The organism is Pseudomonas sp. PSPC2-3 (assembly GCF_049898265.1).
Taxonomy (GTDB): domain Bacteria; phylum Pseudomonadota; class Gammaproteobacteria; order Pseudomonadales; family Pseudomonadaceae; genus Aquipseudomonas; species Aquipseudomonas veronii.
In genome coordinates this window covers 171833-227671 of sequence record NZ_JAFCXJ010000001.1, presented here as the reverse complement: position 1 = coordinate 227671, position 55839 = coordinate 171833, and the positions used below count along the sequence as shown (strand labels likewise).

53 protein-coding genes, 1 pseudogene and 1 riboswitch (2 of these 55 only partly in view) are annotated in these 55839 nt (G+C 62.3%); of the genes and pseudogenes, 37 read left to right on the top strand and 17 right to left on the bottom strand.

Features of this window, described 5'->3' with window-relative positions; genetic code table 11:
- On the bottom strand, positions 1-755 hold the 5' portion of the coding sequence (gene gshB / locus ACP7E3_RS01020; protein ID WP_426122120.1) for a glutathione synthase. Its footprint begins 199 nt before the window's first position; the window shows 755 of its 954 coding nt (coding positions 1-755); the start codon lies at positions 753-755; its stop codon lies beyond the left edge, outside the window.
- Positions 756-994: 239 nt separating this feature from the next.
- Between gshB and pilG the strand changes: the two genes are divergently transcribed.
- The 20 genes and pseudogenes from pilG to madM all read left to right on the top strand — a co-directional run bounded on the left by pilG (position 995) and on the right by madM (position 20829).
- Positions 995-1402, top strand: coding sequence for a twitching motility response regulator PilG (gene pilG / locus ACP7E3_RS01015; RefSeq protein ID WP_010564379.1), 408 nt, complete (start codon positions 995-997; stop codon positions 1400-1402).
- A gap of 46 nt (positions 1403-1448) precedes the next feature.
- Positions 1449-1814: a twitching motility response regulator PilH gene (gene pilH / locus ACP7E3_RS01010; protein WP_017844997.1), complete on the top strand. Its 366-nt coding sequence runs from the start codon at positions 1449-1451 to the stop codon at positions 1812-1814.
- Positions 1815-1826: 12 nt separating this feature from the next.
- Positions 1827-2351 carry a chemotaxis protein CheW gene (locus ACP7E3_RS01005; protein WP_046381763.1) on the top strand — a complete coding sequence of 175 codons (525 nt, stop codon included), beginning with the start codon at positions 1827-1829 and terminating at the stop codon, positions 2349-2351.
- Positions 2348-4399, top strand: coding sequence for a methyl-accepting chemotaxis protein (locus tag ACP7E3_RS01000; RefSeq protein WP_046381764.1), 2052 nt, complete (start codon positions 2348-2350; stop codon positions 4397-4399). Before ACP7E3_RS01005 ends, ACP7E3_RS01000 begins: the two co-directional genes overlap by 4 nt.
- Before the next feature lie 162 nt (positions 4400-4561).
- Positions 4562-10381 (top strand): Hpt domain-containing protein, encoded by a 5820-nt coding sequence (locus tag ACP7E3_RS00995; protein ID WP_108524877.1) that lies wholly within the window; start codon positions 4562-4564, stop codon positions 10379-10381.
- Entirely contained in the window at positions 10374-10829 is a 456-nt protein-coding gene (locus tag ACP7E3_RS00990) for a chemotaxis protein CheW (protein ID WP_017844993.1), read from the top strand. Before ACP7E3_RS00995 ends, ACP7E3_RS00990 begins: the two co-directional genes overlap by 8 nt.
- Before the next feature lie 380 nt (positions 10830-11209).
- Positions 11210-11593, top strand: a complete 384-nt coding sequence (locus tag ACP7E3_RS00985) for a polymorphic toxin type 44 domain-containing protein (protein ID WP_426122119.1) — start codon at positions 11210-11212, stop codon at positions 11591-11593.
- On the top strand, positions 11571-11990 hold the full coding sequence (locus ACP7E3_RS00980; RefSeq protein ID WP_046381766.1) for a hypothetical protein: 420 nt from the start codon (positions 11571-11573) through the stop codon (positions 11988-11990). The genes ACP7E3_RS00985 and ACP7E3_RS00980 overlap by 23 nt, the downstream gene beginning before the upstream one ends.
- A 56-nt stretch (positions 11991-12046) precedes the next feature.
- Positions 12047-12148: pseudogene (locus ACP7E3_RS00975) on the top strand (DUF6124 family protein); the annotation flags it as partial.
- Positions 12149-12647: 499 nt separating this feature from the next.
- Positions 12648-13088 (top strand): group II truncated hemoglobin, encoded by a 441-nt coding sequence (locus tag ACP7E3_RS00970; protein ID WP_126585143.1) that lies wholly within the window; start codon positions 12648-12650, stop codon positions 13086-13088.
- Positions 13089-13131: 43 nt separating this feature from the next.
- Positions 13132-13512, top strand: a complete 381-nt coding sequence (locus ACP7E3_RS00965) for a rhodanese-like domain-containing protein (RefSeq protein ID WP_426122328.1) — start codon at positions 13132-13134, stop codon at positions 13510-13512.
- Positions 13513-13676: 164 nt separating this feature from the next.
- The gene (gene mdcA, locus ACP7E3_RS00960) at positions 13677-15347 is read left to right on the top strand and encodes a malonate decarboxylase subunit alpha (protein WP_046381767.1); all 1671 of its coding nucleotides are present in this window, start codon (positions 13677-13679) and stop codon (positions 15345-15347) included.
- Entirely contained in the window at positions 15348-16196 is an 849-nt protein-coding gene (locus ACP7E3_RS00955; protein ID WP_426122118.1) for a triphosphoribosyl-dephospho-CoA synthase, read from the top strand.
- Complete coding sequence (locus ACP7E3_RS00950) at positions 16196-16495, top strand: malonate decarboxylase subunit delta (RefSeq protein WP_046381769.1); 300 nt, start codon at positions 16196-16198, stop codon at positions 16493-16495. The genes ACP7E3_RS00955 and ACP7E3_RS00950 overlap by 1 nt, the downstream gene beginning before the upstream one ends.
- Positions 16488-17330: a biotin-independent malonate decarboxylase subunit beta gene (locus tag ACP7E3_RS00945; protein WP_426122117.1), complete on the top strand. Its 843-nt coding sequence runs from the start codon at positions 16488-16490 to the stop codon at positions 17328-17330. The genes ACP7E3_RS00950 and ACP7E3_RS00945 overlap by 8 nt, the downstream gene beginning before the upstream one ends.
- A complete protein-coding gene (gene mdcE, locus ACP7E3_RS00940; protein ID WP_232566077.1) occupies positions 17327-18097 on the top strand; it encodes a biotin-independent malonate decarboxylase subunit gamma in 771 nt (256 codons plus the stop codon). The genes ACP7E3_RS00945 and mdcE overlap by 4 nt, the downstream gene beginning before the upstream one ends.
- Positions 18091-18687: a malonate decarboxylase holo-ACP synthase gene (locus ACP7E3_RS00935; protein WP_275958134.1), complete on the top strand. Its 597-nt coding sequence runs from the start codon at positions 18091-18093 to the stop codon at positions 18685-18687. Before mdcE ends, ACP7E3_RS00935 begins: the two co-directional genes overlap by 7 nt.
- On the top strand, positions 18684-19583 hold the full coding sequence (mdcH, locus tag ACP7E3_RS00930) for a malonate decarboxylase subunit epsilon (protein ID WP_426122116.1): 900 nt from the start codon (positions 18684-18686) through the stop codon (positions 19581-19583). The genes ACP7E3_RS00935 and mdcH overlap by 4 nt, the downstream gene beginning before the upstream one ends.
- Positions 19584-19649: 66 nt before the next feature.
- A complete protein-coding gene (gene madL / locus ACP7E3_RS00925; protein WP_017844982.1) occupies positions 19650-20063 on the top strand; it encodes a malonate transporter subunit MadL in 414 nt (137 codons plus the stop codon).
- Between the two features lies 1 nt (position 20064).
- Complete coding sequence (gene madM / locus ACP7E3_RS00920) at positions 20065-20829, top strand: malonate transporter subunit MadM (RefSeq protein WP_017844981.1); 765 nt, start codon at positions 20065-20067, stop codon at positions 20827-20829.
- Between the two features lie 106 nt (positions 20830-20935).
- Here the strand turns inward: madM and ACP7E3_RS00915 are convergent, their stop codons facing one another.
- Positions 20936-21856 carry a LysR family transcriptional regulator gene (locus tag ACP7E3_RS00915; RefSeq protein WP_017844980.1) on the bottom strand — a complete coding sequence of 307 codons (921 nt, stop codon included), beginning with the start codon at positions 21854-21856 and terminating at the stop codon, positions 20936-20938.
- A gap of 144 nt (positions 21857-22000) precedes the next feature.
- Here ACP7E3_RS00915 and trhA point away from each other — a divergent pair, with 144 nt between their 5' ends.
- Entirely contained in the window at positions 22001-22618 is a 618-nt protein-coding gene (trhA, locus tag ACP7E3_RS00910; protein WP_017844979.1) for a PAQR family membrane homeostasis protein TrhA, read from the top strand.
- A 141-nt stretch (positions 22619-22759) separates the two neighbouring features.
- On the opposite strand, the gene ACP7E3_RS00905 is transcribed toward trhA, so the two are convergent.
- On the bottom strand, positions 22760-23662 hold the full coding sequence (locus ACP7E3_RS00905; protein ID WP_057003947.1) for a LysR family transcriptional regulator: 903 nt from the start codon (positions 23660-23662) through the stop codon (positions 22760-22762).
- A 107-nt stretch (positions 23663-23769) separates the two neighbouring features.
- Here ACP7E3_RS00905 and ACP7E3_RS00900 point away from each other — a divergent pair, with 107 nt between their 5' ends.
- Together ACP7E3_RS00900 and ACP7E3_RS00895 are read left to right on the top strand one after the other, a co-directional pair.
- Positions 23770-25011 carry a D-amino acid dehydrogenase gene (locus ACP7E3_RS00900; RefSeq protein WP_193058829.1) on the top strand — a complete coding sequence of 414 codons (1242 nt, stop codon included), beginning with the start codon at positions 23770-23772 and terminating at the stop codon, positions 25009-25011.
- Positions 25012-25038: 27 nt separating this feature from the next.
- On the top strand, positions 25039-25941 hold the full coding sequence (locus ACP7E3_RS00895; RefSeq protein ID WP_426122115.1) for a transporter substrate-binding domain-containing protein: 903 nt from the start codon (positions 25039-25041) through the stop codon (positions 25939-25941).
- 18 nt (positions 25942-25959) lie between these two features.
- Here ACP7E3_RS00895 and ACP7E3_RS00890 read toward each other — a convergent pair whose 3' ends face one another.
- Both ACP7E3_RS00890 and ACP7E3_RS00885 read right to left on the bottom strand, forming a co-directional pair.
- Positions 25960-26679, bottom strand: a complete 720-nt coding sequence (locus ACP7E3_RS00890; RefSeq protein WP_017844975.1) for a 16S rRNA (uracil(1498)-N(3))-methyltransferase — start codon at positions 26677-26679, stop codon at positions 25960-25962.
- A 39-nt stretch (positions 26680-26718) separates the two neighbouring features.
- Positions 26719-28125, bottom strand: coding sequence for an adenosylmethionine--8-amino-7-oxononanoate transaminase (locus tag ACP7E3_RS00885; RefSeq protein WP_046381777.1), 1407 nt, complete (start codon positions 28123-28125; stop codon positions 26719-26721).
- Between the two features lie 272 nt (positions 28126-28397).
- Between ACP7E3_RS00885 and ACP7E3_RS00880 the strand changes: the two genes are divergently transcribed.
- Together ACP7E3_RS00880 and ACP7E3_RS00875 are read left to right on the top strand one after the other, a co-directional pair.
- A complete protein-coding gene (locus tag ACP7E3_RS00880; protein ID WP_017844973.1) occupies positions 28398-28949 on the top strand; it encodes a cytochrome b in 552 nt (183 codons plus the stop codon).
- A 32-nt stretch (positions 28950-28981) separates the two neighbouring features.
- The gene (locus ACP7E3_RS00875; RefSeq protein ID WP_017844972.1) at positions 28982-29578 is read left to right on the top strand and encodes a YceI family protein; all 597 of its coding nucleotides are present in this window, start codon (positions 28982-28984) and stop codon (positions 29576-29578) included.
- A 146-nt stretch (positions 29579-29724) separates the two neighbouring features.
- Here ACP7E3_RS00875 and ACP7E3_RS00870 read toward each other — a convergent pair whose 3' ends face one another.
- The 5 genes from ACP7E3_RS00870 to ahcY all read right to left on the bottom strand — a co-directional run bounded on the left by ACP7E3_RS00870 (position 29725) and on the right by ahcY (position 36304).
- Positions 29725-31626 (bottom strand): DEAD/DEAH box helicase, encoded by a 1902-nt coding sequence (locus ACP7E3_RS00870; protein ID WP_108524887.1) that lies wholly within the window; start codon positions 31624-31626, stop codon positions 29725-29727.
- A gap of 222 nt (positions 31627-31848) precedes the next feature.
- On the bottom strand, positions 31849-32652 hold the full coding sequence (locus tag ACP7E3_RS00865; protein WP_057003943.1) for a substrate-binding periplasmic protein: 804 nt from the start codon (positions 32650-32652) through the stop codon (positions 31849-31851).
- Positions 32653-32715: 63 nt separating this feature from the next.
- The gene (locus ACP7E3_RS00860; RefSeq protein ID WP_046381779.1) at positions 32716-33798 is read right to left on the bottom strand and encodes a hypothetical protein; all 1083 of its coding nucleotides are present in this window, start codon (positions 33796-33798) and stop codon (positions 32716-32718) included.
- A gap of 78 nt (positions 33799-33876) precedes the next feature.
- Positions 33877-34722 carry a methylenetetrahydrofolate reductase [NAD(P)H] gene (metF, locus tag ACP7E3_RS00855; RefSeq protein WP_017844969.1) on the bottom strand — a complete coding sequence of 282 codons (846 nt, stop codon included), beginning with the start codon at positions 34720-34722 and terminating at the stop codon, positions 33877-33879.
- A gap of 172 nt (positions 34723-34894) precedes the next feature.
- Positions 34895-36304, bottom strand: coding sequence for an adenosylhomocysteinase (gene ahcY, locus ACP7E3_RS00850; protein ID WP_017844968.1), 1410 nt, complete (start codon positions 36302-36304; stop codon positions 34895-34897).
- 21 nt (positions 36305-36325) lie between these two features.
- A riboswitch (S-adenosyl-L-homocysteine riboswitch) is annotated at positions 36326-36432 on the bottom strand.
- A 198-nt stretch (positions 36433-36630) separates the two neighbouring features.
- On the opposite strand from ahcY, the gene ACP7E3_RS00845 reads away from it, so the two are divergent.
- The 4 genes from ACP7E3_RS00845 (at position 36631) to ACP7E3_RS00830 (ending at position 40591) form a co-directional block, all read left to right on the top strand.
- Entirely contained in the window at positions 36631-37035 is a 405-nt protein-coding gene (locus ACP7E3_RS00845) for an acyl-CoA thioesterase (RefSeq protein ID WP_017844967.1), read from the top strand.
- A 98-nt stretch (positions 37036-37133) separates the two neighbouring features.
- A complete protein-coding gene (locus ACP7E3_RS00840; RefSeq protein WP_426122114.1) occupies positions 37134-39065 on the top strand; it encodes a patatin-like phospholipase family protein in 1932 nt (643 codons plus the stop codon).
- Between the two features lie 71 nt (positions 39066-39136).
- Entirely contained in the window at positions 39137-40024 is an 888-nt protein-coding gene (locus ACP7E3_RS00835) for a formate/nitrite transporter family protein (RefSeq protein ID WP_057003940.1), read from the top strand.
- 180 nt (positions 40025-40204) lie between these two features.
- The gene (locus ACP7E3_RS00830; RefSeq protein ID WP_046381781.1) at positions 40205-40591 is read left to right on the top strand and encodes an MAPEG family protein; all 387 of its coding nucleotides are present in this window, start codon (positions 40205-40207) and stop codon (positions 40589-40591) included.
- Between the two features lie 52 nt (positions 40592-40643).
- Here the strand turns inward: ACP7E3_RS00830 and mltA are convergent, their stop codons facing one another.
- The gene (gene mltA / locus ACP7E3_RS00825; RefSeq protein ID WP_046381782.1) at positions 40644-41828 is read right to left on the bottom strand and encodes a murein transglycosylase A; all 1185 of its coding nucleotides are present in this window, start codon (positions 41826-41828) and stop codon (positions 40644-40646) included.
- A gap of 129 nt (positions 41829-41957) precedes the next feature.
- Between mltA and ACP7E3_RS00820 the strand changes: the two genes are divergently transcribed.
- Positions 41958-42407 (top strand): c-type cytochrome, encoded by a 450-nt coding sequence (locus ACP7E3_RS00820; protein ID WP_017844962.1) that lies wholly within the window; start codon positions 41958-41960, stop codon positions 42405-42407.
- A gap of 5 nt (positions 42408-42412) precedes the next feature.
- Here the strand turns inward: ACP7E3_RS00820 and ACP7E3_RS00815 are convergent, their stop codons facing one another.
- The 5 genes from ACP7E3_RS00815 to ACP7E3_RS00795 form a co-directional block, all read right to left on the bottom strand.
- Complete coding sequence (locus ACP7E3_RS00815) at positions 42413-42808, bottom strand: DUF1090 domain-containing protein (RefSeq protein ID WP_046381783.1); 396 nt, start codon at positions 42806-42808, stop codon at positions 42413-42415.
- A 39-nt stretch (positions 42809-42847) separates the two neighbouring features.
- Positions 42848-44509, bottom strand: coding sequence for an NAD-dependent DNA ligase LigB (gene ligB / locus ACP7E3_RS00810; protein ID WP_426122113.1), 1662 nt, complete (start codon positions 44507-44509; stop codon positions 42848-42850).
- A 99-nt stretch (positions 44510-44608) separates the two neighbouring features.
- On the bottom strand, positions 44609-44959 hold the full coding sequence (locus tag ACP7E3_RS00805) for a hypothetical protein (protein ID WP_426122112.1): 351 nt from the start codon (positions 44957-44959) through the stop codon (positions 44609-44611).
- A 219-nt stretch (positions 44960-45178) separates the two neighbouring features.
- Positions 45179-46369: a methionine adenosyltransferase gene (metK, locus tag ACP7E3_RS00800; protein ID WP_017844958.1), complete on the bottom strand. Its 1191-nt coding sequence runs from the start codon at positions 46367-46369 to the stop codon at positions 45179-45181.
- A gap of 19 nt (positions 46370-46388) precedes the next feature.
- Positions 46389-47384: an ArsR/SmtB family transcription factor gene (locus ACP7E3_RS00795; RefSeq protein WP_026139787.1), complete on the bottom strand. Its 996-nt coding sequence runs from the start codon at positions 47382-47384 to the stop codon at positions 46389-46391.
- A 259-nt stretch (positions 47385-47643) separates the two neighbouring features.
- Between ACP7E3_RS00795 and tkt the strand changes: the two genes are divergently transcribed.
- From tkt to fba, 6 genes are all read left to right on the top strand, one after another.
- Positions 47644-49641 (top strand): transketolase, encoded by a 1998-nt coding sequence (gene tkt / locus ACP7E3_RS00790; RefSeq protein WP_017844956.1) that lies wholly within the window; start codon positions 47644-47646, stop codon positions 49639-49641.
- Positions 49642-49850: 209 nt separating this feature from the next.
- Positions 49851-50900, top strand: coding sequence for an erythrose-4-phosphate dehydrogenase (gene epd, locus ACP7E3_RS00785; RefSeq protein ID WP_017844955.1), 1050 nt, complete (start codon positions 49851-49853; stop codon positions 50898-50900).
- A gap of 18 nt (positions 50901-50918) precedes the next feature.
- Entirely contained in the window at positions 50919-52082 is a 1164-nt protein-coding gene (locus tag ACP7E3_RS00780) for a phosphoglycerate kinase (protein WP_017844954.1), read from the top strand.
- A gap of 26 nt (positions 52083-52108) precedes the next feature.
- Positions 52109-52336 (top strand): hypothetical protein, encoded by a 228-nt coding sequence (locus ACP7E3_RS00775; RefSeq protein WP_017844953.1) that lies wholly within the window; start codon positions 52109-52111, stop codon positions 52334-52336.
- A 60-nt stretch (positions 52337-52396) separates the two neighbouring features.
- Entirely contained in the window at positions 52397-52729 is a 333-nt protein-coding gene (locus tag ACP7E3_RS00770; protein WP_046381786.1) for an MliC family protein, read from the top strand.
- Between the two features lie 281 nt (positions 52730-53010).
- Positions 53011-54075 carry a class II fructose-bisphosphate aldolase gene (gene fba / locus ACP7E3_RS00765; protein WP_003177554.1) on the top strand — a complete coding sequence of 355 codons (1065 nt, stop codon included), beginning with the start codon at positions 53011-53013 and terminating at the stop codon, positions 54073-54075.
- Positions 54076-54224: 149 nt separating this feature from the next.
- On the opposite strand, the gene ACP7E3_RS00760 is transcribed toward fba, so the two are convergent.
- Complete coding sequence (locus ACP7E3_RS00760) at positions 54225-54890, bottom strand: polysaccharide lyase family 7 protein (protein ID WP_046381787.1); 666 nt, start codon at positions 54888-54890, stop codon at positions 54225-54227.
- 312 nt (positions 54891-55202) lie between these two features.
- On the opposite strand from ACP7E3_RS00760, the gene ACP7E3_RS00755 reads away from it, so the two are divergent.
- Positions 55203-55839, top strand: partial view of a putative bifunctional diguanylate cyclase/phosphodiesterase gene (locus ACP7E3_RS00755; protein WP_411220668.1) — the 5' end (the start) only. Its footprint extends 1469 nt past the window's final position; 637 of the gene's 2106 nt are visible here — the first part of the coding sequence; the start codon lies at positions 55203-55205; its stop codon lies off the right edge, out of view.

Here is a 55839-nt window from a genome sequence, read left to right as displayed (position 1 = left end):
TCCTTGTCCGACAAAGGCCGGGCTTCGCCACGACCGCCGGCCGCCAGGTTGCCGCGGGTCTCGCCGGCTGCCGGGATGCGTGCCAGGCAATAGTCCACCGGTTCGCCGTCGATCATCAGGATGCGCTTGTCGCCGTCCTTGATCGCCGGCAGATAAGCCTGGCCCATGATCTGCTGGGTGCCCAGGGCGGTCAGGGTTTCGAGGATCACCGACAGGTTCGGGTCGCCGGCGCGGTGGCGGAAGATCGAGGTGCCGCCCATGCCGTCCAGCGGTTTGAGGATCACATCGCCGTGCTTGGCGGCGAATTCTCGCAGCACATCGGCGCGGCGGCTGACCACGGTCGGCGGCGTGCAGTGCGGGAACAGCGTGGCGAACAGCTTCTCATTGCAGTCGCGCAGGCTCTGCGGCTTGTTGACGATCAGCACGCCGGCGCGCTCGGCTTGCTCCAGCAGGTAGGTGGAGTAGACGAATTCCATGTCGAACGGCGGGTCCTTGCGCATCAGGATCACGTCCAGGTCGCTCAGGGGGCTGTCGATTTCGTCTTGCAGCTCGAACCACTTTTCAGGGTTGGCGAACACCTCGAGCGGACGCATCCGCGCACGCGCCTCGCCGCCGCCCTGGTAAAGGTCGCGCTGTTCCATATAGAACAGGCTCCAGCCGCGGGCCTGGGCGGCCAGGAGCATGGCCAGCGAGCTGTCCTTTTTATAGGAAATGCTGGCGATAGGGTCCATGACAATGCCGACGCGAACGCTCATGGGGGATTTCCTCTAGCAAATTAGGGCGCATAAAAGTGGCGTCAGAGTGGCGCTGCGACTGTTGTGGGTCAAGGAAAAACCACCTGGCGGGTCGCTCGATAGATTGCTCCACGAGACTGTGCTAAAAAGACTGCCACGGCGCAGCAGCCCCTGAATTCCAAGGCTTGTGACGCTCATCCTGGGCAGTATCAGGCCGTACACACCGAAAACCGATTCGCTGTGGCGATGGTAGAGCAGATATGGAACAGCATTCCAACGCCTTGAGAGTGATGGTGATCGACGATTCGAAAACGATCCGCCGCACCGCCGAAACCCTGTTGAAGAACGTGGGCTGCGATGTCATCACGGCCATCGATGGTTTCGATGCCCTGGCCCGGATTGTGGATCATCACCCGCACATTATCTTTGTCGACATCATGATGCCGCGCCTGGATGGCTATCAGACGTGCGCCCTGGTGAAGAACAACCCGGCGTTCAAGTCGATCCCGGTGATCATGCTGTCTTCCAAGGACGGCCTGTTCGACAAGGCCAAGGGGCGTATCGTCGGTGTCGATCAGTTTTTGACCAAGCCTTTCAGCAAGGAAGAACTGCTGGGCGCGATCAAGGCCTACGTGCCGGGTTTCGCCGCAGTAGAACAAGCACACTGACGCAACCTCACAAGGGCGTGCGTCTTCCAATGTAGTGGGGAAAACCATGGCACGTGTTCTGATCGTCGACGATTCGCCGACCGAAATGTACAAACTGACCGGCATGCTGGAAAAGCACGGTCATCAGGTCTTGAAAGCGGAAAACGGTGCCGACGGCGTGGCCCTGGCCCGCCAGGAAAAGCCCGACGCGGTCTTGATGGACATCGTGATGCCGGGCCTCAATGGCTTCCAGGCCACCCGCCAGCTGTCCAAGGAGCGGGAAACCAATGGCATCCCGATCATCATCATCACCACCAAGGACCAGGAAACCGACAAAATCTGGGGCGCGCGCCAGGGCGCCAAGGATTACCTGACCAAGCCGGTGGACGAAGCCACGCTGATCGCCACCCTGAACAAGGTCTTGGCCCGCTGACGGCACGCCATCATGACCGAGTCGCTAACCGCCTTCGAGCTGCTGCTGGACATCGACCGCCGCTGTCGCCTGCTGGCCGCTGACCTGCCGTCCCAGGAAACCCGCCTGCAAGGCTGGAGCGGGATCGGCTTTCGCGTGGGCGAACAGTGGTTTGTCGCGCCCATGCGCGAAGTCGCCGAAGTGCTGCATGAGCCGCGCTGCACTTTAATGCCCGGGGTCAAGACCTGGATCAGAGGAGTCGCTAACCTGCGTGGGCGCCTGCTGCCGGTGATGGATCTCGGCGGGTTCCTCGGCCATGCGCTGTCCAAGGCAGACAAGCAGCGGCGGGTATTGGTCGTGGAATACCAGGACATATTTATCGGGCTGCTGGTGGACGAGGTGGTGGGTATGCAGCATTTCGCACAAGACGCCTTGTTGCCCAGCGCCACCCCCGGCGTGCCCTTTATCAGTGGCCGGTTCGACGCTGATCAGCAGTGGCAGGTCTTCAGCCCCTTCGCTCTGGCCCAGGCCCCTGGCTTCATGGATGTTGCCGCATGACCACCGCTACCACGCCCAAACCCCAGGCAGGCTCACGCAGCCGCTCGCAGATCATCGTGCTGTTTATTGCGCTGATCGTGTTCATCATGTTGCTGTTCGCCAACTTCGCGTACCTCAACACCCAGTCCACCTACGACAAGCAGTACATCGGCCACGCCGGCGAGTTGCGGGTGCTGTCCCAGCGTATCGCCAAGAACGCCACCGAAGCCGCCGCCGGCAAGGCCGCGGCGTTCAAGTTGCTGGCGGAAGCGCGCAATGACTTTGCCCGGCGCTGGGGTTACCTGAAAAAGGGCGACCCGGACACCGGCCTGCCCGCCGCGCCCAGTGCGGTACGTGCAGAGATGCGGGCGGTGCAGACCGATTGGGAAGCGCTGCTGAAAAACACCGACGCGATCCTCGCCAGCGAACAGACCGTGCTGTCGTTGCATCAAGTTGCCGCAACCCTGGCCGAAACCGTGCCGCAACTGCAGATGGAATCGGAAAAGGTCGTGGATATCCTGCTGCAACGCGGCGCCCCGGCCAGCCAGGTGGCCTTGGCCCAGCGCCAGTCGCTGCTGGCCGAGCGGATCCTGGGGGCGGTCAACACCGTGCTGGCCGGTGACGAAACCGCCGCGCAGGCCGCCGATGCCTTTGGCCGCGATGCCAACCGCTTCGGCCAGGTGCTCACCGGCATGCTCCAGGGCAACCCCGGGCTGCGCATCACCCAGGTCGAGGACCACGACGCACGGGCGCGCCTGGCGGAAATCGCCGAACTGTTCGAGTTTGTCTCCGGCTCCGTGGACGAGATCCTCGAAACCTCGCCGCAACTGTTCCAGGTCCGGGCCTCGGCGAGCAATATTTTCAACCTCTCGCAAACCCTGCTCGATGAAGCCTCGCACCTGGCCACCGGCTTTGAAAACCTCGCCGGCGGGCGCAGCTTCGACACGATCGGCGGCTATGTGCTGGGCTTGCTGGCGCTGGCCTCGATCATCCTGATCGGCCTGGTGATGGTCCGCGCCACCAACCAGCAACTGCGGGAAACCGCCGAGAAGAACGAGCGCAACCAGAACGCGATCATGCGCCTGCTGGATGAAATCGAAGACCTGGCCGACGGCGACCTCACCGTGACGGCCTCGGTGACTGAAGACTTCACCGGCACCATCGCCGACTCCATCAACTATTCCGTGGACCAACTGCGCGACCTTGTCGCTACCATCAACCTCACCGCCGGCCAGGTCGCCGGCGCGGTGCAGGACACCCAGGCCACCGCGATGCACCTGGCGCAGGCCTCGGAGCATCAGGCCCAGCAGATCGCCGAGGCCTCCACCGCGATCAAGCAGATGGCCCAGTCGATCGATCAGGTGTCGGCGAACGCCGCTGAATCCTCGGCGGTGGCCGAGCGCTCGGTGGAAATCGCCAACAAGGGCAATGAAGTGGTGCACAACACCATCCACGGCATGGACAACATTCGCGAGCAGATCCAGGACACCGCCAAGCGCATCAAGCGCCTAGGCGAGTCGTCCCAGGAGATCGGCGACATTGTCAGCCTGATCGATGACATCGCCGACCAGACCAACATTCTTGCGCTCAACGCCGCGATCCAGGCAAGCATGGCCGGGGATGCCGGGCGCGGCTTCGCGGTGGTTGCCGATGAAGTGCAACGCCTGGCCGAGCGCTCCTCGGCGGCCACGCGGCAGATCGAAACCCTGGTGCGGGCGATCCAGGCCGACACCAACGAAGCCGTCATCTCGATGGAACAGACCACCACTGAAGTGGTGCGTGGCGCACGGCTGGCCCAGGACGCCGGGGTGGCGCTGGAAGAGATCGAAGGCGTGTCGAAAACCCTGGCGGCGCTGATCCAGAGTATTTCCAACGCGGCGCAGCAACAGACGTCGTCGGCGGGGCAGATCTCGCTGACTATGAACGTCATCCAGCAGATCACCAGCCAGACCTCATCGGGCTCGACTGCCACCGCCGAGAGCATCGGCAACCTGGCGAAAATGGCCAGCCAGCTGCGCCGCTCAGTATCGGGCTTCACCCTCCCGGCTGCTAAGCAGGCTGATGATTGAAATGCAATCCAAATGTGGGAGGGAGCTTGCTCCCGATGGCAGTGGGTCAGTCAATGAATCAGGTGACTGATACACCGTCATCGGGAGCAAGCCCCCTCCACATGTGATCTCGCTCTTTGTTTCAAGAACACCAGCAACTCATGAATTCTAAGCGGAGCAGTTATGGTTGATCGGCACGACTACGTGGCCCTCGAATGGGTCAAGGGCGACATTGCCGAAACCCTGAAACAGGCCCGTTCGGCGCTGGACGCGTTTGTCGAAACCACCGACAACGACACCCTCGGCGACTGCCTGGCGTGCATCCATCAAGTGCATGGCGCTTTGCAAATGGTCGAGTTCTACGGCGCGGCGCTGCTCGCCGAAGAAATCGAAGCCCTGGCTCTGGCCCTGCAGGCCGGGCGCGTCAGCCAGCGCGATGAAAGCATCCGCCTGCTACAACAAGCCCTCGGCCAATTGCCGCTGTACCTGGACCGCATCCACAGCGCGCGCCGCGACTTGCCGCTGGTGGTGTTGCCGCTGCTCAACGACCTGCGCAGTGCGCGCGGCGAAAGCCTGTTGTCCGAAACCAGCCTGTTCAGCCCGCAACTGCTGTCGATTGCGCCGTTGTCCGAAGAAACGCTGGCGCAACGCGCGCCGCCGGACCTGAACGAGCAGGTGCGCCAGTGGCACTTGCTGCTGCAACAAGCCCTGGCCGGGTTGCTGCGCGAAGATCACGGCCCGAGCAACCTGGAAGACATGGCGCGGGTCTTCGCCCGCCTCGAAGCGCTGTGCCAGGGCGCGCCGCTGTTGCCGCTGTGGCAAGTCACCTCGGCGCTGGTCGAGGGCATGTTGACCGGCGTGATCGCCAACAGCCCGGCGCTGCGCAGCCTGCTCAAGGCCAGCGACAAGCAACTCAAGCGCCTGCTCGTCCAGGGCATTGGCGGCATCAACCAGCCGGCGCCAGATGAACTGCTCAAGAGCCTGCTGTTCTACGTCGCCAAAGTCACCCGGCCAACGCCGCGCATGCAAAGCCTGAAAGAACGCTACGGCCTCGATGAAGCCTTGCCCGACAGCGCCGTGGTCGATGCCGAACGGGCGCGCCTGGCCGGGCCGGACCGCAATGCGATGGGCTCGGTGCTCGGCGCGTTGTGCGAGGAGCTGGTGCGGGTCAAGGAACGCCTCGACCTGTTCGTGCGCAGCGACCGTCAACACACCAGCGACCTCGATGCGCTGTTGGCGCCGCTGCGGCAAATCGCCGATACCCTCGCGGTGCTGGGCTTTGGCCAGCCGCGCAAAGTCATCATCGACCAGCTTGCGGTGGTGTTGAGCCTGGCCCAGGGCCAGCGCGAACCCAACGATGCGGTGCTGATGGATGTCGCCGGCGCGTTGCTCTACGTCGAAGCCACGCTGGCCGGGATGGCGGGCACGGTCGAGCCGGAAAACCGCGAAGAAAGCCGCCTGCCCACCACCGACCTGACGCAGATTCATCAGTTGGTGATCCGCGAGTCCTGCCAGTGCCTCAAGCAAGCCAAAGAGCTGGTGATCGACTGCATCGACGCCCAGTGGGAGCGCCAGCGCCTGGAGTCCCTGCCGGAGCTGTTGAGCCAGGTGCGCGGCGCCCTGGCGATGATTCCACTGCCACGCGCAGCGAGCCTGATGCGCGGTTGCACCGATTACGTCGATGAACAACTGATGATCAACGACGCAGTGCCGTCCGCAGAGCAGTTGGAGCATTTCGCCGACGTGATCAGCGGCCTGGAGTATTACCTGGAACGCATGCTCCAAGACCCCGACGCCGCTGGCGAACGGGTGCTGGAGCTGGCCACCCGGGGCCTGGCCGCGCTGGGTTACCTGCCTGCCGAAAAGCCCTGGCGCCAGGCGCTGGTGGCGCCGGATGGCGCGCTGTCGAGCGAGAGCACGCCGAGCCAGTCCCAGTTCGACGCGCTGGCCAATCCCGCTTCGCGCTTGAACCCGCCCGCCCTGCAACGCCCCGGCAGCCTGCTGCCACCGCCGGCCGGTGAAGAGCCGATCGACGACGAACTGCGTGAAGTGTTCCTCGAAGAGACCGCCGAAGTCCTCGAGGTGCTGCACCACCATCTACCGAGCGGCGTCGATAAAACCGCCCTCGGCGAAATGCGCCGAGCCTTCCACACCCTCAAAGGCAGCGGCCGCATGGTGCGGGCCCTGGTGCTGGCGGAACTGGCCTGGGCCGTCGAGAACCTGCTCAACCGCGTGCTGGAGCGCAGCGTGGCCGCCGGCCCCGAGGTGCAACAGGTGCTGGATGAAGCAGTGGCCCTGCTGCCGGAACTGATCGCCGACTTCGCCGCCGGTGCCCAGCGCCAGCGGGACGCGGTCGATGCCCTGGCCGCGCGCGCCCACGCGTTGGCCAGCGGCACTGCTGTGGCGGCTGCCGAACCCCATGACCCGATGCTGCTGGAGATCTTCCGCAACGAAGTCCAGAGCCACCTCGACAGCCTCAACCATTTCCTGCGCCAGGCCGCCGAGCATGTGCCGCTGCAAGTCAGCGATGAGCTGCAACGCGCCTTGCACACCCTCAAAGGCAGCGCCTACATGGCCGGCGTGCTGCCGATCGCCGAACTGGCGCGCCCGCTCGATCACCTGACCCGCGAGTACAAGGCCCACCGCCTGCCGTTGGACCTGGATGAAGTGGAACTGCTGCTGGAGGCCGAGGGCCTGTTCCAACGGGGCTTGCGCCAGTTGAACGGCGACCCGCTGATGCCGATCCAAGGGGCCGCCGACCTGATCGGTCGCACCCAAAGCCTGCTCGATCAGCAGCTTCAAGCCCAGCTCGAAGCGCCGAGCACCGGGCTGCGGATCAAGCGTGATCCGCAGTTGATCAACAACTTCCTGGCCCAGGGCATGGACATCCTGCTCGACGCCGAAAGCCTGCTGCGCCGCTGGCAACAACACCCCGGCGAACGCCAGGAACTGACTGCGCTGCTGGATGAATTGACCACCCTGGGGCAGGGCGCGCACCTCGCCGACCTGCACGCCATCGACGAACTGTGCGAAGCCCTGCTCGACCTTTACGGCGCCGTGGAAGAAAGCAGCCTGGCGGTCAGCGAGCGGTTTTTCCAGGAGGCCGAACAGGCCCACGAAGCGCTGATCAACATGCTCGACGAACTGGCCGCCGGCCAGGAAATCAGCCCGGCCCCGACGCGCATGCAAGCCTTGCGCGAGCTGCTGGATGGCGCCCTCGATCCGTCCGCCACCGGCCTGATCAAAAGCGACGGCAGCCGTGCGCTGAGCATCTCCGAACTGGGCGCCGCGACGGCCCGCCTGGATCGGCACGCGGTGGTAGATGATGAGATCGTCGAGATCTTCCTCGAAGAAGCCGTGGATATCCTCGACAGCGCCGGGCAATCCCTCAAGCGCTGGTTGCTGGAACCCGAGGGCGTAGCGCCGTTGACCTCGTTGCAGCGCGATATGCACACCCTCAAGGGCGGCGCGCGCATGGCCGAAATCGGGCCGGTCGGCGACCTTGCCTACGAGCTGGAAGGCCTTTACGAAGGCCTGGCGGACCGCCGCTACAGCTATTCCGGCGAGCTGTCCCAGGTACTGATGTCCAGTCATGAGCACTTGGCGTTGCAGTTGGACCAGTTGCAAGAGCATCAGGCGCTGAGCGATTCCAGTGAGTTGATCGCCAAAGTCCGGGCGTTGCGCCACAGCGGCCCGCCCGCAGCGCCGGCCGCGGCCGCGCATACCTTGGGCATCGACCCTGAATTGCTGGATATCTTCCTCGAAGAAGCTGCCGACATTCTCGACAGCTCGGGCGCGGCGTTGCTGCGCTGGCAGGCTGAGCCCCATAACCGCCAGGAAGTCGAAACCCTGCTGCGCGACCTGCACACCCTCAAGGGCGGTGCGCGCATGGTCGAGATCGGCCCGATCGGCGACTTGGCCCATGAGCTGGAGTTTCTCTACGAAGGCTTGTCCTCCGGTTTGCTCGTGGCGTCCTCTGAGTTGTTCGCCTTGCTGCAAGGTTGTCACGACCGCCTGGCGCAGATGATCGATGCGGTGGCGGCGGGCTTGCCGGTGGGCTCGGTGGACAAACTCATTGAGCGCATCAAGAGCCTGGTCCACCCCAGCGATGAGCCGGTGGCGGCGGTGGCGTTGGTGACGGGCAAGGCCGAAGCGGCTGTCGAACCGACGGCCGACATGGTGAAAATCTCCGCCGACCTGCTGGACGACCTAGTCAACCTGGCCGGTGAAACTTCGATCTTCCGTGGCCGAATCGAACAGCAGGTCAACGACGCGCAGGTTGCCCTCAACGAGGTGGAAACCACCCTCGAGCGCATGCGCGACCAACTGCGTCGGCTCGACAGCGAAACCCAGGGCCGCCTCTTCAGCCGTCAGCAGGCCGAAGCCGAGCGCTTGGACTATGACGAATTCGACCCGCTGGAAATGGACCGTCATTCACAGTTGCAGCAACTGTCCCGGGCGTTGTTCGAGTCTGCCTCCGACTTGCTCGACCTCAAGGAAACCCTCGAACGCCGCAACCAGGATGCCCACGACCTGTTGCAGCAACAGGCGCGCATCAACACCGAATTGCAAGAAGGCCTGATGCGAACGCGCATGGTGCCCTTTGAACGCATGCTGCCGCGCCTCAAGCGCATCGTGCGCCAGGTCGCGCAGGAGTTGGGCAAGGACGTGGAATTCGTGGTCGGCAATGCCGAGGGCGAGATGGACCGCAACGTGCTGGAACGCATGGTCGCGCCGCTGGAACATATGCTGCGCAACGCCGTCGATCACGGCCTGGAGTCCCGCGAGGCGCGGCTGCTGGCCGGCAAGCCCGAGAAGGGCCGCGTCACCCTGGACCTGACCCACGAAGGCGGCGATATCGTCTTCGACCTGCGCGACGACGGTGCCGGCGTGTCTCTCGATGCGGTACGGCGCAAGGCGATCAAGCGCGGCCTGCTCGCCGCTGATCAAGAGATCAGCGACCATGACGTGTTGCAGTTCATCCTGCAGCCGGGGTTCTCCACCGCGGAAAAGATTACCCAGATTTCCGGGCGCGGCGTGGGCATGGACGTGGTGCATGAAGAAGTGCGCCAGCTTGGCGGCTCGATGTTTATCGATTCGATACCGGGGGCGGGCGTGCATTTTCGTATTCGCCTGCCGTTCACCGTGTCGGTCAACCGTGCGCTGATGGTGCAGTGTGCGGACGATCAATACGCGATGCCGCTCAACACCATCGAAGGCCTGGTGCGCGTGTTGCCCCATGAGCTGGAAGGGCACTATCAACTGGACCCGCCGCGTTATGAATACGCCGGCCAGCGCTATGAGCTGTTTTACCTCGGCGACCTGCTGCACACGGTCGCCCGCCCGAAACTGCTGGGCCAGTACCAACCGCTTCCCGTGCTGTTGGTGCAGTACAACGAACGGCACGTGGCGGTGCAGGTGGACAGCATGGCGGGGAGCCGGGAAATCGTGGTCAAGGGCCTGGGGCCGCAGTTTGCCGGGGTGAAGGGGCTCTCCGGGGCGACCATTCTCGGCGATGGCCGCGTGGTCTTGATCATCGACCTGCTCGCCCACATCCGCGCCCGGCAACCGGCCTTGCCGGCGCAGGTGGTGGATGTCCCGCTGCTGCTCAACGCGCCGCTGAAAAAGCGCCCGCTGCTGGTGCTGGTGGTGGACGACTCGGTCACCGTGCGCAAAGTCACCAGCCGCCTGCTCGAGCGCAACGGCATGAACGTCCTCACCGCCAAGGACGGCATCGACGCCATGGCCGTGCTGGAAGAACACACCCCGGACCTGATGCTGCTGGACATCGAAATGCCGCGCATGGACGGTTTCGAAGTGGCCATCCAGGTGCGCAACGACCCACGGCTGATGCGCTTGCCGATCATCATGATCACCTCCCGCACCGGCCAGAAGCACCGCGACCGCGCCATGGCCATCGGCGTCAACGACTACCTCGGCAAGCCGTATCAGGAGTCGGTGCTGCTGGAAAGCATCGCCTATTGGAGCAAGTCCCATGCTTGACCACCGCACCAGCCAACTCACCGGCCTGCTCCTGCCCCTGGCCGACCGCCACCTGGTGCTGCCCAATGTCGCCATCGCTGAACTGATCGACTTCCAGCGCGGCGAACCGGCCAGCGACGCACCGCCCTGGTACCTGCGGCAAGTGACCTGGCGCGACCGGCAATTGCCGCTGATCAGCTTCGAAGCGGCCTGCGGTGAAGCCAGCGTGACCGGCGAGCGCTCGCGCATCGTCGTGCTGAACGCCCTGGGCGGGCGGCCGTCATTGAAGTTCATTGCGATGGTGATCCAGGGGATTCCCCGCTCGTACAAACTCGATAGCCAGTTGAGCTACGTGGATGTGCCGCTGTGCCCGCTGGAACTGGCGGCGGTGCAGGTGGGGGAGCATGTGGCAAAAGTGCCGGATTTGATGGGGTTAGAAGCCCTGCTGGTTGAATCCGGCCTGGCCTGAACATAAGCCTTGCGATGATCCCGATGTGGGAGGGGCTTGCTCCCACACAGGTTGGCGTTGAGCGCACTGATGTCAGAATTGAATGTTGTTTATGTAGGCAAGTTCTTTGCCTGGATTGGACAGGTTTTCTGGCCTGAATGGGACTCCCTTTTGGGGACCGCCATTTAAAAGACACCACCGAACAAATGTGGGAGGGGGCTTGCCCCCGATGGCGGTGTGTCAGTCTCAGTATCTGTAACTGAGCCACTGCCATCGGGGTGAGCCTCTGTCGGAATGGGATGTTGTTTATGTAGGCAATTTCTTTACTTTGATTGGGCAGGTTTTCTGGCCTGAGTGGGATGCTAATTTCAGCACCCCTCACTGCCAACAAGGACCGGCACATGGCCGTACCGTTAATGCCGCCTGGTGTTTCACTTCTAGAAAATATGGCAATAGCCAAATGCAAGCGTGTTCATCTCCAGTCAGGCTCGGCGTTCGCCTACTCCTGGTTTTATTCTCAGGTCAGAGCTGCCGGGCCATGGAACTACAAGAAGCGAGGGCGCCAATACGAGGCTTTTGGTAACTTCAATTACGGTGCAACTGGTACGGTGTTGGGCATTCCTGAGCACGTGTTGCTGCGCGCCGTTGGTGTTGCTCAGACCATCGCAAAAACCACCCATCCGGATTTTGGATCATGGTGGGGAGGTGATCCTTTTGGTGATGACCCGCGAGATCAATATTGGATAAGGAGAGGTATTGAGTATGCGATTTCTCAAGGCCACTGAAGGCTTCATACCGATCCTGCGTAACTGCCTGTTAGTGGTCTGCCTGATTTATATCGCGGGCAGTTGGGTCATGTCGCCCGGGACACCGGATCTGGATGAGGTGGTGTTGAAACATTCCTTGGGCAACGGCACCTCAATCTACGGCGCGCGGGATGGGCAGGGTGGTGCGACGGTGGGCTTTTCCTACAGGTACTACGTTCATAAGGACCTGGGGAGTGATCAGGAAATACTCACAGGGTTGGTGTCGGCTCATCCATTTCTGAAAACCAAAGAACCCGATGTGCAAGTAAGTGAGCATGAGGGCGTGCTTCGGTTGGATATTCAGGGGGGCGTGTATGAGTACAACAGCTACGCCCTCGAAGGTCTTGGAGCGGTCAAGGTGGTGATGGAGTTGTGATGAGTCAGCGTTCGGATTCTTCCTGCAATATTTTGCGCCCTGCATGAACGTGTCGCTCGCAGCGCGCAATCATGCTCGGAATCCAGCAAATGGCGGCTTTGGGGCAGTTGCTGGTCGACAGAGCGCGGGATCAAGTCAGCCCTTCTCCAGCATCTTGAAACGTTCCCAAACAGCGACTGATCACTCCCTTTTGGGGACCGCTATTTAAAAGACATCACCGAACAAATGTGGGAGGGGGCTTGCCCCCGATGGCGGTGTGTCAGTCTCAGTATCTGTAACTGAGCCACTGCCATCGGGGGCGAGCCCCCTCCCACACAGGTTAGCGCTCGTCTTCAGAGCTCAATCAATCCGCTGCTCCCAATGCTCGGCCTGCCACAAGTCGTAGGCGCTCGCCCGCACCCTGACTGCCAACCACTGCCGTCATAGCCGATTGGCAGAAGATGTGACTGCCAACGCATCTGCCATCTTCGTGCTCGAATAGTTAAGTATTTGTTATCAATCAATAAAAAACACATTTCCGCTCTTGGCATGGCGCGTGCTAACTGCCTGGTCATGGCCCGTTGCGATAAACGACGGCGACGTCATCTGCCAATGGCAGTGCTGTGTGACGCATGTGCTTGCGGGCGGGATAAAGTTCCAACATTGAGTGCTGACGATATGACTGAACTATTGAGTACCGTGCATAAGAACAACACCAGTACTTATCTCCAGTTAGGGGGAGAGGTGGGTATCCATAAACTGGTCGACCGCTTTTACGAATTGATGGAGGTGCTGTGCGAGGCGCGAAGAGTGCGCCAGATGCACCCGCCGAGTCTTGCCGGCAGCGCCGACAGTCTATTCAAGTTCCTGAGTGGCTGGCTTGGCGGCCCGCCACTGTTTCAACAGGAACGTGGCCACCCGCGTTTGCGCATGCGACATGCGCCCTTTGCAGTCAGTATTGTCGAGCGCGACGAATGGATGCTGTGCATGCGTCAGGCAATCAACGAGCAGGTGGATGACGCAGTCCTGAATGCGAAGCTGCAACGTATGTTTTCCGAAATGGCCGACCACATGATTAATACCGATGGCAGCCGCGCAGGTGTTGCGGCGCCGCTTTGAACGTCGGTTAACTCTCCCAACTGGACGCTTCCCAAATACCATGATTAAAACTGCCCACGATCTTGTAGTAGACGCTAAAGCCCGTATCGAAGAAGTTGCCATCGAAGACGTTGACCTGGCTATCCAGAATGCGGATGTACTTATTGATGTACGTGAAGCCGACGAGTATGCCGCAGGTCATATCTTGGGCGCTGTGCATGCCTCGCGCGGAATGCTGGAATTTAAACTGTCCAACGATACCGCACTCAGTTCGCGAGACCTTAAGGTCGTGCTGTACTGCAAAACGGGGGGGCGTGCAGCACTCGCGGCTGTATCGCTGCTTGATATGGGCTACCCGCACGTAACATCGATCACCGGAGGGTTCGACGCATGGGTGAGTGCGCAAAAGCCGACGGTGGTTCCGCATTTACCTCGCTTCGAGTAGCGCCGTGGGTTGTTTTGGGGGGCATGTTGCTCCCCATTAGGCTTAACCCCGTGTCTGTCGCTGATTCATTACTCCAGCCGTAACGATCCGCCGCCCAGCTTGATTGATGCCCCTCTGAATCACTCCTAAGGTACAGCCCACGACAGCAAACCCGTGGAGCGACCATGACAACAATAATTACCCCCGACTCGCGCTGGACGCGGCGGCGCGACGAGAAGCAGCGGCGGCTCGGGCTGGTCAAGCAGTATGCGGATGGGGCCGTGCTGCCCAGCGACAAAATCGTTGAGGCCCTCGAAGCCCTGATCCTCCCCGGCGACCGCGTGGTGCTGGAGGGCAATAACCAGAAGCAGGCGGATTTCCTCTCGCGCTCCCTGGCCAAGGCTGACCCGGCCAAGCTCCACGATTTGCACATGATCATGCCCAGTGTCGGCCGGTCCGAGCACCTGGACCTGTTTGAAAAGGGCATCGCGCGCAAGCTCGACTTCTCTTTCGCCGGCACCCAATCCCTGCGCATCAGCCAGTTGCTGGAAGATGGCCTGCTGGAAATCGGCGCGATCCACACCTACATCGAACTCTACGCCCGGCTGGTGGTGGACCTGATCCCCAATGTGGTGCTCTCGGCCGGCTTCATGGCCGACCGCGCCGGTAATATCTACACCGGCGCGAGTACCGAAGACACCCCGGCGCTGATCGAGCCGGCAGCGTTCAGCGATGGCATTGTCATCGTGCAGGTCAATCAGTTGGTGGATGACGTCACCGACTTGCCCCGCGTCGACATCCCGGCCAGTTGGGTCGACTTCGTGGTGGTGGCCGACAAGCCGTTCTACATCGAACCGCTGTTCACCCGTGACCCGCGCCACATCAAGCCGGTGCATGTGCTGATGGCGATGATGGCGATCCGCGGCATCTACGAAAAACACAACGTGCAGTCGCTCAACCACGGCATCGGCTTCAATACCGCCGCCATCGAATTGATCCTGCCCACCTACGGCGAATCCCTGGGCCTGAAGGGCAAGATCTGCCGCAACTGGACCCTCAACCCGCACCCCACGCTGATCCCCGCCATTGAAAGCGGCTGGGTCGAAAGCGTGCATTGCTTTGGCACTGAACTGGGCATGGAACACTACATCGCCGCCCGCCCGGATGTGTTTTTCACCGGCCGCGACGGTTCCATGCGCTCCAACCGCATGTTCTGCCAACTGGCCGGCCAATACGCGGTGGACCTGTTTATCGGCGCCACCCTGCAAGTCGACGGCGACGGGCATTCCTCCACGGTCACCCGCGGGCGCCTCGCCGGTTTCGGCGGCGCACCGAACATGGGCCACGACCCGCGTGGCCGCCGCCATGGCACCCCGGCCTGGCTCGACATGCGTCACGAGGATGCTCCCGAAGCACTCTTGGAGCGCGGCAAAAAGCTCGTGGTGCAAATGGTCGAGACGTTCCAGGAAGGCGGCAAACCGACCTTCGTCAACACCCTAGACGCGGTGGAGGTGGCGCGCAAAAGCGGCATGCCCCTGGCACCGATCATGATCTACGGTGACGACGTCACCCACTTGCTCACCGAAGAAGGCATCGCCTACCTGTACAAGGCGCGCTCCCTGGAAGAGCGCCAGGCGATGATCGCCGCCGTCGCCGGGGTGACCGCCATCGGCATGCGCCATAACCCCAAGGACACCGCGCGCATGCGCCGTGAGGGCCTGATCGCCTGGCCCGAAGACCTCGGCATCCGCCGCACCGACGCCACCCGTGAGTTGTTGGCCGCCAAGAGCGTGGCCGACTTGGTGGAGTGGTCCGGCGGTTTGTACAACCCTCCCGCCAAGTTCAGGAGCTGGTAAATGCGCGCCCTCAAACTGCACCCACTCAGCGTTGCCGAACGCCTGGCGGACCTGGCCGTCGACGCCCTGATCGACGAAGCCGACCTGTCGCCCAAACCGGCCCTGGTGGACCGTCGTGGCAACGGCGCCCACCGCGATTTGCACCTGGGCCTGATGCATGCCTCGGCGCTGTCGCTGTGGCCGATGTTCCTGGCAATGGCCGAAGCCGCCCGCGACATCGGTGAAGTCGGCTTGCCCCTGCGCGAAGCCCTCGGCCGCATCGGTCGTGAGGGTGAACAGACGATGCTCGTCACCACCCTCGGCGTGAACACCCATCGCGGTGCGATCTGGGCCCTCGGCTTACTCACCGCGGCTGCGGCACTGGAATCCCAATCCCTTCACCCGAATGCCGTAACCCTGACAGCGGCAAAACTGGCCCTGCTCGATGATCTCCATGCCCCGCAACCCATGAGCCATGGCGCGCAGGTGGCGCAACGCTACGGCGCACGCGGTGCCCGTGAGGAAGCCCAACTGGGTTTCCCCTCGGTGCTGCAACGCGGCCTGCCGCAACTGCACAAAAGCCGCCAGCAACAGGCCGGTGAACAGAACGCGCGCCTGGATGCGTTGCTCGCGATCATGACCGCCCTGGCCGACACCTGCGTGCTCTACCGCGCCGGCACTGCGGGCCTGCACGCCATGCAACACGGCGCCCAAGCGGTGCTCGACGCAGGCGGCAGCGCGACCCTGGCCGGTCGCCGCCATTTGCACGAACTCGACCAACAGCTGTTGGCCCTGAATGCCTCCCCCGGCGGCGCCGCCGACCTGTTGGCCGCCTGCCTGTTTATCGACCGCCTCGATGGAGCGTTTTGATGGAAACCTTATCCTTTGAATTTCCCGCCGGGCAGCCGCCCAAAGGTCGCGCGCTGGTGGGGTGTGTCGGTTCGGGCGACCTCGAAGTGCTGCTGGAACCGGGCACGCCCGGCATCCTGAGCATTCAGGTACAGACCTCGGTGAATGGCGCCGAACAGCGCTGGCAGCACCTGTTCGAGCGGATCTTCCAGGAGCACACGCCGCCCGCGTTGAACATTGATATCCACGACTTCGGTGCCACGCCCGGCGTGGTGCGCCTGCGCCTGGAACAAGGCTTCGAGGAGATCGGCCATGACTGACTTGCTCAGCAAACACAGCTTCGTCGAACTGGGCGCACGGCAGCGGGCCAAGGCCTTGTTGGACGCAGGTTCTTACCGTGAACTGATCGACCCGTTCGAACGGGTCATGTCGCCCTGGCTCAGCCGTCAGGGCGTGGTGGCCCAGGCCGACGACGGTGTGGTGATCGCCAAAGGCAACATCGCTGGCAAGCCGGTGGTGATCGCCGCGATCGAAGGCAACTTTCAGGGCGGCAGCCTCGGTGAGGTCGGCGGCGCAAAAATCGCCGGAGCCCTTGAACTGGCGGCCGAAGACAACCGCAACGGCATCCCGACCCGCGCCGTGCTGCTGCTGGAAACCGGTGGCGTGCGCCTGCAGGAAGCCAACCTGGGCCTGGCGGCGATTGCCGATATCCACGCCGCGATTGTCGATCTGCGCCAGTATCAGCCGGTGATCGGCGTGGTGGCGGGCAGCGTCGGTTGCTTTGGCGGGATGTCCATCGCCGCCGGGCTGTGCAGCTATCTGCTGGTGACCCGCGAAGCGCGCCTGGGCTTGAACGGTCCGCAGGTGATCGAGCAGGAAGCCGGCCTGGATGAATACGATTCCCGCGACCGGCCCTTTATCTGGAGCCTGACCGGTGGCGAACAACGCTTCAACAGCGGCTTGGCCGACCGTTACGTGGCGGACGATGTCGCGCAGATTCAGCAGACCGTCAGCGCGCTATTGCAGCTCGGCTTGCCCGCTCAACAACGCAGTCGCCGCGCCGACTTCTATCTGGCGCGCCTGGCTGAACTGGACGCCGAACCGCAAATCGACCCGGCGACGGTTCGCGATCTGTATCAGGGAGAACGCTCATGAGAGGCTTGCAGTGGTTCAACGCGTTGAGTGCCGGCGCCCAACCCGTGGAAGGGTTGCCGGACTCGCTGAAAGTCGCCGATGGCGTATTGGGTGAACACAAGGTGCGCTTTATCGCCGTGGTCCCTGACGCGCAAAACCGCTTCCCTCGCGCACGCAATGGCGAAGTCGGCCTGCTCGAAGGCTTTGGGTTGGCCAAAGCCGTGGATGAAGCCATTGCGACCGGCGACCAGCGCCCATTGATCGCCATCGTCGATGTGCCGAGCCAGGCCTATGGCCGTCGCGAAGAAGCCCTCGGCATCCATCAAGCCCTGGCCGCCGCGGTCGACAGCTACGCTCGCGCCCGTCTGGCCGGGCACCCGGTGATCGGGTTGTTGGTGGGCAAGGCCATGTCCGGCGCGTTCCTCGCCCACGGCTACCAGGCCAACCGCCTGATCGCCCTGCGCGACCCCGGCGTGATGGTTCACGCCATGGGCAAGGCCTCGGCGGCGCGGGTGACCCTGCGCAGCGTCGAAGAGCTCGAAGCCCTGGCCGCCAGCGTGCCGCCGATGGCCTATGACATCGACAGCTATGCCAGCCTCGGTTTGCTCTGGGAGACCTTGTCGGTCAGCCAGATTGAACAGCCGACGAAGGACGATGTGGCGCGGGTCAGCGATTGCCTGGTCAGTGCGATCAAGGATGTCGATGGCCGTGATTTGAGCGGTCGCCTGGGTGCGCCCCATCGCGCCGCCTCCAGCCATGTGCGCCAACTGCTGCGGGCGCAATGGTGAACGCCCACGACCTGCTCTGGGGCATGACCCCGGCGCATGTGCCTGCCGATGCGCCGGCCTGGGTGCTGGAGGCGCTCGGTGCCGGGCAGCCGGTGGTGGTCCGCCGCGCCATTGCGCAACCGGGCCAGGTGGCGGTCGGCGTGCGCGGGCGTTTGCGCGAGCAGCGTTTCGCCGCGCAGATGCCGCTGGCGCTGGTACGGCGGCGCGTGACGCCGCAAGCCCTGCGCGAGGTGACATCGCCACGGGATTTGCCGGCATTGCAGGCGCTGGCTCAACTGCGGCCGCTGCTGGCGCAGAAGGATTGGGGCGTCAGCGGCAGTGCGGGTTTTGAATTGGCCACGGGCATCGAAGCGCTGCATGACGCCAGCGATCTGGATTTGATCCTGCACACCCCCGAGCCGCTGGGGCGACGCGACGCCGGGGACTTGCTGGCGATCCTGGACACGGCGGTCTGCGCCGTGGACCTGCAACTGCAAACCCCGTTTGGCGCCGTCGCCTTGCGCGAATGGGCCGGCTCGTCACGTCGCGTATTACTCAAAACCGCCAGCGGCGCGCACCTGGTCATCGATCCCTGGCAGGCGCTGATATGAGCAGCCTGCTGGTGTTTCCGGGGCAGGGCGCGCAACGCCCTGGCATGCTTCGGCATTTGCCCGCGTCGGTGCTGGACGAAGCCAGCGAGGCCTTGGCTGAAGACGTTCGCCAACTCGACTCTGCGCGGGCCTTGGTCAGTACCCGCGCTGTGCAGTTGTGTCTGTTGATTGCGGGTGTGGCCCATGCGCGCCTGTTGGCGCGCACGCCGGATTATGTGGCGGGTTTGTCCATCGGCGCTTACCCGGCGGCGGTGATTGCCGGTGCCCTGGACTTTGCCGACGCCGTCCGGCTGGTCAGCCTGCGTGGCGAACTGATGCAGCAGGCTTATCCACAGGGCTACGGCATGACCGCCCTGATCGGCCCGGATTTATCCACTGTCGAAACCCTGCTGGCCGACATCCATAGTCCCGAAACCCCGGTGTACCTGGCCAATATCAACGCCGACAACCAGACGGTGATCGCCGGCAGCGATGAAGCGATGCAGCGTGTCGCCCAGCGCGTCAAAGGCAACGGCATCGCCAGGCGCCTGGCCGTCAGCGTGCCGTCCCATTGCGCGCTGCTGGAGCGCCCGGCCCAGGTGCTGGCTGAAGCGTTCGTCACGCTCAAGGCTCCGCGCATCAGCTACTTGAGCAGCACCCGGGCGCGGCCGATCCGCGACCCTGCGCAATTGCGCGACGACCTGGCCTTCAACATGTGCCGCGTCGTCGACTGGCGCGGCACCGTGCAAAGCGCCTATGAGCGCGGCGTGCGCCTGCAGATCGAACTGCCCCCCGGTGCCGTTCTCACCGGCTTGTCACGCCGCGTGTTCGAACACGGCACGGTGATCGCCTGCGAAGGTGCGCGCCTGGACACCTTGCAGGCCCTGCTGGAAGAGGAGGAGCGCCGCCACCGATAAAGCACCACCCAAGGCTTTCGAAGCACAACAACAAAAAATCGATCGAGCACTTTGAGGACAACAACAATGATTATTTACGGTGTGGCATTGCTGGCGATCTGCACGCTCGCGGGCGTGATCATGGGCGACATGCTTGGCGTGTTGCTCGGCGTCAAATCCAACGTGGGCGGGGTGGGCATCGCGATGATCCTGCTGATCTGCGCACGGCTGTGGATGCACAAACGCGGCGGCATGACCAAGGATTGCGAAATGGGCGTCGGCTTCTGGGGCGCGATGTACATCCCCGTGGTGGTGGCGATGGCCGCGCAACAAAATGTGGTCACCGCTCTGCACGGCGGCCCCGTCGCGGTGCTCGCGGCGATTGGTTCGGTGGTGGTGTGTGGTTGCACCATCGCGTTGATCAGCCGCACGCACAAGGGCGAACCGCTGCCCGATGAAGAACCGCTGATCACACCGACACCTGTCGTGGGAGGCCGCTGATATGTGGGCTCTCATTGAAAAGGGTTTGGAGCATAACGGCCTGGTCACCGCCTTTGCGTTCGTGGGCGTGGTGATGTGGATTTCTGTGGTGCTGTCCAAGCGTCTGACGTTCGGGCGCGTTCACGGCTCGGCGATTGCCATCGTGATCGGCCTAGTGCTGGCCTGGGTCGGCGGCACCATGACCGGCGGGCAAAAAGGCCTGGCGGATATATCGCTGTTCTCCGGCATCGGCCTGATGGGCGGCGCGATGCTGCGCGACTTCGCCATCGTCGCCACGGCGTTTGAAGTGCAAGCCACCGAAGCGCGCAAGGCCGGGATGATCGGTGTGATTGCGCTGCTGCTGGGCACGATCCTGCCGTTTATCGTCGGTGCAAGCATGGCCTGGGTGTTCGGTTATCGCGATGCGATCAGCATGACCACCATCGGCGCCGGCGCCGTGACCTACATCGTCGGCCCGGTGACCGGTGCGGCGATCGGCGCGACCTCGGATGTGATGGCGCTGTCGATTGCCACTGGCTTGATCAAGGCGATTCTGGTGATGGTCGGCACGCCGGTTGCGGCGCGTTGGATGGGCCTGGATAACCCGCGTTCGGCGATGGTGTTCGGTGGGCTGGCCGGTACGGTGAGTGGCGTGACGGCGGGGCTGGCGGCAACAGATCGGCGCCTGGTGCCGTATGGCGCGCTGACCGCGACGTTCCACACCGGGCTTGGCTGTTTGCTCGGGCCTTCGTTGCTGTACTTCATTGTGCGAGGGTTGGTGGGCTGACTTTGGGGTTTTGCGGTGATTGGGCTGGCGCTATCGGGGGCAAGCCCCCTCCCACATTTGGAGTGCGTTTCAATGTGGGAGGGGGCTTGCCCCCGATGACGGTCTGTCAGGCTGTCACCTGCCGATTGGCATACATCCGACACTCCGCCAACAACGCCAGCAAATTCGGATCACGCTCCTTGGCCTTCAAGAACACCACCCCGATATGCTGCTGCAACCGATACCGGGGTTGCAGCGGTATCAGCTTCACGCGGTTCTCATACACCGCCGCAATCCTTCCTGGCAGCAGCGCATAACCGACCCCCGAACTGACCATGCTCAGCAGGGTGAAGATGTCATTGACCTGCATCGCCACCTTCGGTTCGAACCCCGCTTGCTTGAACACACGGTTGCCGTCCTGGTGGGTGGCGAAGCCTTGGGTGAGGGTGATGAACGTGGCGTCGCGCACGTCGGCCAGGTCGATCTGCTGGTCGCGGTCGAAGGGCGAGTCGGCGGGCGTGGCGAGGAAGATGTCGTCGGAGAACAACGCGATCTGTTCGCAATCGGGGTCGTTGGCGCGTTCGTCGAGGGAGATCAGGATCGCGTCGACTTCCATGTTCTTGAGCTTATACAGCAGGTCGAAGTTGGAGCCGAGGATCAGGTCGATGTTGAGTTCGCTGCGGCGCAGTTTCAGGCCCATGATCAGCTGCGGCACGGTTTTCACCGTCAGCGAATACAGCGAGCCGAGCTTGAAGCGTTCGGCGGAGAAGCCGGCGGCTTCGCGGGTCAGGCGGATGCTGTCGACTGCGTCCTGCACCAGCTTTTGTGCGCGCTCTTCGAGCACGTAGGCGCTTTCCAGCGGGGTGAGGTTGCGGCCTTCATGCTTGAACAGCGGGCAGCGCAGGGCGTTTTCCAGGGAGTGGATGGCGCGGTGTACGCTGACGTTGCTGGTTTGCAGCTCGGCAGCGGCGCGGGCCAGGTTGCCGGTACGCATGAAGGCCAGGAAGATTTCCAGCTTTTTGAGGGTGAACTCTTCGTCGATCAACATGGCCGTGGCTCTTGTTCGAATGCTGCCGATTGTGCGCGCAAAACCGTGCGGCGTCGCCGGAACGTCATAAGGCCCTTGCACTCTGATGCGCAAGGCGGGACGCTTGCCAGCCAGCGGTCAACGGTTACGGGAGGTCAGTGACAGATGTACCACGGGGAACGATTCAACGCCTGGAGCCATTTGCTCGGTGCAGTCGCGGCGTGTGTGGGCGCGGTGTGGATGTTGGTGGTGGCGAGCCTGGACGGCAGCCCCTGGAAGATTGTCAGCGTGGCGATTTATGGGTTTACGTTGATGGTGCTGTACAGCGCGTCGACGGTGTATCACAGCGTGCAGGGGCGGCGAAAAGCGATCATGCAGAAGGTCGATCACTTTTCGATCTACCTGTTGATCGCCGGCAGTTACACGCCGTTTTGCCTGGTCAGTTTAAGAGGGCCGTGGGGCTGGACGTTGTTCGGGATCGTCTGGGGGCTGGCGGTGATCGGCATTCTGCAGGAGATCAAACCGCGTTCCGAAGCACGGGTTCTGTCGATCGTGATCTATGCGGTGATGGGCTGGATCGTGCTGGTGGCGGTCAAGCCGCTGATTGCCGCGCTGGGCACGGCGGGGTTTATCTGGCTGGCGGCGGGCGGGGTGTTGTACACCGTCGGCATCATCTTTTTTGCCCTGGAGGATCGCCTGCGGCATTCCCATGGGATCTGGCATCTGTTTGTGATCGGCGGCAGTTTGCTGCATTTCGTGGCGATCATGCATTACGTGCTCTAACGCACGACGCGGTCTAAAAAATGTGGGAGGGGGCTTGCCCCCGATGGCGGTGTGTCAGTTGGCAAATATGCTGGCTGAACCACCGCCATCGGGGGCAAGCCCCCTCCCACATTGGTTCTTCAGTGGGGTTGAGGGCGCTGACTACAGGCGTTCGAGCAGCTCCCGGGCACGTTCACCGAAGATCTGCAGCAGGTTGGCCAACATGTGCGGCGGCGGTTCGTCGGCGCGGGTCAGGGCGTACAGGGTGATCGGCAGCGGCGGTGTGAGCGTGCGGATGCAGGTGGTCGCCGTCGACGCGCCGAGGGCGGTGAAGGGGTCGATGACGGTCAGGCCGGCGCCGGATTCCACCATCGCGCGAGCCAGGGAGTAGGTCTGCACCGAGAGGCTCACCCGTGGTGGCGGGTCGACTTTCTCCAGGTAACTGTCGAGCTTTGCCGCCAACGGGTCGGCGCTGGACAGGCCAATCAACGGCGCTCCCGCCAGCTCCGCCAAGGGCAGCGGCTGGTGGGTTTGCGCGTCGCTCCAATAACCCTTGGACGCCAGCGCGACCAAGGCTCCGTTGGCCAGCACTTGGGTGGTGAGCCCCGGGTGGCCGGCGAAGTTGAGGGTCAGCGCCAGGTCGATTTCGCGCATCAACAGCTTCTGCACCAACTCGCGGCTATGGTCGCTGGACAGTTCGCAGGCGATGTCCGGGTAAGCGCGTTTCCACTGCAGAATCGCCGGTGGCAGCAACGACAGCGCCAGCGCCGGGATCGCGCCGATCCGCACACTCTGCGCTGGCGACCGGCGCAGACTCTTGGCCAGGCGCCTTACGCCTTGCAGGCTTTCGCTGACTTTCTCGACTTCGCGTTCCAACGCCAGGGCTTCCGGCGTGGGCTGCAATTTGCCGCGCACGCGCAGAAACAGCGGGAAGCCCAGTTGCAACTCGGCGTGCTGCAACACTTTGCTCACCGCCGGTTGCGAGACGTGCAGCAATTGCGCGGCGGCGCTGATGGAGCCGGTCTGGCGGATGGCCTGGAAGATTTCGATATGACGCAAGCGCATGGCGAGTCCATAACCTTTGCTTATAGGTGACCCATCTTTATTCATTGTCGCGGGCCTGTCACCTGCCCCTACGCTTGAGCCGTCTTATTCAACGGCGAGGAGCGGGGATGGCCAGGCAGGTTTGTATCATCGGGGGTGGGGTCATCGGCCTGGCAAGCGCCTACGCGCTGGTGCGCGCCGGGCATGACGTGACGCTGATCGACGCGCGCGACACCCTGGGCAGCGAAACCAGTTTCGCCAACGGTGGGCAGTTGTCGTATCGCTACGTTGCGCCGCTGGCCGATGCCGGGGTGCCGCTGCAAGCGCTTGGCTGGCTGCTGCGCGGTGATTCGCCATTGAAGCTGCGCCCGCGCCTCGACCCGCAGCAATGGCGCTGGATGGCGGCGTTCCTCGGCGCCTGCCGTGGCTCGGTGAACCGGCGCAATGCCGCCCACCTGCTGCGCCTGGCGAGCCTGAGCCAGGCCACCTTGGAGCAGTGGCGCGAGGATGATCGCCTGGACGGCTTCGACTGGCGGCGCAACGGCAAGCTGGTGACGTTTCGCAACGCCGACACCTTCGAGCATGCGCGCCGCAAGGTCACGGATATCCTGCAACAGCAGGTGCTGTCGGCGGCCGATTGCACCCGCCTGGAGCCGGCGCTGGCGAGCGGTGGTTTTGTCGGTGGGATCTACACGCCGAACGAGGAAGTGGCCGATTGTCACGCCTTCTGCCAACGCCTGGCGGCGCGCCTGCAAGCGTCGGGGCATTGCCGCTTCTTGCTGGGGCGCAAGGTCACCGGGATCCGTCACAGCGCCGGTGCGGTGCAGGCCATTGAGTTGGGTGAGGAGGTAATGCCGGTCGAGCAACTGGTCCTCGCCGCCGGGCATCGCAGCGCTGAGTTGGGGTTGCCGGGGCTGGCGCTGCCGCTGTATCCGCTCAAGGGCTACAGCCTGAGCGTGCCGATTGGCGCGCAGCATCGGGCGCCGAATGTGAGCATCACCGACTACGACCGCAAGATCGTGTACGCCCGGATCGGCGAGCAATTGCGGGTGGCGGCGATGGTCGATATCGTCGGTTTCGACGCCGGCCTCGAGCCCAAGCGGCTCGCGTTGATCAGGCGCCAGGCGGTCGAGACATTCCCCTTGGCCGGCGACTACGCCCAGGCGGTCGAATGGGCCGGCATGCGTCCCGCCACGCCGACCGGGGTGCCGCTGATCGGCGCCAGCGCCTATCGCAACCTGTGGCTGAACCTGGGCCACGGCGCGCTCGGTTTTACCCTGGCCTGCGGCAGCGGCCAACTGCTGGCCGAACTGATCGGCCAGCACATGCCATCGATTGATATGCAGGGCCTGGCGCCCCGCGCTGCTTGAATCGTCACACACCAACGGAGAATAACAATGAGAAAAATCCTGTTGATCGGTTGCACCCTGGGGCTTTTGTTCGGCGCGCCGGTTCAGGCGAATGAACCGCCGACAGAGGGCACGTTGAGTAAGATCGCCAGCACCAAGTCCATCACCTTGGGTTATCGCGATGCGTCGGTGCCGTTTTCCTACGTGGGCGACCAGAGCGGCAAGCCCATGGGCTATTCGGTGGACCTGGCCAACAAGATTGTCGAGCGCATCCAGCAGAAAACCGGGGTGGCCAACATTAGCGTGAAGTACAACCTGGTGACTTCCCAGACCCGTATCCCGCTGGTGCAGAACGGCACCGTCGACCTGGAGTGCGGTTCTACCGGGGTGACCGCCGAGCGGCAGAAGCAGGTGGCGTTTTCCTACGGCTTCATCTACGTGAAGGGGCAACTGCTGACGGCGAAAGACAGCGGCATCCAAGGCTTCGCCGACCTCAAGGGCAAGAACGTGGTGACGACCGCCGGCACCACCAACGAACGCTTCCTCAAAAGTTACAACGCCGAGCACAACGGCAACCTGTCGGTGATCAGCGCCAAGGACCACGGCGAAGCCTTCAAGATGCTCGAGACCGGCCGCGCAGCCGCGTTCTATATGGACGATGCGTTGCTCTACGGCGAGCGCGCCAAGGCCAGGGACCCGCATCGCTGGGTGGTGGTGGGCGAGGAGCAGTCGCGGGAAATCTACAGCTGCATGGTGCGCAAGGACGATCCGCAGTTTCTCGCGGTGGTCAACGACACCTTGGGCGATCTGTACCGCACCAGTGAGATCAACGGGATTTACCGGCGCTGGTTTGAACAGCCGATCCCACCGAAGGGCCTGAACCTGGAGTTTCCGATGACCGCCGAGTTGAAGGCGATCTTCGCCACCCCGGTCAGCGACCCGGTGGAATAAACCCGCTCCTCGGGCCGGTCAGAAGTCGCCCCACAGTTGTTGGGCGACGGCCAGCGCGACGACCGGCGCGGTTTCGGTGCGCAACACGCGCGGGCCGAGGCGGGCGGCGTGGAAGCCGGCGTCTTGGGCGGTGTCGACTTCAGGGTCGGTCAAGCCGCCTTCGGGCCCGATCAGGAACGCCAGGCTCGATGGCTTGGCATGGCTGACCATCGGCTCTGCCACCGGGTGCAGCACCAGCTTCAGGTCCGCCTCGGTCTGCTTCAGCCAATCGGCCAGTAGCAGCGGTGGATGAATCACCGGCACCGTCGAGCGCCCGCATTGCTCGCAGGCGCTGATCGCCACCTGGCGCCAGTGCAGCAGGCGTTTGTCGGCGCGTTCGTCCTTGAGGCGCACTTCGCAGCGTTCGCTGAAAATCGGCGTGATGGCGTTGACGCCCAGTTCGGTGGCTTTCTGAATCGCCCAATCCATCCGCTCGCCGCGGGACAGGCCCTGGCCGAGGTGAATGTGCAGCGGCGATTCGGCCTGCCCGGCGAATTGCTCGGTCAGTTGCACGCTGACGTGTTTTTTACCGACCTCCAGCAACGTGCCGCGAAACTCCTGGCCGGAACCGTCGAACAGTTGCACGGCATCGCCTTCGCCCATGCGCAGCACGCGGCTGATGTAGTGCGCCTGGGCTTCAGGCAATTCGTGATCGCCGAGGCTCAGCGGGGTGTCGGTGAAAAAGCGGGACAGTCTCATGTCTGTTCTCTGGAAAAAATACAAAGCTTGAAGGGCAAATCAACCTGGATCGCGAAAGCCTGGGTGGAAGTCTTTGGGCACGGCAACGCTCACCTTGCTGTTGGTGGCGATATCGATCCCTTCGCTGGCCACTTCCGCCAAAAAGTCGATCTGCTCCGGCGTAATCACATACGGCGGCAGGAAGTACACCACGCTGCCCAACGGCCGCAGCAGCGCGCCGCGCGTCAGGGCGTGCTCGAACACCTTCAGGCCACGGCGCTCCTGCCAGGGGTAGGCGGTCTTGGTGGCTTTGTCCTGGACCATCTCGATGGCCAGCACCATGCCGGTCTGGCGCACTTCCGACACATGGGGGTGGTCCGCCAGGTGCGCGGTGGCCGTGGCCATGCGCTGGGCCAGGGCCTTGTTGTTTTCGATGACGTTGTCTTCTTCGAAAATATCCAGGGTCGCCAGGGCCGCCGCGCACGCCAGCGGGTTGCCGGTGTAGCTGTGGGAATGCAGGAAGGCACGCAGGGTCGGGTAGTCGTCGTAGAAGGCGCTGTAGACATCTTCGGTGGTGACCACCGCCGCCAGCGGCAGGTAGCCGCCGGTGAGGGCCTTGGACAGGCACAGGAAGTCCGGGCGGATGCCGGCCTGTTCACAGGCGAACATGCTGCCGGTGCGGCCGAAGCCCACGGCGATTTCGTCGTGGATCAGGTGTACGCCGTAGCGGTCGCAGGCTTCGCGCAGCAGCTTGAGGTATACCGGGTGGTACATACGCATGCCGCCGGCGCCCTGGATCAGCGGTTCGACGATTACGGCGGCGACTGTGTCGTGGTTGTCCGCCAGGGTCTGTTCCATGGCCAGGAACATGTTGCGCGAGTGTTCTTCCCAGCTCATGCCCTCGGGGCGCAGGTAGCAGTCCGGGCTTGGCACCTTGATGGTGTCGAGCAGCAGCGCTTTGTAGGTTTCGGTGAACAGCGGCACGTCGCCCACCGACATCGCGGCGATGGTTTCGCCGTGGTAGCTGTTGGTCAGGGTGACGAAGCGTTTTTTGTTCGGCAGGCCGCGGTTGAGCCAATAGTGAAAGCTCATCTTCAACGCGACTTCGATGCACGACGAACCGTTATCGGCGTAGAAGCACCGGGTCAGGCCTGCGGGCGTCATCGCCACCAGGCGCTCGGACAGTTCGATCACCGGCTGGTGGCTGAAACCGGCGAGGATCACGTGTTCCAGCTGGTCGACCTGGTCTTTGATGCGTTGGTTGATGCGCGGGTTGGCGTGGCCGAACACGTTGACCCACCAGGAGCTGACGGCATCGAGGTAGCGCTTGCCTTCGAAGTCTTCCAGCCACACGCCTTCACCGCGCTTGATCGGGATCAGCGGCAGTTGCTGGTGGTCTTTCATCTGGGTGCAGGGATGCCACAGCACCGCAAGGTCGCGTTGCATCCACTGGTTGTTCAAGCCCATCGTCTATCTCCTCGAAGCGGTCCTGCGCCCGGCGCAGGTGAAACAATCGCGCAAGCCTATGCAATGGAGGCCCGTGTCACAAGCCATTGTGGGGCAATTCGCAGTAAACACAGGACGGTCTGTCACGTTTCTTAGGAATAGTCTTAATCCCTCGTTAACGTATTGTGCCTAGGCTTATGATCATATTTCTCGATATTTCAAAGCAAAAAATTGCGCTTTAATTCGATAGGTAAATCGTTAGTCTTGAGCACAGTTCTTACGGGATTAAGTACATGCAGCTACGTAACTCACCAGCCCGCTACGGCTGGGTCAGCATGGTATTGCACTGGGGCGTGGCCCTGGTGGTGTTTGGTCTATTCGCCCTGGGCTTGTGGATGGTCGGTCTCGACTACTACAGCGCATGGCGCAAAGACGCGCCGGATCTGCACAAAAGCATAGGCATCACGCTGTTCGCCATCATGCTGGTGCGTATCGTCTGGCGCCTGATCAGCCCGCCGCCACCGGCGCTGGCCAGCTACAGCCGGCTGACGCGGATCGGTGCTGCATTTGGCCATGGGTTCCTTTATGTCGGCTTGTTTGCCGTGATGATCGCCGGTTACCTGATTTCCACCGCGGACGGTGTGGGTATCCCGGTGTTTGGCCTGTTTGAGATTCCTGCCTTGGTTTCCGGCTTGCCGGACCAGGCAGACACCGCAGGCGTGGTGCATCTGTACCTCGCCTGGGTGCTGGTGGTTTTCGCCGGCCTGCACGGCGTGGCCGCGTTGAAACACCACTTTATCGATCGTGATGCGACCCTCACGCGAATGCTGGGGCGCAAAGCCTGATGTTCAACCTCGACTCACAAGGAATAGAAAGCATGTTGAAAAAGACACTCGCTGCTCTGGCAATCGGTTCTGCTCTGCTGTCCGCAGGCCAGGTGATGGCCGCTGACTATGTTGTCGACAAAGAAGGCCAGCACGCCTTCGTCGACTTCAAGATCAGCCACTTGGGCTACAGCTTCATCACCGGTACGTTCAAGGACCTGGACGGCAAGTTCAGCTTCGATGCCGCCAAGCCTGAAGACAGCAAGATTGAGTTCAACGTCCGCACCGCCAGCGTGTTCACCAACCACGCTGAACGTGACAAGCACATCTCCAGCAAAGACTTCCTGGACGTTGGCAAGTTTGCCGATGCCAAGTTCGTCTCCACCAGTGTTAAAACCACCGGTAAGAATGCTGCGGGCCAAGTCACTGCCGACGTGACCGGCGACCTGACCCTGCACGGCGTGACCAAGCCGATCGTCGTCAAGGCCACCTTCCTGGGTGAAGGCAAGGATCCATGGGGCGGCTACCGTGCCGGTTTTGAAGGCACCACCAGCTTCAATCGCCAAGACTTCGGCAAGCAGATGGACCTGGGCCCAGCGTCCAACAATGTTGAGCTGTACGTGACGTTTGAAGGTGTGAAAGCGAAGTAACGCTTCACTTGTTGGAGCGAGCTTGCTCGCGAAAAACGTAGAGACACCGCGTTTTTTCAGGCTGCCAGCGTTATCGTTGACGACCTTCGCGAGCAAGCTCGCTCCTACAGGCAAAAAAACCCGTATCTCGCGATACGGGTTTTTTTTTATGCTTCGCGGTTGCGGGTCAGCAGCGCTGGTTTTTCACCACGAGGACGGCCTGGCAACTGATCCAGTTGCTCCGGTGTCGGGAAGCGGTCGGCTTTCGACTCCTTGTGGATGATCTTCGGCGCAGGGCCGCCGCGTGGGTTCTGCACCGCTGGCTCGGACAAGCGTGGCTGGTCGTCACGGGCCGGGCGGCGGTTGTTGCTGCGCGAGTCTTCGCGACGCGCCTGGCCATCACGCGGTGCGCCGTTACGCGGGCCGCTGCGCTTGGCCGGTGGCGTACCGGTGGTGCCGCCGCTGCTGTTGCGCGGGCCGTTCTGACGCGCGCCCTGTGGCTGGCCGCCACGCGGTGCGCCAGTGCCAGCGCCCGGAGCCGGAGCGCCTGGACGACGGCCACGGCCCTGGGCCGGTTTGGCCTGGGGCACGTAGTCGACGCGGTTACCGAAGTTATCCACATCGTCGTCGAGGAACTCGTCCGGCGCGCGGTCGGCGCTGGCGCGTGGCGGCTGGCTTGGCTGGCTCGGCTGACGCTGTTCGCGGGCCGGGGTGCCTTCGCGGGGCTTCTGCTCGCGGGCCGGGCGTTCGCCGCGGCCGTTGGTCGACGCTTTTTCCTTGCCGCCCTTGTCCTTGCCCTTGTCGCGACGACCGCCACCACCACCGCCGCCGTTCGGGCCATCGCCCTTCGGACCGCGTGGGTTGCGTGGGTTACGCACGTCCGGACGTTCGCGCACCTCAGGCTTCTCGGCCTCAACGGTGCTGGCATCGAAGCCCATCAGGTCGCCGTCGGCGATTTTCTGCTTGGTCATGCGCTCGATGCTTTTCAGCAGTTTTTCTTCGTCCGGCGCAACCAGGGAGATGGCTTCGCCCGAACGACCGGCACGGCCGGTACGGCCGATACGGTGTACGTAGTCTTCGTCGACGTTAGGCAGCTCGAAGTTGACCACGTGCGGCAGTTGGTCGATATCCAGGCCGCGTGCGGCGATATCGGTGGCCACCAGGATGCGTACTTCACCGGCCTTGAAGTCGGCCAGCGCTTTGGTGCGCGCGTTCTGGCTCTTGTTGCCGTGGATGGCGACGGCGGTGAGGCCGTGCTTGTCCAGGTACTCGGCCAGGCGGTTGGCGCCGTGCTTGGTGCGGGTGAACACCAGCACCTGTTCCCACGCGCCGTGGGTGATCAGGTGCGCCAGCAACGAACGCTTGTGGCTGGCGGCCAGGCGGAACACGCGTTGTTCGATACGCTCGACCGTGGTGTTCGGCGGCGTGACCTCGATGCGCTCCGGGTTGTGCAGCAACTTGCCGGCCAGGGCGGTGATGTCGTTGGAGAACGTTGCCGAGAACAGCAGGTTCTGACGTTTGGCCGGCAGGCGGGCGAGGACCTTTTTCACGTCATGGACAAAGCCCATGTCGAGCATGCGGTCGGCTTCGTCGAGCACGAGGATTTCCACGTGGGACAAATCGACGCTGCCTTGGCCGCACAGGTCGAGCAGGCGACCCGGGCAGGCGACGAGGACGTCAACGCCACGGGACATGGCCTGAACCTGTGGGTTCATGCCGACGCCGCCGAAGATGCAGGCGCTGACGAACTTCAGGTCGCGGGCATACAGCTTGAAGCTGTCGTGCACTTGGGCGGCGAGTTCGCGGGTAGGGGTCAGGACCAGTACGCGCGGTTGGCGCGGGCCATGACGCTGGGACTTGTCCGGGTGACCATTGGGGAACAACCGCTCCAGAATCGGGAGGGCGAAGCCGCCGGTTTTACCAGTACCTGTCTGAGCCGCAACCATCAGGTCGCGACCTTGCAACACGGCGGGAATAGCCCGCTGTTGCACCGGAGTAGGCTCGGTATAGCCCGCTGCCTCGATGGCGCGGACTAAAGCCTCGGAGAGACCGAGGGAAGCAAAGGACATGAGTAATCCTGTTTTAGTTAGGGCTTGGCCCAAAGGGATAATCTTGCCGGGCGTGAATGGCGCTTAGGGGAGCGCAACCCCGTCCGGTCCTGCTGCGTCTGGCGGACACTCCAATGGCTCGCGCGGGCCGCAAAGCTGCGCAGTAGCTGGGTTGGGTGTCTTTTTCAAGACCTCAGCGGCCGGGCGTAAGCCTGGCGGGAAGGCCCGAGTATAACAGAGCAATCACCGCGCGCTGCTTTCCTGCTGCTCAACGGTGTGTTCGTGCAGTGTAATCGGCGCCGCTGCGCTTTGAATACCACCATATTTGGCACTCAAGGCGGCGTAGGCCGGCTCTTGTTTGAAGCGCTTGAGTTCGGCGGCAAAGCGCTGCACCAGCAGGTCCATGCCCGCGCCACGGCGCACGGCGAGGAACTGCTGCTGGCGGCGGATCACGGCGGGCGCCTGGCTGACCTGGCCTTCCAGGCCCAAGGCCGCGATCACATGCTGGCCGACCCTGCGGTCAGTCACCAGCAGATCGATGCGGCCAAGCAGCAATTTGCCGAAGTTCGCTTCATGACTCGGCGCCGGCTCGCGTTGGAACATGTTGGACTCACTGAATTCGGCGCCGTACAGGTAACCCGGCGAGGTGCCCACGGTCAGCCCGCGCAACTCGTCGAGGGTCTGGACCGGGTGGGGCCGCTCATTGGCGTAGAACAGCACGAACTCCACTTCCGACAGCGGTTCGCTGGGGTACAGCAGCAGGGCATCGCGCTCATGGCTGTGGAAAATGTCCAGCGCGCCGTCGGCGTGGCCTTGTTCGAGCATCGCCAGGCAGCGTTTCCACGGCAGGAATTGCCACTGCACATCGACGCCCAGGCGCTGGAACACGATCACCGTGGTTTCATAGTCCAGCCCGCGCATCGTGCCGTTGTCGTCATACACGTAAGGCGCCCACGGTTCGGTGACGATGCGCAATTTCTCGCCGTGAGCGGCCAGGCTCAGGCAAGTAAAAAGAGTCGCAGTCAACAGCTTCAGAAGGGCGGACATGGCCTGAGGTTACGATGCTCCTGAATGAAAGAGAAGCTCTGGCACGCGCATCTGCAAGGATCGTTATTTGGCGGGCGAGGTTATCAAGTGTTCGTAGATCGCGCTGCGCCGCTCGCCCAGAATCAGCCTGACCACCGGGTTGGCGAACCAGTGCTCCAGTTGGTGGGCGTCGAGCGGACGTTGCTGGCGCTCTTCCTGATTCTGCCGCGCCTTGTCCCACCACACCGGGCCACACGCCTGGTCGAACTCGTTCTCGTGCTCGTAGCAACCGTAGAGAACTTCGCGGATGAACTGCTGCTGGTGCTTGGGCAAGAGCAGGGTGATCAGTTTGTACATCAGGCGCTGCAAGCGCGGCGGGCGCGGCAGGTGCGAGGAAACCTGACGCGTGTCGGCCAGGGCCTGCGCGCTGGTGGGGGCGGCCGCATGCTTGGCGATCCACGCCTTGACCTTGGCGCGGAACAGCTGCTTGCGGCTCCAGTAATGGTGGATCAGGTCCGGGCACTCGCGCACATTCACGGTGCGGTAGGCGGCGATCGACAGGCAGAACTCTTCCAGGGTGTAGGCGCCCTGGGCGTGGGGGAACAGTTCGTCCATCAACTCGATGGAGCGATCGAGGATGTGCGCGTCCTGTTGCGTCAGGCCGATGACGCCGGAGTTGAGGGTCATCATGTCATCGTCGGCCACGCCCATGTCCAGCAGGTGCTGGTGCAAGGCGCTATAGAGGATGCTTTCGTGATTGTCGCCGTACTTGGTGTAGAAGGCGTTGCACAGCAGAGTGCCGGGTTGCACGCGCTCGAACAGGGCTGTGGGCGAATGGTGGAAGAAGGTGTCGGTGTCGATCAGCAGGGCTGTCGACGACTCTTCCAGCACCTGGCGCAGCACCACGTGTTTGGTGCGGAAGTGATAGCCATGGGGCTCGCTCCAGCGTTTGCGGGTGGCGTCGTCCAGCGGGCGCACGCGTACCGGCAGCAGGCGATAGGGTTCGGGGTTGTCGCTGAATACCTGGATGTCCACGACGGCGTCCGGGGTGTCCTGCAGAAAAGCCAAGGCGCTGGCGATACTGAAGACGGCTTCCTGATGGTAGGTCTGGGCACCGAAAACCAGATACACCAGTTGCGGGCGGGAAGTCGTGGGGACTGTATTCATGGACTGCTGGGTTCCGTGGGCATGTAAAACGACAAAGGCCCTCGTAGAAACGAGGGCCTTGGCACAGCCGGGCAAACTTCAGCGTGGCAGCTTGAGGTTGTTCCAGATGGCAAGGCTAGGTTCAGCCTGGTTCAGGGTATAGAAATGCAGCCCTGGCGCACCACCTTGCAACAATTGTTCACACATCTCACTGATTACCTGTTCGCCGAATGCCTGGATGCTTTTGACGTCGTCGCCATAGGCTTCCAGTTGCTTACGCACCCAGCGTGGGATCTCAGCACCGCAGGCGTCGGAGAAGCGCGCCAGCTTGCTGTAGTTGGTGATCGGCATGATGCCTGGCACGATCGGGATGTTCACACCCATGGCCCGTACACGCTCGACGAAGTAGAAGTAGCTGTCGGCGTTGAAGAAGTACTGGGTGATCGCACTGTCGGCGCCGGCGTTGGCCTTGCGCACGAAATTCTGCAGATCGTCTTCGAAGTTGCGCGCCTGTGGGTGCATCTCCGGGTAAGCGGCCACTTCGATGTGGAAGTGATCGCCGCTTTCTTCGCGGATGAAGCTCACCAGGTCGTTGGCGTAGCGCAGCTCACCGCTGGCCATGCCCATGCCGGATGGCAGGTCACCGCGCAGGGCGACGATGCGCTTGATGCCGGCGCCTTTGTATTGGGTCAGCAGGGCGCGCAGGTCGGCCTTGCTGTCGCCCACGCACGACAAGTGCGGCGCGGCGGGAATTTTGACTTCGCTTTCCAGCTGCAACACGGTGTTGATCGTGCGGTCACGGGTCGAGCCGCCAGCGCCGTAGGTGCAGGAGAAGAAGTCGGGGTGGTAGCTGGCCAACTGCTTGGCAGTCGCCATCAGTTTTTCATGCCCAGCATCGGTCTTGGTCGGAAAGAACTCGAAGCTGTAGCGACGGTCTTGGGACATGGTAATACCCTTGGAAACTCAGAAGCCGACTGTGCAACCCACCTGCACTGTAGGAGCGAGCTTGCTCGCGAAGAACGTCAACGATAACGCGTCAAACAGGCTGTACGCGGTGCCCTTGGGTTTTTCGCGAGCAAGCTCGCTCCTACAGGTTAGAGCAGGTGGAGCTGGTTACTTAGTAGCGGTAAGCGTGCGGCTTGAACGGACCTTCGACGGTCACGCCGATGTAGTCGGCCTGGGTCTTGGTCAGTTGAGTCACCACGCCGCCGAAGCCGCGGACCATTTCCAGGGCCACTTCTTCGTCGAGTTTCTTCGGCAGCACTTCCACGGTCAGACGCTCGGCTTTCTGGGCCGGCGACAGGTCGGCGTACTTCTGGCCGAACAGGAAGATCTGCGCCAGTACCTGGTTGGCGAACGAGCCGTCCATGATGCGGCTTGGGTGGCCAGTGGCGTTACCCAGGTTTACCAGGCGGCCTTCGGCCAGCAGGATCAGGTAGTCGTCGTTCTGCGGGTCGAAATCGCCCGAGCCGGTACGGTGAACCTTGTGTACCTGTGGCTTCACTTCTTCCCATGCCCAGTTCTTGCGCATGAAAGCGGTGTCGATTTCATTGTCGAAGTGACCGATGTTGCACACCACGGCGCGCTTCTTCAGGGCCTTGAGCATGTTGGCATCGCAGACATTCACGTTACCGGTGGTGGTGACGATCAGGTCGATCTTGCCCAGCAGGGCCTTGTCGATGCTCGCTTCGCTGCCATCGTTGATGCCATCGATGAACGGCGAAACCACTTCGAAACCGTCCATGCAGGCTTGCATGGCGCAGATCGGGTCGACTTCGGAGACCTTGACGATCATGCCTTCCTGGCGCAGGGACTGGGACGAACCCTTGCCCACGTCACCGTAGCCGATCACCAGGGCTTGCTTGCCCGACAGCAGGTGGTCGGTGCCGCGCTTGATCGCATCGTTCAGGCTGTGACGGCAGCCGTACTTGTTGTCATTCTTGCTCTTGGTCACCGAGTCGTTGACGTTGATGGCCGGGATTTTCAGCTCGCCCTTGGCCAGCATGTCCAGCAGGCGGTGTACGCCGGTGGTGGTTTCTTCGGTCACGCCGTGGACGCGGTCGAGGATCTGCGGGTACTTCTTGTGCAGCAGCTCGGTCAGGTCGCCGCCGTCGTCGAGGACCATGTTGGCATCCCAAGGCGCGCCATCTTTCAGGATGGTTTGCTCCAGGCACCATTCGTACTCTGCTTCGGTCTCGCCTTTCCAGGCGAATACCGGGATACCGGCAGCAGCGATGGCGGCGGCGGCCTGGTCTTGTGTCGAGAAGATGTTGCAGGACGACCAACGCACTTCGGCACCCAGGGCAACCAGGGTTTCGATCAGCACGGCAGTCTGGATGGTCATGTGGATGCAGCCGAGAATCTTCGCGCCCTTGAGCGGTTGCTCAGCGGCGTACTTGCGACGCAGGCCCATCAGGGCAGGCATTTCGGATTCGGCGATAAAGGTTTCGCGACGGCCCCAGGCAGCGAGGGACATGTCGGCGACTTTGTAGTCGTTGAAATCTGCAGGCGTAATTACAGCGCTCATGAAGAGCCTCCATTCGTAGTGTGCGAATGGGCGCCGTTGTGCGTTTAGTATCAGGCCAGGACAACCAGGCCGGACAACGCCCCATCCGAGCCTGACAGGTCTAACCTGCTGCAGCGCCCCTCGGACAGGTGGCGGGAGAACGGTATCAACTGAAGATGACCGTTTTGAAGCGGGTGCGATTATAGCTGTGTACGCGGCACTTCCCAAGCCTTTCTGTCGGCGATATGAAGATCCCGTATGGGGGCGATAGGCAATGGCGCATAGAGCTTGCGCCCAGGCTCTGCCATGATATTGCCCATCATTCGGCAAGACGCTTTGGAGTGACCATGAACTTCCACACCCGCAAATGGGTAAAACCTGAAGACCTCAACCCCAACGGCACCCTGTTCGGTGGCAGCCTGCTGCGTTGGATCGACGAAGAAGCGGCCATCTACGCGATTGTCCAATTGGGCAACCAGCGCGTGGTGACCAAGTACATCTCCGAAATCAACTTCGTCAGCGCCTCGCGCCAGGGCGACATCATCGAGCTGGGCATCACCGCCACCGATTTCGGCCGCACCTCCATCACCCTGACCTGTGAAGTGCGCAACAAGATCACCCGCAAAAGCATCCTCACCGTGGAAAAAATGGTCTTCGTCAACCTCGGCGAAGACGGTTTGCCCGCGCCTCACGGCCGGACCGAGATCAAATACGTGAAAGACCAGTTCAAGGAAGACAGCCCTCCTGCGTAACCGCACAGCGGTTTGATTGCTTTACCAAATCATTCCGCGTGGATCTTTCCCAGGCTTTCTCACGACTCAGGACTACGTTCTGTATCGAGAGCCTATGTATGAAAGTGTCGTCCAATCTGGCTGCGCAGATGCAGCCGCTTTCGCTCCAGTCATCGCAAGCCCCCCTCAGCCAAGACGTGAAAACCACGTTGGTTGAGGCCGCGGGACCGCGCAAACTGAGTCTTTCCCGCAATATTGACGGCCAGGTGGAGGTGGTGTTGTCGCCGCCACCGCCCAGCCATCTGGTGCTTAGCGGCGGAGGTGCCAAAGGCATTGCCTATCCGGGAATGGTGCAGGCGCTGGAGGACAGTGGGAAGCTGCAAGGTATCCAGGTTATTTCCGGCTCATCCGCCGGCGCGATTTCTGCCTCGTTGCTCGCCAGCGGCATGAACGCCGAGGTCTTCGGCAAGCTATCGAACCGCATCGACCTGCCGAGCCTGTTGAACAGCGACGACCCGTTGACGGCCTGGCTGCAAGAGGCCAGTGCTCGCCTGGGCAAACTCACCCGGCGCTTGCCAGGCCCGGCGGGCAATATCTCTCAATTGTTGCTGACCATGATGCCGCGCCTGCAAACCGAGGCGCGTCCCTTGGAACAATTGCTGCGCAATGAGTCGCGCCAATCGGTCCTTGCCCATATCGCCGCTACGCCAAGGGCCACCCGGCCTGGTGAAGTCATGAAAATCGCCGACCGGCTCAGCGCCGGCGAGGCTCCGACGTTTCGCGATCTTGAAGTGTTGAACCGACATATCCCGGCGATCAAACCGCTCAATATCACCGGCACTGGGATGTTCGACGGCCGCCCGCAATTGGTGACGTTCAACGCCAGCCTGACCCCGGACATGGACATCGCCCGCGCCGCACACATTTCGGCGTCGTTGCCGGTGCTTTTCAAGCGCCCTGCCGAGCAGGGGCATGTCTTCCAGGAAACCACCGAAGCCACTGCCTTCCAGGACGGTGGCCTGCTGCTCAACACGCCGGCCCCCGGGGTGATCGAGCCCTCGTTTGCAGAAAGCCCTTTGAGCCAGCACGAGTCTCTGATCGTCAAGTTTGAAGCCGAAGACGCAGCGATGCCGAAAAAAAGCGGCGGTTTTTTCAGCAGCCTCGTCGACAAGCTGACCGGAACGCCCCATGCGTCCGCCGAAGCCTATCAAAATGAGCGGCTCAAGGCGTTTGCCGAGCAGACCGTGGTCCTGCCGCTGAAGACGGATAAGGGGGACTTTCGCGGCACGCTCAACGGCACCGTGAATTTCACCATGAGCGCGCAAGACAAGCAGCATCTGCAGGCACAGGCGCGCAAAACCGTGGCGGCGCACTTGGAACAACGCGACACGGTGCGCGAGCATCACACGTTCGCCTCGTTGGATGACGCGGTGCTGGCAATGGACGATGCGATGCTGGCCAGTGCGCAAGCAACCTTGCAGAAAGACCCGGCCGCCGCCGCGGTGTTGATGTTCAGACAGAACGCACAACAAGCGCTGCAAACCCTGGACAGTGCCATTGCCAAGGTGAACCAGGCCCACGACACCCTGATTTTCACACCTGAGCTGTCTGCCGCGCTGCGTAACCTGGATGCGCTCGCCAGTCGGCCTGAGCACGTCGAGTGGCTGGGGCGTCGATTGAATGCCGCGGGGCAGCGCAATTTTCAGCAGTTGTTGCAGGTGGCGGCCAAGCAGGCTTCGGGCGCCTCGCCGATGTCCAGCGTCATGGCCAGTGCGGTCGCCGAAATGAAACGGCGCGACATCGCGGTAAAGGCCGAAAACTTCACCCGCGAGGTCATCTACCCATCGCTGTACCGGCCAGGCCAGACCGACGCCAATGTCGACCTGCTGCAACGCGCTGCGGCGGATTTGGCCAAGGCGACCACCCCCGCGGCGTTCAACCGGGTGCTCGACGAGATCATTCGGCACTACGGCGCACGCAACAAGCCCTGGTCAAAACCGTTCAGCTCGACCACGGTGGAGATGGCCAAGGCCTGGCGCATACCGGTTTAGTTGCCAGGCCACTGAACAGCCATCGCTCCAGCCTGTCGTAGCTACAGGTACCCCTTGGACTCTGGAGCATCATGGCCACGCACGACGACGGCAAGACCCCCAACCTGTCGAAGGAAGAGCAGCACGACGTCGACAAGAACCAGCCACCCCGCGCGGCGGTGCTGCATGAAATCATCCGCACCCAGGGCGACCAGGAACTGGAGCGCACGGTGGCGGCATTGTGGTGGTCGGCGCTGGCGGCCGGCCTGACCATGGGCCTGTCATTGATGGGCATGGGCCTGCTCAACTCGCGCCTGCCGGACGGTGAAGGGTTCAAAGTCATTGCCAGTTTCGGTTACTGCGCGGGCTTTTTGGCGGTGATTCTCGCGCGTCAGCAGTTGTTCACCGAAAACACCCTGACCGCAGTGCTGCCGGTGATGAGCAAACCGACCCTGGCCAATGCCGGGCGCTTGCTGCGGCTGTGGACGGTGGTGCTGGTGGGCAACCTGTGCGGCACCTTGCTGGTGGCTTATGTGATGCTGCACCTGCCGATCTTCGATACCAGGACCGACCAGGCCTTCCTTGAGATCGGACGCAAAGTCATGGAAAACGCCCCCGGCCAGATGTTCGCCAAGGGCATCGTTTCCGGTTGGATGATCGCCACCATGGTGTGGATGATTCCGTCGATGGAAAGCGCCAAGCTCTGGATCATCATCCTGATCACCTACTTGATGGCGCTGGGGGATTTCACCCACATCGTGGTCGGCTCGGCGGAAGTGTCTTACCTGGTATTTGCCGGTGAACTGCCGTGGAAGGATTTCTGGCTGATATTCGCCGGGCCGACCCTGGCCGGCAATATCATTGGAGGCAGTTGTATCTTTGCGCTGATCAGTCATGCGCAGATCCGCAGCGAAAGCAGCTTGCCGGGTAAGGTTGCAGCGGACCCGAGGCACCCGCAGCGGATCAATAAGGATCAGTGAGCGGCAGAATCAACGCGCTGCCGACACGGAACCCATGGCGGTTGGGGGTGTGCGTTTTGATGAGCTACGCTTGGGTGCTTTGGGCCATGCGGTTGGACGCAGAGCCTGTGGCTGGATGCGGGTCGGCATGTTCGTGATAAAGCGTTGATCGCCTTGATAAAACCAAAAAAGGAATGAGTGATGACTGTCGCTTTCTGGTGTGTATTGATCGCAATCTTTCTGCCGTACCTGTGTACCGGTGTGGCCAAATTCAGTGGCGGCAAGTTCGGGCCACGGCAGAACCATGACCCGCGTGCCTTCCTCGATACCCTGGAAGGCTTCGCCAAACGCGCCCATAACGCGCAACTCAACAGCTTTGAAGTGACCCCGGCGTTTGCTGCCGCAGTGATCATCGCGCACCTGGCCGGCACCGCCGAACTGGTCACGATCAATGTCCTCGCGGTGCTGTTTATCACCAGCCGCCTGCTGTACATCATCTGCTACCTGGCGGACTGGGCCATCCTGCGCTCGCTGGTGTGGGCGGTGGGCATGGCGCTGATTGCGAGTTTCTTCTTCGTCTCGATCTAACGCTTGCCGCAGTGTGGGGGCTGGCTTGCCCCACACTGTCGGTCAGCGTCTGTCAGGTGCCGGCCGGGGCATCCGGTACCTGGGGTAATGCGGCGCCCTTCGGCCACAACATCCAGATCTGCCCCTGCTGCTTCATATTCCCTGCCAGTTCGCCTGCGGCCGCCCCTGTGCCCCAGAACAAGTCTGCGCGCACTTCGCCGGTGATTGCGCCGCCGGTATCCTGCGCGGCGACGGGGCGCACGATCGGCGCACCGTCCGGGCGTGTGGTCGACAGCCACAGCAGGCTGCCCAGCGGAATCACCTTGCGATCCACCGCCACGCTGTAGCCGGCGGTCAGCGGCACGTTCAGCGAGCCGCGAGGGCCTTCGTTGCTGTCGGGGCGGGCGCTGAAGAACACGTAGCTGGGGTTGCTCGCCAGCAGTTCCGGAATGCGTTGCGGATGCGCCTTGGCCCAGGCGCCGATGGCCCCCATGGTCACGTCTTCTTTCTTCAGCTCGCCTTGCTCCACCAGCCAACGGCCGATGGGGCGGTAGGGGTAGCCGTTCTGGTCGCCATAGCCGATGCGCAATTGGCGCCCGCCTGCCAGTTGAATCCGCCCCGAACCCTGGATCTGCAGGAACTGCAGGTCCATCGGGTCGGTCAGCCAGGCGATCGGCTTGGCGGTGGAGCCTTGGCCGTTGATCGTGCTGGCGTCGTCATACGGCTTGAGTACACGACCTTCCAGGCGGCCGCGCAGGCGCTTGCCCTTGAGTTCCGGGTAGATGCTTTCGAGGTTGACGATGATCAGGTCGTCCGGCACGCCGTACACCGGCACATGGGCGGTGGGGGTTTCGGTCAGGCTGCCGGGGTAGACGGGTTCGTAGTAGCCGGTGATCAGGCCGTTCGGTGTGTTGTCGGCCGAGCGCAGGCCGAATACGTCCAGGCGTTCCTTGAGAAAACCGCGAACCGCCGCGGCATCGCCTGGCACCGCCGTTGCCGCCGCGCAGGTCGCGCCCCACACCGGGTCAGCCTTGAGGCGTTGGCAGGCGCTGCGCCAGGACTCAAACCCGGCCAGCAGTTCGCTGTCGGACACCGCCGGCAGGGCTTCCCACGGTGCGTTCACATAGGTGGCCACCGCATGGGGTTTGATTGTTTCATCTTTGTGCGTGTCCTTGCCCGCATCGCAGCCGGCCAGCACCGCGATCATCGGTAGAGCCCACGCCAGACGGCGGCTCCAGGGTTTCAAAGCGATATTCATACAAGCAATTCCTGAAGCGATTGCCCGTGCGTCGACGCGTTTGGGCAACCCTTATCGTTAATAGGGCTATTGGTCTTTGCGAGTGGGGCGAGGATACTGGCCGCCGTTTCCCGTGACCTCGAAGCCACCATGACTTTTAAAAAACTGACTGTTGTACTGCTGGCCTGCCTGGCGCTGTCCGCCTGTGGCGGCGTTGATCCGAATTCGCCCCTGGGCCAGCGCAAAGCGATCTTCAAGCAAATGCTCAAGACCGGCGAAGACCTGGGTGGCATGTTGCGTGGGCGCATCCCGTTCGACGGCGCGAAGTTCGCCGAAGGCGCGGTCAAGCTCGATGCGTTGTCCCATGAGCCATGGAAGCATTTTCCGAGCGTGCGTGAGGAAGACCACACCAGCGCCAAGGACGACGTCTGGCAAAAACAGGCGCAATTCCAGCAAATGGCCCGCGACCTCGAAGCGGCCACCGGTGAATTGGTGATTGCAAGCCAGGTGCAGCCTTACAAGGCCAGTAACCTTTCGCCTGCAGTGCAGAAAGTCGAAGATGCCTGCAGCGCCTGTCATAAGCAGTTCCGGGACCACTGACCGGTTTACTGGTCGAGTTCTTCCACCGCATCCTGCAGTGCTTTGCGCGACTCGGCCAGTTTGTCCTTGCGTTTGTTGATCTTGTCCGCGTCGCCTTTTTTCATCGCCTTGTCGAGGTCGGCCTGACGGCGGCTGACGTCATGCTTGGCGTCGAGCACCTTGTTTTCGCGTTCCTTTTTCAACGCCGCGTCGTTGCAGTTGGCCGTGACTTCACTCAGGGCTTTCTCCAGGCCGGCTTGTTGTGCGCTGTCGCCATGGGCCTTGGCCTGTTCGATCTGGGTGCTGATGGCCTGGCGCTTGGCGGCGCAGCCGGTCAGCGGGGTTGCTTCTTCGGCTGCCAGCAGCGGCGTCGCCATGAAGCATGCGACGGTCAGCAGGGCAAAAGGGGCTAAAAATTTCATATGGAGCTCCAAAGTCGCAATCTGATGGCCGGGTCGGGTTCAAAACCCGTCTATTCCGGCCACGCGTAGTGTCTCAGCCAAAGCCTGTATCTGCGGGTCGCGAAAAAAAGCGCTGAGTTGCGCCGCGCGGCCCGGGCCGATGCCATCCAGGGCCAGCCAGGCTTGGGTGTCCTTGGCAACCAGCGCCTGCCAGCCGCCTTCCAGGTTATTGCGTGCCGCAGGCGGTACACCCAGGGCTTTGAGCCATTGAGCGAAAGGCCGTTGCCGCGCGCTTTGGATACTGTCGAGCACCCGCGCACGGCTGCGATCGCCGAAGCCCTCAATGTTAGCAAGCTCTGCCGCATCGAGGGTCAACCAATCGAGGAAGCCTGCGATTAGACCGGCCTGGATCAATACGTTCCACGTCTCCCTGCCCATATGCGGCAGGCCCAGGCCCTGGTTGCCGCTCAACCAGGTCAGGCGCGACAGCAACTGTTCTTCGCAGCCAGGGTCCAGTTGCCAGCAACTCAGGGCGTGAAAGTCCCGGGCGTTGGGGACTTGGATGTCCACTCGGGTCTCGTTGCGCAGGACCACCTCGTCCAGTCGCGGGATGACCTGGCCGGCGAGGCTGATGGCGACCTGGTCGCCGGGGCGGATATCCAGGGTTTTCCAGCGTTGCAGGGAGCCGGTGCTGACGCGGCTGATCTGCCGGTCGTCCAGGCGCACCGGTTCGAGTTCCAGGATAGGGGTGATGCGCCCGGTGCGGCCGATGTTGAACTGCACCTTGCGTACCAGTGCGAGAGCCTTGGCGGCGGGGTATTTCCAGGCGACTGCCCAGTAAGGCGCACTGACCTGCCAGCGCTTGGCGGGTGCGCGCGTGGCCTGGTGCAGCACGACGCCATCACTGGCAAATGGCAGTGGATGGTTGTACCAGTAGGTGCGCCAGCGGGCGGCGCCGGCGATGTCCTGGATGGGCCGGCTGTAGCGTTGGCTGTCGATGAAGCCCCTGCCTGCCAGGGTGGCCAGGCGCTCGGTGAAGTCCGCCGGGCCATCGGGCCAGGCCCAGACAAACAGACCGATCCCGGCGGCCTCGGCGTCGCTCAACTGTCGACGGTTCATCAAACCGGCCACCCTGCTGCGCGCATTGAGCCCGCCCAGGCTTGATTGCACATGGTCGTCGAGACGCCAATAGAGCTCACCTTGCAGCACCAGGTCGATGGGCTCCGGCAATTGCTGGACGATGCCGGGGATTTTTTTCGCGCAGGCCGACCAGTCCTGGCCGAGCAGGCCGTCGCCCCGGCTGATCACTTGGTGCAGGCGCCCCTGGCGGTACACCAGGCTCACGGCGACACCGTCGACCTTGGGCTGGACCCACACATCTTGGCGAACCTGGAGCCATTCGCCGACGGCGTGTTCGTCGAGCAATTTGTCCAGGCCCGTATGGGCCACCGGGTGCGGCGAGGTGCCCCGTGAGCTGGCCAGAGGCTTGTCGGCCACCGCCGCCGGTTGCGGGAAACACCGCTGCCAGTGAGCCAGGCGCTGGCGGGCCTGGTCGTAGAGTTCGTCGCTGATGGGCGAATGGCCGAGCCGGTGGTAACTGTCGTCCCAGAGGCTGATTTGCCGAGCCAGCGGGCCGATTTGTGCCCGTGCGTCATCGGGGCACTCTTCAGCCCTGGCCAACCCGGTTAGAACACTGAGTAAAAGAACGATCAGCAAGCGCATCGGGAGCATCCTTGCTCGGTAAGGGGCGTTCAGCCTAAGGGATCTTCGCGCCCACAAAAAAGCCCCGACAGAGCGGGGCTTTTTACCGGGTGTTTCTGCTTACTTGAACAGACCACCCAGGGCTTTCACGGCATCGTTGTTTTCTGCCTTGGCCTGCTGCTTTTGCTGCTTGGCATCGACGTTGGCCTGGGACTCGGCGAGTTTGTTACAGCCTTTGTTGACCTGCTCCAGCGCGGCTTCGAAGGCCTTCACTTTCAACGCGTCGTTCTTGGCATTGGCCGCGTCGATCTTGGTTTGCAGGTCTTTGGCATGCTGCTGGCAGTCGCGGGAGTTGCCGCCACCGAGCTGGGAGCTCAGTGCGCCACTCAGTGCGCTCAGGTCGGCGGCGTTCACCGGCAGGGCAAACAGGCTGAGCAGCAGGGCGGCAGGGGCGAGCTTGGAAATATGCATGAAAACCTCAATGTCCGATTGCCTGCGCGCTGATGAGTCCCGGGCCGGCGCAGTGCAATATCCAGAATAAGGTGGAGGGCCCGAGAGGGCGCGGATTCTAGTGGGCCATTATTTAGCCTGCAAGGTTTGGATCCAAAAAATGTGAACACCGACGCGAATCGCCCGACAATAAAAAGCCCTGCCGGGCGAACCCGGCAGGGCTTTGGGTAGCGCAAGCGATTACAGGCCGGCAGCGATACGCAGGTCGTTGGCGCGGTCGGTTTTTTCCCAGGTGAAGGTGGTGAAGGTGTCGTCGCCGACCGTCTTCTGCGCCGGGGTACGGCCGAAGTGGCCGTAGGCCGCGGTTTCCTGGTACATCGGGTGCAGCAGGTCGAGCATGGTGGTGATCGCGTAAGGGCGCAGGTCGAAGATCTCGCGCACCAGTTTGACGATCTTGTCATCGCTGATCTTGCCGGTGCCGAAGGTGTTCAGCGAGATCGACGTAGGCTGGGCCACGCCGATGGCGTAGGACACCTGAATCTCGCAACGCTCGGCCAGGCCAGCGGCGACGATGTTCTTGGCCACGTAGCGACCAGCGTAGGCCGCCGAACGGTCAACCTTGGATGGGTCTTTGCCGGAGAACGCGCCACCGCCGTGACGGGCCATGCCGCCATAGCTGTCGACGATGATCTTGCGCCCGGTCAGGCCGCAGTCGCCCACCGGGCCACCGATGATGAACTTGCCGGTCGGGTTGATGTGGAACTGGGTGTCCTTGTTCAGCAGTTCAGCCGGCAGCACGTGCTTGACGATCAGCTCCATCACGCCTTCGCGCAAGTCGGCGTAGGAAACGTCCGGGTTGTGCTGGGTCGACAGCACGACAGCATCGATACCGACCACTTTGCCGCCTTCATAACGGCACGTCACTTGGGATTTGGCGTCCGGACGCAGCCACGGCAGCAGGCCGGATTTACGGGCTTCGGCTTGGCGCTGCACCAGTTGGTGCGAGAAGGTGATCGGCGCTGGCATCAGCACGTCGGTTTCGTTGCTGGCGTAGCCGAACATCAGGCCCTGGTCGCCGGCGCCCTGGTCTTCTGGCTTGGCGCGGTCGACACCCTGGTTGATGTCCGGGGACTGCTTGCCGATGATGTTCATCACGCCGCAGGTCGCGCCGTCGAAGCCGACGTTGGAGCTGTTATAGCCGATGTTGGTGATCACCTCGCGGACGATATGCTCCAGGTCGACCCAGGCCGTGGTGGTGACTTCGCCGGCGATGATCGCCACGCCCGTTTTCACCAGAGTCTCGCACGCCACACGGGCGAACTTGTCTTCAGCAATGATGGCGTCCAGCACCGCATCAGAAATCTGGTCGGCGATTTTGTCCGGATGCCCTTCAGACACGGACTCGGAGGTGAAAAGGGAGTATTCGCTCATCTCGATGTTTTCCTGATATTTACCGATGGTGAGTGTCGCCAGCCGGTCGCTGAAAATGGCGGACCTGGATCTGGAAACCATTACGTAAACCTACATAGAGGCTTTCCCCGGGAACGAGTCCCGCAGCGGTGGCCCAACGGGCCAGATCGTCCTGTTCAAAACCCAACCAGAGATCACCGCAGGCCTCCCTGGCCCAATTCTGGTTGTGGCTGCATAAATCTGTAACCAGCAGGCTACCGCCGGGTTGCAGCAAATTCGCCATCTGCTTGAGGGCGTCGGCGGGGGCGGCGAAATGGTGCAGGACCATGTTCAGCACCACGCAATCGGCCCGCAGGCTGGTGTCATTCAGGGCATCGGCCAACTGCAGGCTGACGTTGCCCAAGGCCTCGCGCTCGCACAGTTGGCGTGCCAGTTCGAGCATCGCCGGGCTGTTGTCCAGCGCCGTGACCTGTTGAAAGCGGCGCGCCAGTTCCGGCAAAAAGCCGCCATCGCCAGGCCCGACTTCCAGGGCCGTCGCTTTATGACTGAAGCTCAGCTTGTCCAACAACGCCAGTACACTTTCGCGATATTGCGGCAAGCCGGCGATCAGGTCTTGCTGGGCGCGAAACTTCTCGGCGACCCGTGAGAAAAAGTCCTGGCTGGCCGCCGCGCGCTGCCCGTGAACCTGGCCGATGCGTGATTGCACGTCGCCGGGCAGGCTCAAGTTGTCCACTTCTTCCAGCAGCGCGCTGTGCAGCTTGCCGCCGAGCAACTCGGTGTGGGGCAGGGCGCGGCGGTAAAAAATCGCATTGCCTTCGCGGCGGGTGGCCACCAGGTCGGCCTGGGCCAGGACCTTCAAGTGATGGCTCATGCCCGATTGGCCGATGGCGAAAATCTGCGCCAGTTCCAGCACGCCAAAGGAATCGTTGGCCAGCACCCGCAAGACGTTCAGGCGCAACGGATCGCCAGCGGCCTTGCATAAGGCTGCCAGTTCATCGCCATCGTCGGGACGCAGGGAGGGCACGGGTAAGTTCATAAGGCCAGCAGTCTAGTGACGGGTGGAAATCATCGCAAGGCCAATATCAAAAAGTTTTGATATTGGTCGATAAGTGGCGGTTATAAGCGAGCGCTATTCCCGTTAGACGAAGCGGCGGCAGGGTTCTGCAGGCGATTGCCGCGCAAACCACAGGAAAAACGCCCTCAAGTGACTATCTGTCATTGCCCGCAGGCGGTGGCTGAGGGAAAATGCTGGTCCTTTTTTCCGTTTCTTTTATTCAACCCTCAGGAGAACAGCGATGCCCAGCCGTCGTGAGCGTGCCAACGCCATTCGTGCCCTCAGCATGGATGCCGTGCAAAAAGCCAACAGCGGCCATCCCGGTGCCCCGATGGGCATGGCGGATATCGCCGAGGTACTCTGGCGTGACTACCTGAAACACAACCCGACCAACCCGTCTTTCGCCGACCGTGACCGCTTCGTGCTGTCCAACGGCCACGGCTCGATGCTGATCTACTCGCTGCTGCACCTGACCGGCTACGATCTGACCATCGACGATCTGAAAAACTTCCGCCAGTTGCACAGCCGTACCCCGGGTCACCCGGAATTCGGCTACACCCCAGGCGTCGAGACCACCACCGGTCCCCTGGGCCAAGGCCTGGCCAACGCCGTCGGTTTCGCCCTGGCTGAAAAAGTCCTGGGCGCGCAGTTCAACCGCCCCGGCCACCACATCGTCGACCACCACACCTACGTATTCCTGGGTGATGGCTGCATGATGGAAGGCATTTCCCACGAAGTCGCTTCCCTGGCTGGTACCTTGGGCCTGGGCAAGCTGATTGCCTTCTACGACGACAACGGCATCTCCATCGACGGCGAAGTCGAAGGCTGGTTCACCGACGACACCCCTAAGCGTTTCGAGGCCTATAACTGGCAGGTGATCCGCAACGTCGACGGCCACGACCCGGAAGAAATCAAGACCGCTATCGACACCGCCCGCAAGAGCGAGCAGCCGACCCTGATCTGCTGCAAGACCACCATCGGTTTCGGCTCGCCGAACAAGCAAGGCAAAGAAGACTGCCACGGCGCCCCGCTGGGTGACGCGGAAATCGCCCTGACCCGTGAAGCGCTGAAGTGGAACTACGGCCCGTTCGAAATCCCGGCCGACATCTACGCCGAATGGGATGCCAAGGAACAAGGCCTGGCCACCGAAGCCGAGTGGGACCAGCGTTTCGCCGCCTACTCCGCCGAATTCCCGGAGCTTGCCAATGAGCTGGTACGCCGCCTCGCCGGTGACCTGCCTGCCGACTTCGCGGAAAAAGCCTCTGCCTACATCGCCGAAGTCGCAGCCAAGGGCGAGACCATCGCCAGCCGTAAAGCCAGCCAGAACACCTTGAACGCCTTTGGCCCGCTGCTGCCTGAGTTCCTCGGCGGTTCGGCTGACCTGGCCGGTTCCAACCTGACCCTGTGGAAAGGTTGCAAAGGTGTCTCCGCCGAAGACGCCAGCGGTAACTACATGTACTACGGCGTGCGCGAATTCGGCATGAGCGCGATCATGAACGGCGTGTCCCTGCACGGCGGTCTGGTGCCTTACGGCGCGACCTTCCTGATGTTCATGGAATACGCGCGCAACGCAGTGCGTATGGCCGCGCTGATGAAGAAACGCGTGATCCACGTGTACACCCACGACTCCATCGGCCTGGGCGAAGACGGCCCGACCCACCAGCCGGTCGAGCAATTGACCAGCCTGCGCACCACGCCGAACCTGGATTGCTGGCGCCCAGCCGACGCGGTCGAATCCGCCGTGGCCTGGAAACACGCGATCGAGCGCAAGGACGGCCCTTCGGCGCTGATCTTCTCCCGTCAGAACCTGCAACATCAGGTTCGCACTGACGCGCAGATCGCTGACATCAGCCGTGGTGGCTACGTGCTCAAGGACTGCATCGGCGAGCCGGAGCTGATCCTGATCTCTACCGGTTCCGAAGTCGGCCTGACCGTTCAGGCCTACGACAAGCTGACTGCCCAGGGCCGCAACGTGCGCGTGGTGTCCATGCCTTGCACCAGCGTGTTCGAAGCTCAGGACGCCGACTACAAGCAATCGGTATTGCCGCTGCAGGTCAGCGCGCGTATCGCCATCGAAGCGGCTCACGCCGACTACTGGTACAAGTACGTGGGCCTGGAAGGCCGCGTGATCGGCATGACCACCTACGGTGAGTCGGCGCCGGCACCAGCCTTGTTCGAAGAGTTCGGTTTCACCCTGGAAAACATCCTGGGTCAGGCTGAAGAGCTGCTGGAAGACTAAAAGCGCGAACGCGGTGGCCAACTGGCTGCTGCACACAGATGTGCGGTGGCGACTGCCCATCGCACCCACTGTAGGAGCGAGCTTGCTCGCGAAGAACGAGAGAGCGCCGCGTCAAACCAGAGACGCTGCGTTATCGTTGACGATCTTCGCGAGCAAGCTCGCTCCTACATTGGTTAGATGGTTTGTGTCGCCCACACTGCGAGAACCCCATGCCCCAACCGCGTCCCTACAAAGTTGCACTCAACGGCTACGGCCGTATTGGTCGTTGCGTCTTGCGTGCTCTGTTCGAGCGAGGGGCGGCGGCCGGGTTTGAAATTGTCGCGATCAACGATTTGGCCGACATGGCCAGCATCGAATACCTGACACGCTTTGACTCCACCCACGGCCGGTTCCCCGGCGAAGTGCGGGTGGAAGGCGATTGTCTGCATATCAAGGGCGACTGCGTGAAAGTGCTGCGCAGTGCCACCCCCGAGGGCATCGACTGGGCGGCGCTGGGCGTCGACCTGGTGTTGGAATGCTCCGGTGCCTATAACACCCGTGCCGACGGCCAGCGTTTTCTCGATGCCGGCGCGCCGCGTGTGCTGTTTTCCCAGCCGATGGCCAGCGAGGCGGATGTCGACGCCACCATCGTCTACGGCATCAACCAGGATTGCCTGACCGGCGCTGAACGGCTGGTGTCCAACGCTTCCTGCACCACCAACTGCAGCGTGCCGTTGTTGCGCCTGCTGGACCAGGCGATCGGCGTGGACTACGTGTCGATCACCACCATCCACTCGGCGATGAACGACCAGCCGGTGATCGACGCGTATCACCATGAAGACCTGCGCCGCACGCGTTCGGCGTTTCAGTCGGTGATTCCGGTGTCCACCGGTCTGGCGCGTGGCATCGAACGGCTGTTGCCGGAACTTGCCGGGCGAATTCAGGCCAAAGCCGTGCGGGTGCCGACGGTGAACGTTTCATGCCTGGACATCACCATGCAAACCGTCAGCGACACCGATGCGGTGGAGGTCAACCGGATTCTGCGCGACGCCGCCACCAGCGGCCCGCTCAAAGGTTTGCTGGCCTACACTGAGTTGCCCCACGCCAGTTGTGATTTCAACCATGACCCGCATTCGGCGATTGTCGATGCCAGCCAGACCCGCGTTTCCGGCCCGAGGCTGGTGAATATCCTGGCCTGGTTCGACAACGAATGGGGGTTTGCCAACCGAATGCTGGACGTCGCAGAACACTATCTGCAAACAGCCTCTCCAAAACTTTAGCCTCAGGAATTGCCACCCATGACCGTGTTGAAGATGACCGACCTCGATCTGCAAGGTAAACGCGTACTGATTCGCGAAGACCTCAACGTCCCAGTCAAGGACGGTGTTGTCACCAGCGATGCGCGAATCCTGGCCTCGCTGCCGACCATCAAGCTGGCCCTGGAAAAAGGTGCGGCCGTGATGGTCTGCTCCCACCTGGGTCGTCCGACCGAAGGTGAGTTCTCGGCCGAAAACAGCCTCAAGCCTGTGGCCGATTACCTGAGCAAGGCCCTGGGCCGCGACGTGCCGCTGGTGGCTGACTACCTCGGCGGCGTCGACGTGAAAGCCGGCGACGTCGTGCTGTTCGAAAACGTGCGCTTCAACAAGGGCGAGAAAAAGAACAGTGACGAACTGGCCCAGCAATACGCCGCCCTGTGCGACGTGTTCGTGATGGACGCCTTCGGCACCGCCCACCGCGCCGAAGGTTCGACCCACGGCGTGGCCAAGTTCGCCAAGGTCGCTGCCGCCGGCCCGTTGCTGGCTGCCGAGCTGGACGCGCTGGGCAAGGCCCTGAAGGCGCCGGCCCAACCAATGGCGGCCATCGTGGCCGGTTCCAAAGTCTCCACCAAGCTGGACGTACTCAACAGCCTGAGCCAGGTCTGCAACCAGTTGATCGTCGGCGGCGGCATTGCCAACACCTTCCTGGCCGCAGCCGGTCACCCGGTGGGCAAGTCGCTGTACGAGCCGGACCTGCTGGACACCGCTCGCGCCATCGCGGCCAAGGTCAGCGTGCCGCTGCCGGTGGACGTGGTCGTGGCTAAGGAATTTGCCGAAAGCGCTGAAGCCACCGTCAAACTCATCGATGACGTGGCCGCTGACGACATGATCCTGGACATCGGCCCGCAAACCGCAGCCAACTTCGCGCAATTGCTGAAAGCCTCCCGGACCATCCTGTGGAACGGCCCGGTCGGTGTGTTCGAGTTCGACCAGTTCGGCAACGGCACCAAAGTGCTGGCCAAGGCCATTGCCGAAAGCTCGGCATTCTCCATCGCTGGCGGCGGCGACACCCTGGCGGCCATCGATAAATATGGCGTTGCCGACCAGATCTCCTACATTTCCACCGGTGGCGGCGCGTTCCTCGAATTCGTCGAAGGCAAAGTCCTGCCGGCGGTTGAAGTCCTGGAAAGCCGAGCCAAAGGCTGAGGCAGATCAGGAAAAGGAGCATTCCCATGATCAAGTCGTTGGCACTGGTGATCGCAGCGGGCCTGTTGGCCGGCTGCGGCAGCACGCCGAGCGCGGCGCCGGCACCTGGAAAGGCGCTGCCGGCGCAGAAAAAAAGCTGCTACCAAGCCGATTGGCAAGCCGAGACCATGCCGGTGATCAACAAGCGCATGGGCAACGAACGGCTGGAGAAATACGACTCTGCGCCCAACGGTCAGGAACAGGGTTGCCCTTGAAGGGTCTGATCAACTAACCGACTGCAACGCAGGCCCAAGGCCTGCGTGCGAGGATTGGCAATGAAAGGCGTTTTCGCCCTGGTAGCACTGGCGTTATTGGCCGGTTGCAGCAGCATGAACATGTTCAACAAGGCAGAGCCTGCCGACAAATGGACGACCTGGACCTGCGACAGCAAGGCCGAGGTCAACTGGCGCTTTGCCAACCCGGCCCGCACCGAAGTGGATGTCCGCCTCGGCGGCTCGACCCAGGTTTACCGCCTCAAGCAGGACGTGGCGGCATCGGGTGTGCTCTACAGCAACGATCAGTTGGCGTTTCACACAAAAGGTGAGGAAGGCCTGGTTTACTGGGTGGCCACCGACGATTTGATCGGACGTGGCTGCAAGGCCCAGTAAAAGAACACGGTCTCAACATTAATGAGATCCCAATGTGGGAGGGGGCTTGCCCCCGATAGCGTTGGGTCAGCCACCCGCGATGTCGACAGGTAAATCGCCATCGCGGGCAAGCCCCCTCCCACATTGATCCGGTTCCAAAGTGATACAGGCGGTGAACCGGATAGTGAAAAAACGATTCAGCAGGCCAGGTATGCAAAGCCTGACCGGCAATAACTTGAATAGCAGCCGCCGCTACGGCAGGCTTGCACGATTAACGACCCTCGACCGGGAGAGACAACACAATGGCACTTATCAGCATGCGTCAAATGCTGGACCACGCAGCCGAGTTCGGCTACGGCGTCCCAGCCTTTAACGTCAACAACCTTGAGCAGATGCGCGCCATCATGGAAGCCGCTGACAAGACTGACTCCCCAGTGATCGTCCAGGCTTCGGCCGGTGCGCGTAAATACGCCGGTGCCCCGTTTCTGCGTCACCTGATCCTCGCCGCGATCGAAGAATTCCCGCACATCCCGGTGTGCATGCACCAGGACCACGGCACCAGCCCGGACGTGTGCCAGCGTTCCATCCAACTGGGCTTCAGCTCGGTGATGATGGACGGCTCCCTCGGCGAAGACGGCAAGACCCCGACCGACTACGAGTACAACGTGCGCGTCACCCAACAAACCGTGGCCATGGCTCACGCCTGCGGCGTCTCGGTTGAAGGCGAGCTGGGCTGCCTGGGTTCCCTGGAAACCGGCATGGCTGGCGAAGAAGACGGCATCGGCGCCGAAGGCGTGCTGGATCACAGCCAGATGCTGACCGACCCGGAAGAAGCCGCCGACTTCGTCAAGAAGACCCAGGTCGACGCCCTGGCCATCGCCATCGGCACCAGCCACGGCGCCTACAAGTTCACCAAGCCGCCTACCGGCGACGTGCTGGCCATCGACCGCATCAAGGAAATCCACAAGCGCATCCCCAACACCCACCTGGTGATGCACGGTTCTTCCTCGGTGCCGCAAGAGTGGCTGGCGATCATCAACCAGTACGGCGGCGACATCAAAGAAACCTACGGCGTACCGGTTGAAGAAATCGTCGAAGGCATCAAGTACGGCGTGCGCAAGGTCAACATCGACACCGACCTGCGCCTGGCATCCACCGGCGCGATGCGTCGCCTGATGGCCACCAACCCGAGCGAATTCGACCCACGTAAATTCTTCGGCGCCACCGTGACTGCGATGCGCGATGTGTGTATCGCACGTTATGAAGCGTTTGGTACTGCGGGCAATGCTTCGAAGATCAAGCCGATCTCCCTGGAAGCGATGTACCAGCGTTACCTGAAAGGTGAGTTGAACGCTAAGGTGAACTGAGCCTCAAGCGTTTAAAAAGAAGCCCGCAGCGATGCGGGCTTTTTTGCGGCTGGAATTTGATCAGCTTGCAGGCGCGTAGGACCAGCACCGAGTCCTAAGGCTACACAGGGGAACGGCGTTTACCAGTGCTCGTAATGAGGCCAATCCGTTCACTCGTGATCAATATCCAACTTCGCAAACGTCACCTTCGCCCCTTCCTTGCTATCCCCGCTGTTGTCCTGCACATACGCCCCCGCCTTGAAATACAGCGGCTTGCTGCCCCAGGCCGCGCCAATGCGCTCGTTCCACTGCCCGTCGGCGGCTTCCACACTCAGCAACCCGGCTTTGTTGAGGTTGATCACGTAGGTAAAACTCTTCTCCAGCGGCACATTGGAGGCGACGATGATCACCCGGCTTTCATCGTCGTCCGGGCGCATGCGGACCTTGGCGACGATGTTGCCGGTCTGGGTTTTTTCCTTGAACTGGTATTCCACCTTGATCAAGGGTTTCTGGCTGTCGTAGGCGTGGATCTGGCCGATGACGATTTTCCCGGAGGAGGGCACCTGGTTGACGGCCAGCGTGGCGCGCAGATAATTGTCGGCTTCGGGGTAGGTCCAGTTGCGCAGGCGCCCGTCGGCGTAGGTTTCGCGCAGTTCGCTGCGGGGGTAAATGGCGTTCTCGGTACGTGTGCCGGTGACGGGTGTCCAGAATTGCACGTTGCTGCCTTCGGCCTGGAAATATTGGTCATTGAAGCCACTCATCAGCTTCGGGGTGTCGATGGTCGCGGGAGGCGAGCCGACCGGAATGCTCAGGTTCCAGGTGGAAAGATCAATCATGGCGTAGGCCTTTTTACAGATAGGTATAGGCTTTGGCCCTCGGGCCAGACAGCATCTTTATAGGCGGTAGTCCGCCGCTTGTTAATGAATGCCTGGCAAGTTATTGGCGCCAAGGGAATGTCAAAAAGCCATGTTCCCCATGAACCGTGGGCTGCAGGGGTTGACCGTTAGTCGGCTTAGCAGTCTTTGGTGCGATGATGGCACCCGCTTCACTTCTGATTTTTGGGAACCAAGGCTAGAGTGAGACCTCAGTGCTTGCCCGGGTTTTCTGTCAGAACTGACCGGTGCGGCACCTTAAGGAAGAGACGTAGTATGGAATGCGCTCCACACCAAGGCGATGGCGGTTCGGTTCTTCTGGTGGTCGATGACTACCCGGAAAATCTGATTAGCATGCGCGCCCTTTTGCAACGTGATGACTGGCAGGTGGTGACCGCCGGTTCCGGCCTGGAGGCTCTGGAACTGTTGCTCCAGCACGAGGTAGACCTGGTGCTGCTCGACGTGATGATGCCCGGCATGGACGGTTTTGAAGTCGCCCGCCTGATGCGCGGCAGCCAGCGCACGCGCATGACGCCGATCATCTTTCTCAGCGCGAATGCGCAATCGCCGGCCGCCGTGCTGGAAGGTTATGCCAGCGGCGCCATCGATTACCTGTTTAAACCCTTCGACCCGCATATCCTCAAACCCAAGGTCCAGGCGTTGCTGGAGCAGCAGCGCACCCGTCGGGCGTTGCAGCGCCTGAGCCATGACCTGGAGTCCGCCCGCGCCTTCAATGCCTCGGTGCTGGACAACGCCGCCGAAGGCATCCTTGTGGTGAGTGATGCGGGCGTGATCGAGTACGCCAACCCGGCGATTTCACGCCTGCTCAATGCCACGCACGATGAGCTCAAGGGCAAGGATTTTTTGAGTTTCCTGCAAAAACCCCATGTGCCTGCCTGGCTGGAATCGCAGA

Excerpts from the sequence above, each read along its gene's own strand:
- ACP7E3_RS00830 (WP_046381781.1), top strand. The coding sequence starts at position 40,205 with ATGACTGTCGCTTTCTGGTGTGTATTGATCGCAATCTTTCTGCCGTAC.
- ACP7E3_RS00860 (WP_046381779.1), bottom strand. The coding sequence starts at position 33,798 with ATGAATACAGTCCCCACGACTTCCCGCCCGCAACTGGTGTATCTGGTT.
- ACP7E3_RS00935 (WP_275958134.1), top strand. The coding sequence starts at position 18,091 with ATGGTGAACGCCCACGACCTGCTCTGGGGCATGACCCCGGCGCATGTG.
- ACP7E3_RS00870 (WP_108524887.1), bottom strand. The coding sequence starts at position 31,626 with ATGTCCTTTGCTTCCCTCGGTCTCTCCGAGGCTTTAGTCCGCGCCATC.
- madM (WP_017844981.1), top strand. The coding sequence starts at position 20,065 with ATGTGGGCTCTCATTGAAAAGGGTTTGGAGCATAACGGCCTGGTCACC.
- pilH (WP_017844997.1), top strand. The coding sequence starts at position 1,449 with ATGGCACGTGTTCTGATCGTCGACGATTCGCCGACCGAAATGTACAAA.
- ACP7E3_RS00900 (WP_193058829.1), top strand. The coding sequence starts at position 23,770 with ATGGCCAGGCAGGTTTGTATCATCGGGGGTGGGGTCATCGGCCTGGCA.
- mltA (WP_046381782.1), bottom strand. The coding sequence starts at position 41,828 with ATGAATATCGCTTTGAAACCCTGGAGCCGCCGTCTGGCGTGGGCTCTA.
- ACP7E3_RS00805 (WP_426122112.1), bottom strand. The coding sequence starts at position 44,959 with ATGCATATTTCCAAGCTCGCCCCTGCCGCCCTGCTGCTCAGCCTGTTT.
- ACP7E3_RS00840 (WP_426122114.1), top strand. The coding sequence starts at position 37,134 with ATGAAAGTGTCGTCCAATCTGGCTGCGCAGATGCAGCCGCTTTCGCTC.
- ACP7E3_RS00980 (WP_046381766.1), top strand. The coding sequence starts at position 11,571 with ATGCGATTTCTCAAGGCCACTGAAGGCTTCATACCGATCCTGCGTAAC.
- ACP7E3_RS01005 (WP_046381763.1), top strand. The coding sequence starts at position 1,827 with ATGACCGAGTCGCTAACCGCCTTCGAGCTGCTGCTGGACATCGACCGC.
- ACP7E3_RS00815 (WP_046381783.1), bottom strand. The coding sequence starts at position 42,808 with ATGAAATTTTTAGCCCCTTTTGCCCTGCTGACCGTCGCATGCTTCATG.
- ACP7E3_RS00970 (WP_126585143.1), top strand. The coding sequence starts at position 12,648 with ATGACTGAACTATTGAGTACCGTGCATAAGAACAACACCAGTACTTAT.
- ligB (WP_426122113.1), bottom strand. The coding sequence starts at position 44,509 with ATGCGCTTGCTGATCGTTCTTTTACTCAGTGTTCTAACCGGGTTGGCC.
- fba (WP_003177554.1), top strand. The coding sequence starts at position 53,011 with ATGGCACTTATCAGCATGCGTCAAATGCTGGACCACGCAGCCGAGTTC.
- ACP7E3_RS00770 (WP_046381786.1), top strand. The coding sequence starts at position 52,397 with ATGAAAGGCGTTTTCGCCCTGGTAGCACTGGCGTTATTGGCCGGTTGC.
- ACP7E3_RS00795 (WP_026139787.1), bottom strand. The coding sequence starts at position 47,384 with ATGAACTTACCCGTGCCCTCCCTGCGTCCCGACGATGGCGATGAACTG.
- metK (WP_017844958.1), bottom strand. The coding sequence starts at position 46,369 with ATGAGCGAATACTCCCTTTTCACCTCCGAGTCCGTGTCTGAAGGGCAT.
- ACP7E3_RS00885 (WP_046381777.1), bottom strand. The coding sequence starts at position 28,125 with ATGGGCTTGAACAACCAGTGGATGCAACGCGACCTTGCGGTGCTGTGG.
- mdcE (WP_232566077.1), top strand. The coding sequence starts at position 17,327 with ATGAGAGGCTTGCAGTGGTTCAACGCGTTGAGTGCCGGCGCCCAACCC.
- ACP7E3_RS00835 (WP_057003940.1), top strand. The coding sequence starts at position 39,137 with ATGGCCACGCACGACGACGGCAAGACCCCCAACCTGTCGAAGGAAGAG.
- madL (WP_017844982.1), top strand. The coding sequence starts at position 19,650 with ATGATTATTTACGGTGTGGCATTGCTGGCGATCTGCACGCTCGCGGGC.
- trhA (WP_017844979.1), top strand. The coding sequence starts at position 22,001 with ATGTACCACGGGGAACGATTCAACGCCTGGAGCCATTTGCTCGGTGCA.
- mdcA (WP_046381767.1), top strand. The coding sequence starts at position 13,677 with ATGACAACAATAATTACCCCCGACTCGCGCTGGACGCGGCGGCGCGAC.
- ACP7E3_RS00775 (WP_017844953.1), top strand. The coding sequence starts at position 52,109 with ATGATCAAGTCGTTGGCACTGGTGATCGCAGCGGGCCTGTTGGCCGGC.
- metF (WP_017844969.1), bottom strand. The coding sequence starts at position 34,722 with ATGTCCCAAGACCGTCGCTACAGCTTCGAGTTCTTTCCGACCAAGACC.
- ACP7E3_RS00845 (WP_017844967.1), top strand. The coding sequence starts at position 36,631 with ATGAACTTCCACACCCGCAAATGGGTAAAACCTGAAGACCTCAACCCC.
- ACP7E3_RS00945 (WP_426122117.1), top strand. The coding sequence starts at position 16,488 with ATGACTGACTTGCTCAGCAAACACAGCTTCGTCGAACTGGGCGCACGG.
- ACP7E3_RS00995 (WP_108524877.1), top strand. The coding sequence starts at position 4,562 with ATGGTTGATCGGCACGACTACGTGGCCCTCGAATGGGTCAAGGGCGAC.
- ACP7E3_RS00955 (WP_426122118.1), top strand. The coding sequence starts at position 15,348 with ATGCGCGCCCTCAAACTGCACCCACTCAGCGTTGCCGAACGCCTGGCG.
- ACP7E3_RS00990 (WP_017844993.1), top strand. The coding sequence starts at position 10,374 with ATGCTTGACCACCGCACCAGCCAACTCACCGGCCTGCTCCTGCCCCTG.
- ACP7E3_RS00915 (WP_017844980.1), bottom strand. The coding sequence starts at position 21,856 with ATGTTGATCGACGAAGAGTTCACCCTCAAAAAGCTGGAAATCTTCCTG.
- ACP7E3_RS00820 (WP_017844962.1), top strand. The coding sequence starts at position 41,958 with ATGACTTTTAAAAAACTGACTGTTGTACTGCTGGCCTGCCTGGCGCTG.
- epd (WP_017844955.1), top strand. The coding sequence starts at position 49,851 with ATGCCCCAACCGCGTCCCTACAAAGTTGCACTCAACGGCTACGGCCGT.
- ACP7E3_RS01000 (WP_046381764.1), top strand. The coding sequence starts at position 2,348 with ATGACCACCGCTACCACGCCCAAACCCCAGGCAGGCTCACGCAGCCGC.
- ACP7E3_RS00760 (WP_046381787.1), bottom strand. The coding sequence starts at position 54,890 with ATGATTGATCTTTCCACCTGGAACCTGAGCATTCCGGTCGGCTCGCCT.
- ACP7E3_RS00950 (WP_046381769.1), top strand. The coding sequence starts at position 16,196 with ATGGAAACCTTATCCTTTGAATTTCCCGCCGGGCAGCCGCCCAAAGGT.
- ACP7E3_RS00905 (WP_057003947.1), bottom strand. The coding sequence starts at position 23,662 with ATGCGCTTGCGTCATATCGAAATCTTCCAGGCCATCCGCCAGACCGGC.
- tkt (WP_017844956.1), top strand. The coding sequence starts at position 47,644 with ATGCCCAGCCGTCGTGAGCGTGCCAACGCCATTCGTGCCCTCAGCATG.
- ACP7E3_RS00780 (WP_017844954.1), top strand. The coding sequence starts at position 50,919 with ATGACCGTGTTGAAGATGACCGACCTCGATCTGCAAGGTAAACGCGTA.
- ACP7E3_RS00875 (WP_017844972.1), top strand. The coding sequence starts at position 28,982 with ATGTTGAAAAAGACACTCGCTGCTCTGGCAATCGGTTCTGCTCTGCTG.
- ACP7E3_RS00890 (WP_017844975.1), bottom strand. The coding sequence starts at position 26,679 with ATGAGACTGTCCCGCTTTTTCACCGACACCCCGCTGAGCCTCGGCGAT.
- ACP7E3_RS00895 (WP_426122115.1), top strand. The coding sequence starts at position 25,039 with ATGAGAAAAATCCTGTTGATCGGTTGCACCCTGGGGCTTTTGTTCGGC.
- ACP7E3_RS00985 (WP_426122119.1), top strand. The coding sequence starts at position 11,210 with ATGGCCGTACCGTTAATGCCGCCTGGTGTTTCACTTCTAGAAAATATG.
- ahcY (WP_017844968.1), bottom strand. The coding sequence starts at position 36,304 with ATGAGCGCTGTAATTACGCCTGCAGATTTCAACGACTACAAAGTCGCC.
- mdcH (WP_426122116.1), top strand. The coding sequence starts at position 18,684 with ATGAGCAGCCTGCTGGTGTTTCCGGGGCAGGGCGCGCAACGCCCTGGC.
- pilG (WP_010564379.1), top strand. The coding sequence starts at position 995 with ATGGAACAGCATTCCAACGCCTTGAGAGTGATGGTGATCGACGATTCG.
- ACP7E3_RS00865 (WP_057003943.1), bottom strand. The coding sequence starts at position 32,652 with ATGTCCGCCCTTCTGAAGCTGTTGACTGCGACTCTTTTTACTTGCCTG.
- ACP7E3_RS00880 (WP_017844973.1), top strand. The coding sequence starts at position 28,398 with ATGCAGCTACGTAACTCACCAGCCCGCTACGGCTGGGTCAGCATGGTA.